The organism is Alteraurantiacibacter buctensis (assembly GCF_009827655.1).
GTDB lineage: Bacteria > Pseudomonadota > Alphaproteobacteria > Sphingomonadales > Sphingomonadaceae > Alteraurantiacibacter > Alteraurantiacibacter buctensis.
Genome location: NZ_WTYV01000008.1, coordinates 1 through 55,668, shown reverse-complemented (window position 1 = coordinate 55,668; position 55,668 = coordinate 1). Strand labels below are relative to the sequence as shown.

Genomic DNA, 55,668 nt, shown 5'->3' with positions numbered 1-55,668 from the left:
CATGCGAGGTGGAGCCGCGCCACCACGAAATCCACCGCAGACTGCTCAGCAGTGCCCCCTATTCGGCAGCCGGTGCCGGTTCTGCCGCCGGGGCGGCTTCCGGCTCGGGCACGGCGGGTTCGGCAGCGGCAGCTTCGGCGCTGGCCGAATTGGCAGCGGCGGCATCCTGTGCGGCGACCGGTGCGCTGCTGCGGATGGCGGCGGGGCGCGCGCTGCGTTGCGGCGAGTTCAACAGGCGGGACGGCTGGTTCTGGCTGAGCGGCACGGTGCGGGCGGGAGCAACCACGTTGCCGGCCGCAGGCGTGGGCCCGCCGGAGGGGCTGGCGCTGGCTGAAGGCTGCGGCGCGGAGCGGGCCAGCAGGCTGGCGGCATCCACCTTCACATCGCGCAGGGTCATCATTTCGGTGGCGAGCGGCGGCACGGCCCGCCCGCCGATGGTGATGCTCAGGGCCTCGGGCCGGGCAGTGCGGAGCATCGGGCCATTGGCTTCGGCCGGCACGGTGAAGCTCTCGCCGCGCGCCAGTTCCTTTTCCAGCAGGCGCAGGCCATCGGCATCGTAGAAGCTGACCCACACCCGCTCATCAGTGGCGGTAAAGGTGACCGGGCCGCCGGTGGCGGCAGCCGCCGGCGTGGCGGCGGCGCTGGCCCGCGCGCTGGCCTCCTCGGCCTCCTGCTGCTCGATCAGCGAAGGCAGCTCGGCCGCGGGCGAGAACAGCGTGCGATAGGCAAAGAACAGCCCCGCCAGCAGCAGCCCCAGCGCCAGCAGCGAGAACCACACCAGCGACTGCGAGGGGACGCGGGCGGGATCGCTCGGCTCATAGCTCGACGTGGTGCGCGCGGCCGGTTGCAGGGCATTGAGTTCACCGCGCACCTGGGCGGCGATCGCCTCGCCATCCAGCCCCACGGCCTTGGCCACGGTGCGGGCAAAACCGATGGCATAGGTGCGGCTGGTGAAGGCGGCATAGTTGCCCGTCTCCAGATCCTCCACGTGACGCTGCGAGATCTTGGTCCGCGCCGCAATATCTCCAATCGACAGGCCCAGCCGCTCGCGCGCATAGCGCAGCTGCGGCCCCGCCCCGCGCGGCGCCGTGAATTCCTCGGGCATTTCGATCTGGTCGGTCATCAATGCTCCAGCCGTGCGACCCGGCTGCCTTTTTGTGCTGATTGCTGTGGTTTATTTCGGGTCATCAATGAAGGTGAACCGTGACAAGTCAAGGTCACCGATTGGTGAGCGGCGGCTATTCTGTCTCTATTCCGCGCGCTTCGGCCCAGGCCTGCAGTTCGGCCCGCATGCTGGCGGGTGGCTGGGCCAGCCAGCCGTTCATGGCGGCAGCAATCTCGCGCGTGTCGATCTTGCGCACCAGTTCCTTCACCGGCCCCACCGCAGCCGGGGTGATCGACAGGCGGCGCACGCCCAGGCCGATCAGCGCAAGGGCTTCCAGCCGCCGCCCGCCCATCTCGCCGCACACCCCCAGTTGCACCCCGGTTCCCACGCAGCCATTGACCACCCGCTTCAGGAACCGCAGGATTGCCGGGCTCAGCCAGTCATAGCGTTCGGCCAGCGCCGGGTTGGCCCGGTCCGCCGCGAACAGGAACTGGGTCAGGTCGTTGGTGCCCACCGAAATGAAGCTGACCCTGGGGCACAGCAGGTCCAGCGTCTCGGCCAGCGAGGGCACTTCCAGCATCACGCCGTATTTCACCGACAGCGGCAGCTTGTGCTTCAGCTTCTTCATGAAGGCGATCTGGCCATCGAACACCGCCTTGGCGGCATCGAATTCCCACACTTCGCTGACCATCGGGAACATCACGTTCAACTCGCGGCCAGCCGCCGCATCCAGCAGGGCGCGGGCCTGCACCTTCAGCAGCCCGCCGCGTTCCAGCGACAGGCGCAGCGCGCGCCAGCCCATTGCGGGGTTCTCGTCCTCGCGGCTGGTCTTGCTGGTCAGGTACGGCAGGCTCTTGTCACCGCCGATATCGACCGTGCGGAAGATCACCTTCTTGTCGCCCGCCGTTTCCAGCACGTCGCGATAGAGCCGGGTCTGGCGGTCGCGCTGCGGCAGGGCGGCAGAGACCAGGAACTGGAATTCGGTGCGGAACAGGCCGATCCCGTCCGCCCCGGTGACGCTGAGCATGGCGACATCGTCGCGCAGGCCCGCGTTCATCATCACCTCGATCCGCGTCCCGTCGCGGGTGAACGGCTCCACGTCGCGCATGGCGGCATAGGCAGCCTGCTTCTCGCGCTTGGCGGCAAGGCGGGTGACCATGGCATCCAGCACCGCCTGGCCGGGGCGCAGGGTAACCTTGCCGGCATCGCCATCGACGACGATCTGGTCGCCTTCGCGCACCTGGCCGCGCACCCCGCGCACGCGGCCGATCACGGGCACGCCCATGGCGCGGGCCACGATCACCACGTGGGCGGTCAGGCTGCCTTCCTCCAGCACCACGCCCTTCAGGCGGCGCTTGTCGTATTCCAGCAGTTCCGCCGGGCCCAGGTTGCGCGCGATCAGGATGGAATCGCCGTGCAAGCCCATGCTGGCCGCCGTGCCCACGTGGCCCGAGACGATCCGCAGCAGCCGGTTGGACAGGTCCTCCAGATCGTGCATCCGGTCGGCCAGCAGCGGATCGGCAATCTCGCGCATCCGCTGGCGGGTGCGCTGCTGCACGCGCTCGATCGCGGCCTCGGCGGTCAGGCCGCTGTCGATCGCCTCGTTGATGCGGCGGCTCCAGCCTTCGTCGTAGGCGAACATCTTGTAGGTCGCCAGGACCTCCTCGTGCTCGCCGCCCACGCCGAATTCGGCCTGGTTGGTCATGTTGTCGATCTGCTCGCGCATCTTGTCGAAGGCGAGATAGACCCGCTGGCGCTCGACCTCGATGTCCTCGGCCACAGTCTGCTCGATGGTCACGCGCGGCTGGTGGAACACCGCCCGCCCGCAGCCCAGGCCAGAGACCAGCTTCAGGCCGTCGAGCACCTGCTGCCCGGCCATGCTGCTGCCGCGCGGGTCCAGGTCCTCCTCGTCCACCAGGCCGGCGTTGTGGATCAGTTCGGCCAGCACCATGGCGACGGTCTGCAATGCCTCGATCTCGACCTCGACGTACTTGCGCGGCTCCACGTGCTGCACGGTCAGCACGCCGATCGCCCGTTCGCGCCGCACGATCGGCACGCCGGCGAACGAGTGGAACTTGTCCTCGCCCGTTTCGGGGCGGTACTGGAATTCCGGATGGGTCGCCGCCTCGTCCAGGTTCAGCGTCTCGATGTTGGCAGCAATCGTGCCGGTCAGCCCTTCGCCCACGCCCAGGCGGGTGACGTGGACAGCGCTCTGGTTCAGGCCGCGGGTGGCGTAAAGCTCCAGCACGCCTTCGCGCAGCAGGTAGATCGAGCAGACCTCGCTATCCAGCGATTCGCCAATGATCTCCACCACCTGGTTCAGCTTGCCCTGCGCATGGGTGCGCGAAGCCATGACCTCGTGCAGGCGGGTCAGGATCAGACGTGCGGACTGGGCGGCAACCACCATGGGCCAAGGCCTAACGCATATTGGCGGCCTTGCACAAGGCGCGGGTTTTCCCTGCGGTCAGCCCGCAGGGAAATGCCCGGTCAACAGCAATGGAAATGTGATCAGTTGAGCGAGAGGGCTTCCTTCAGCCGCAGCTTCTGCTTCTTGAGCAACTGGATCAGGGCGGTGTCGGGGGAAGGCCGGTTCATCTCGTCTTTCAGGCGGGCTTCCAGTCCCTGGTGCTTGGCGTGCAGGGCGGCGACATGCGATGATTCCATCAGCGTTTCTCCTGTGGTTCGGGCCTGCCTTAAGACAGGTCCGTAAGTCGAACCGAAACGCGACTCGCAGGCTCATCCGTCGAGCCGCGCAATTGCCATCAAATCACAAGTCACCTAGATCAGCAAATAGGGAGCGCCACGAGGCGCCTCGTTCACGCGATCAGGGGAAATTCGGGCGGTGATCCAGGGGACCAAGCGCAAGTGACCGAAGAGGAAATGCGCCGCCGCCTGCTGCAATTGCAGGTGGAGCACCGCGACCTGGATGCCGCCATCGCCGCGCTGACCGATGCGGGCGGGCAGGACCAGTTGCAGGTGGCCCGCCTGAAGAAGCGCAAGCTGCGCCTGAAGGACCAGATCGCAATGATCGAGGACTACCTGACCCCCGACATCATCGCCTGACCTTGCCCAGCAAAATGGTAAACCTGTGCCCCTTCGGCACATATGTTTTTCCCGAGGGAAATTAACCATGATCGCTCTGGCGCACAGCCTTCGCGGGGGCTAGCGATAAGCCACCATGGGAGATCCCGCCGATATCAGCCCGACCATTGTCGAGATGCTCTATGTCGACGCGCTGCGCCTGGCGGACGAGGCGCGCGCCGCGTTCGACATGTCGGGCCGGCTGGATCTGGTGGGCAGCAGCGCGGAACTGTCGCGCGTGGCCTTGTCGTGCGAGGCGCTGCGCACCACCACGCGGATGATGCACGTGCTGGCCTGGCTGCTGAACCACCGCGCCTATTTCAACGGCGAGCTGAGCGAGTTCCAGCTGCGCCGCCACGGACGGCTGCCCCCGCCGCAGCCCGAACCCGATGCCGACCAGTGGGCCATGCTGCCGCCGCACTTGCGCGACCTGGTCACCCGCACCCGCCGCTTCTATGACCGCGTGGCCCGGCTGGACCACGCCTGGCGTGACCGGTTCACCATGCACCCCGCCGCGATCCACCGCCTGCGCGACCGGCTGGGCGCGGTGGTCGCCGCCGGCTGACGGGTTTTTCCCAGTTCCCGGCAAACTTGCCGCAAGATGATGGAAAAGCGCGGGCTTGCTCGCCATATGGGCCGCGATGGCGCTTCCCCCGCAACCCTGGCCCACTGGGCAGACCGAGCAGCTTGAGCCGCTGGTGGCCCGCGTGCTGGCCCCCAATCCCTCACCTTTCACCTATACCGGCACCCAGACCTACCTGGTGGGAGGAGACGATGGGCTGGCGGTGATCGATCCGGGACCGGACGATGCCGATCACCTGGCCGCACTGGTGACCGGCATCAACGCACGGCCCGTGGTGGCCATCTGCTGCACCCATACCCACCGCGACCACTCGCCCGCCGCCGCGCCGCTGGCCGCTTTGACCGGCGCCCCGGTGATCGGCTGCGCTCCGCTGGCGCTGGAGAGCGATGCGCCGCGCGTGGATGCCCCGTTCGACAAGGCCTATGCGCCCGATCGCGTGCTGGCCGATGGCGAGCAGATCCACGGTCCCGGCTGGACCCTCACCGCCATCGCCACCCCCGGCCACACCAGCAACCACCTGTGCTTCGCGCTGGAGGAAAGCCGCGCCCTGTTTACCGGCGATCACGTGATGGGCTGGTCCACCAGCGTGGTGGTGCCGCCCGATGGCGACATGGGCGATTACATGGCCAGCCTGGTGAAGCTGCACGAGCGGGATGACCGGGTGTACTATCCCGCCCATGGCCCGCAGGTGGACAACCCCCGGCAACTGGTGCGCGGCATGGCCGGCCACCGCCGGGCGCGGGAAAAGCAGATCGTGCGGCTGCTGGAGGAGCGGCCCCAGACCATCGCCGCCATGGTGCCGGTGATGTACAAGGGCGTGCCCGAGTTCCTGTGGCCCGCCGCCGCGCAGAGCGTGCACGCGCACCTGATCGAGCTGGCCCGGCAGGGCAGCGTCACCCAGCAGGAAGACGGCCAATGGAGCATCGCATGACCACCAGCCCCATCAGCCGGGCGCGCAGCCAGGCCCTTCCTTGGGCGCTGGCCGGCGCGCTGGCGATAAGCACCGCCGGTCTTGGCTGGCTGGCCTTCGGGCCGGAGGATCACGGCGATCCGGTAGCCGCCAGCGTCACCGCCTTTACCCGCCAGAACAAGCTGACGGCGTTTTCCGCCCAGCTTTCCACCGTGGTCAGCAGCGAGGATTCGCGGTTCTTCGGCCTGCTGGAAAGCCGCCAGGTGGCGGTGATCCCGGCGCGGGTGGACTATGCCGTGGACTTCTCCGGTGTCGACGCGGGCGATTTCGCGTGGGACGAGGAGGCCTATCGGCTGGTGGTCGACCTGCCCGCCATTGCCGTGGGCCGCCCCAACCTGGACGAGGCGCGCGCCCAGTACCTGCAGGAAGGCATGCTGATCACCCGCGAGGCCGCCGCCAGGCTCAACCGCGACAACACCCTGGTGGCCGAACGGCTGGCCGCCGAGCAGGCGAGCGATCCGGTGCTGCTGCAACTGGCGCGCAACGCCGCGCGCGATGCCGTGCGCCAGAACCTCGTCACCGTGCTCGATGCCGCCGGCCACCCGGGCGCGCGGGTCGATGTTCGCTTCGCCGGCGAACCGGGAGCTTGACCGCCGGTTGACTTGGCCCCCGGGCGGGCGCACCCTCCTGCGGTCATTCCTTGGGGGAGGAAAACATGGCGAGTGTCTTCGCACCCAGCCGCACCGCCGCGCAGGGCGAGGCGCGGTTCTTCTTCATCGTGGCCTGCCTGATGGCGGCCGCCACCATGGGCGGCTTCGCCCTCAACCTCGTCACCGGCCGCACCAGCTTTGCCATGCCGTTGCTGGTTCACGTGCACGCGCTGGTGTTCATGAGCTGGATAGCGCTGTTCCTGACACAGACCTGGCTCGTCGCCAGCAAGAACGTGGCGCTTCACCGCCGGCTGGGCTGGCTGTCGCTGCTGCTGATCCCGCTGATGGTGGTGGTCGGCCTGCTGGTCCACCGCTGGTCGATGCTCGATCATGGCGGACCGCCGTTCATCGCCGCGAACGAGTTCCTGTTCGGCAATCCCATGCAACTGCTGGTCTTTGCCGGGCTGGCATCGGCGGCGATTGCCCTGCGCCGCGACACCGGCTGGCACCGCCGACTGCTGCTGTGCGCCTTTGCCGATATCTGCGGCGCGGGAGTCGGCCGCCTGGTGCCCCTGCCGCTGGTCATTCCCTATGCGTGGTGGGTCAACGTGGGCCTGACGCTGGTTTTCCCGCTGATGGGAATGCTGGCAGACAAGCGCCGCCATGGCGTGGTGCACCCCGCCTGGTGGTGGGGCACGGGAACGGTAGTGGCGGTGCTGATCGCCGGTGAAATGATCGCCTACAGCGCGTGGGGGCTGCGCTTCACCGAATGGTACCTGGCCGGATCGCCCGGAGCCGAGCGGCCGATGGAAGCCTTTCCGCCATCGATGTAGGGCGTTCGGACCGGACCCGCGCCGATTGACTCGCTCTGCCCCAGGGCGCAATTTCTCCGCGGGTCATTCCTTGGGGGGAATCAGCATGGCAAGCCTGGCCGAAAGCGCGCCCAGCGGCGTGCAGCGGGAACGCCGTTTCTACCTTATCATGGCACTGCTGTTTGCAGCGGAATCGGTGGCCGGGTTCAGCCTCGCGTTCGCCATCGGCATGTCCAGCTTCGGCGCCCCCTGGTGGGTCCACGTCCATGCGGTGACGATGACTGCCTTCCTGGCGCTCTACGTGGCGCAGAACTGGCTGGTCTGGCGTGGCGAGCTGGCGGCGCACCGCAAGCTTGGCGCGGTGGGCGCGGTGCTGGGCCTGTGGCTGATTGCCTATGGCTGCTGGGCCATCACCATGACCCTGGCCGCCGGCCGCCAGCCACCGTTCTTCACGCCCGCCTTCTTCCTGCTGATGGACTGGATGAACATGGCCGTGTTCGCCGGCCTTGCCGGGGCCGGGCTGGCTCTGCGCGCCCGGGCGGACTGGCACAAGCGGCTGATGTTCGGCGCAATGCTCAGCCTGATTTCGGTCGCATGGGGGCGGCTGGTGCTGCCCCCGCTGTTCGACCAGCGCGGCACCGTGCTGATCCTGGCGGCGCTGCTGGCGCACCTCGCTGCGGCCATGCTTCTCGACCGGCGGCTGCACGGGCGGGTCCACCCGGCGCACTGGTGGACCGGCGGCGCGCTGGTCGCCTGGCTGGCACTGACCTTTGCCGTGGCCGACAATCCGGCCTGGGTGGCGTTCAGCCAGTCATTTGCGGGTTGAAGCGGCGGCGCATTGCGGCCATCTCAGCGGCATGACCGCACAGACCCCCCTCCCCACCGGAACCGACCTGCTGGCCGAGATCGCCCGCCTGAAGCAAGAGCGCAAGGCCGTGATCCTGGCGCACTACTACCAGCGGCCGGAATTGCAGGACCTGGCCGATTTCGTCGGCGATTCGCTGGAGCTGTCCCGCAAGGCGGCGGATACCGATGCCGAGGTGATCGCCTTCTGCGGCGTGAAGTTCATGGCCGAGACGGCCAAGATCTTGTCCCCCGACAAGATCGTGGTCCTGCCCGACATGGAAGCCGGCTGTTCGCTGGAAGACTCCTGCCCGCCGGAGAAGTTCGCCGCCTTCCGCGAACGGCACCCGGACCACATCGCGCTGACCTATATCAATTGCTCGACCGAGGTGAAGGCGCTGAGCGACATCATCGTCACCAGCTCTAGCGCCGAGACGATCCTCAGCCAGATCCCGCCAGAGCAGAAGATCATCTTCGGGCCCGACCGGCACCTGGGCGGCTACCTGTCGCGCAAGTTCAACCGCGAGATGCTGCTGTGGCCGGGCGTTTGCATCGTCCACGAGGCCTTCAGCGAGACCGAGCTGCTGAAGCTGAAGGCCCAGCACCCCGGCGCGCCGGTTGCCGCGCACCCCGAATGCCCCCCCGCGATCATCGACCACGCGGACTATGTGGGCAGCACCAGTGGCATCCTGCAGTTTGCCAAGACCTTCCCTGGCCAGACGCTGATCGTGGCGACCGAGCCGCACATCATCCACCAGATGGAAAAGGCCTTGCCCGAGAAGACCTTCATCGGCGCGCCGGGGGCTGACGGCAACTGCAACTGCAACATCTGCCCCTACATGGCGCTGAACACGCTGGAAAAGCTCTACACAGCCCTGCGCGACCTGATGCCGCGCGTGGAAATCGAGGAAGGCCTGCGCCTGCGCGCGAAGAGGAGCCTTGACCGGATGCTGGAGATGGCCAGCGGCACCGTGGGCAAGGGGGACTTGGGTAACCGCTAAAGCCACCTCGTCATTGCGAGGAGCGCAGCGACGCGGCAATCCAGAGCCTCGGGGAGCAACGCCCTGGATTGCTTCGCTACGCTCGCAATGACGAAATCAGACGGTGCCCACTTTTCGCGGCGCAGTCTCCTTCAAAAACAGCGCAATTACAAATCCCACCAGCAGCCCGCCGATGGTGAAGGTGAACACGTTCTCGATCCCGCTGGCATCGGCAATGCGGCCCGCGATGATCGGGGCGATGCCGCCGCCGAACACTTCGCCCGCGCCGATTACCAGCCCGGCTGTGGCTGCCACCATGCCGATCGGCGCGGCTTCTGCCGCCACCGGCCCGGCCAGCGTGGCCAGCGCGCTGAAGTTGAACAGGGCGGCGAAGAACAGCAGCCAGAACAGCACGGACAGGCTTTCCGCCCCGGCTTGCGTGAAGGCCCAGGTGAACACCGCCGCCAGCAGGTAGCTGATCAGGATGGTGGGCTTGCGGCCGATGAAGTCCGATAGCGCGGGCATGGCGAACTGGCCCAGGCACCCGCCGAAGCCGATGGCGCTGGCGACAAAGCCCATGTCCTGCGGGTTGAGCCCCAGATAGTCGGTCAGGTAGTTGGGCATCATCGCGCCCATCACGAAGATGCCGCCCATCGCGCACATCAGCGTGACCATGGCCAGCGGCACGTTGCGGTGGGCGAACAGCGCGGCCACGCCGGGGCGCGGGGCACCGGTGGCAGGCGCGGTGACATGGGCCGGCTCGCGGATCACGAAGAACATCAGCACGGCCATCACCAGCCCGGGCACGCCCACCAGCATGAACACGGTGCGCCAGTCGGTCACCAGCAGCAATTGCGTGGCGATGATCGGCCCCAGGGCATTGCCGAACAGGGAAATCATGCACTGGAAGATGCCGTTGTTCAGGCCGCGCCGCTTGGGATGGCTGGCTTCCACCGCAACGGCCACGCCGGTAGAGGCGACCGGCCCTTCGGCCAGCCCCATGATCGCGCGGATCACCAGCAGCGCCACCAGGCTGCCCGCCACGCCGGAAAAGGCGCTCATCAGCGAGAACACGATGACCGAGGGGATCAGCACCTTGCGGCGGCCCACGCGGTCGCTCAGGAAGCCCATCACGAAGGCGGAAATGCCCCAGAACACCGCCAGGATGCCCACCAGGTTGCCAAGGTCGGCATAGGTCAGCCCCAGCTCGTCCATGAAGCTGGGAAACAGCACCGGCAGGATGAAGCGATCAAGGCCCACAAGGCCGAAGGTAAGCGCCAGGATGGCGATGATCTTCCATTCGTAACTGGTGTCGAACGCGCCTTCCACGGGCGCGGCAGTGCTGCCTTCAGCCATTGTTCCATCCCCCCTGCCGCCCTGTTTTCCGGGCGGTTCCAGGCGGCGAGGCTATCAGGCGGCGTGGCAGGAGTCGAATCGGCGTTCCAATCGTTGCCTGCCGCTTAACCCTGTTGCTGCACCGCCCCTCCAGTGTTTGCCGTTAGGCCGCGCGGTGATAGCCTGCGGGCGACCGGACGGGGACGGGTTGGAAAATGACGTTGCGATCATGGCTGTTTGTACCGGGCGATAGCGAGCGCAAGCTGCTGAAGGCCTCCTCCTGCGGGGCCGATGCCGTGGTGATCGACCTTGAGGATGCCGTGGCCCCGGAAGCCAAGGGCACGGCGCGGATGCAGGCGGCGCGTTGGCTGGCGGCCCATCGTCAGCAGGTCCTGTCAGGCCAGGCGACCGCGCGCTGGGTGCGGATCAACCCGCTCCATTCCAACCTGTGGCGCGAGGACCTGGCCGTGATCCTGTCAGGCCAGCCCGACGGGATCATCGTCCCCAAGGCCAGGGGCCCCGAGCAGCTCAGGATGCTGAGCGCCGAGCTTTACGAGCTGGAGCAGCGCAACGGCATCACCTCCAACGCCACGCGGCTGATCGCCATGGTGGGCGAAACCGCCGCCAGCGCGCTGACTATCCCTGCCTATGCCACCGAGGAGCTGCCTCGCCTGGCCGGCCTGACCTGGGGCGCGCAGGACCTGGCCGTGGCCATCGGGGCCAGCCGGATGCGCGACGGTGCCAAGGGTGCAGGCGGCTGGACCGATACCTTCCGCCTGGTCCGCAGCCAGGCGTTGCTGGCCGCCCATGCGCGGGCCGGGGTGGCGCTGGAAACGCCCTATGCCGATTTCGCCGACCTGAAAGGCCTGAAGGCCACTGCCGAGGCGGCGAAGGCCGATGGCTTCACCGGGATGCTGGCGATCCACCCTGACCAGGTGCCGGTGATCAACCAGGCCTTTGCCCCCACTGAAAAGGAAGCGGCCGAAGCGCGGCGGATCGTGGAACTGTTCGCCGCCAATCCCGGCGCCGGCGCGCTGCCGCTGGACGGGCGCATGGTGGAACAGCCCCACCTGCTGCAGGCCCGCCGCGTGCTGGAGGCGCTGCGGGGGTAGGCTATTGCGCCTCCGGTTGCGCCGGGGTCGCGTCCTCAACCGCTGCCGCTTCACCATCGCCGGCCGAAACCGCAGCTACGGCGCTGTCCGCAGTCGCAACCGCGCCGGAACCGCCCTCGCCCGGGGCCGGGGCCAGCGCGGGCGGCTGGCTCGTCAGGTCCTGCACCGGGATCATCTCGTCACTGACCGAGGCAGGCAGCACCTGGCCCGTGGCACCGCCGGCCGCTTCCTGTTCGCCCCCGCCGAAATAGTCGCAGGCACCCAGCACCAGCAGCAGGCCCAGCGGAATGGCGAAACGGACTTGGCGCATGACCTGATCAATCCTCCAGCGCGGCGAGAAAGGCACCGCTGCGCGCCCGCAATGCCTCATCGAAGGCCCCCGGCGCAAGGGCCAGGCCAAGGCGCGCCATGCTGGTCACCCCGTATTCGGCAATGCCGCAAGGCACGATGCCGCCGAAATGCGTGAGATCGGGGTCCAGGTTGACCGAGAGGCCGTGCAACGTCACCCAGCGGCGCACACGCACGCCGATGGCGCCGATCTTGGCCTCGCTGCCGTCAACATCGCGGGTCCAGATGCCCACCCGGTCAGGCACGGCCCAGGCCTCCACCCCGAAATCGGCCAGGGTGGCGATCACCCAGTTTTCCAGGCCATGGACGAAGCGGCGCACATCCCGCCCGCGCCGCGCCAGGTCAAGCTGGACATAGGCCACCCGCTGGCCGGGGCCGTGATAGGTGTGCCGCCCGCCGCGCCCGGTGGCGAACACCTCGAACCGTGGGTCGAGCACCTCGGCCGGGTCGGCGCTGGTGCCGGCGGTATAGACCGGCGGATGCTCCAGCAGCCACACCAGTTCGCCTGCCGTGCCATCGGCAATCGCCGCGGCGCGCGCATCCATTGCGGCCAGCGCCTCGGGGTAAGGCACCAGGCCGGGCGAAACGCGCCATTCGGGATCGGGCAACAAGGAATGCGGCATCAAGCGTTTGCGTGGGGCAGCAAAGCCGGTTTATCAAGAGGGGAACGCTGGAGGAAGGGCACCCGATGACATTCGACATGAACCGCACCTGGAGCATGGCGCTGGCCCTGCTCTCGGCCAACGGGCAGTTGCTGGCGATCATCGCGGGCGTGTTCCTGCTGCTGCCGGGCACGCTGTTCTATGTCGCCATGCCCGACATGATGACCACGCTGTCCACCCAGACCAACCCCGATCCGGACATGGTGCTGGCCATGCTGCGCGAGGCGATGGTGCCGCTGATCGTGCTGGGGCTGGTGGTGCTGGTGGCGCAGATCATCGGCTATCTGGCGATGATCGCGCTGATGGGGGATGACCGGCCCACCGTGGGCGAAGCGCTGCGCCGCGCGCTGGCCTATCTGCCCACCACCATCGGCGTCACCCTGCTGCTGATGCTGGGCTATATCCTGGTGGTCTTCGTGGGTGCGCTGGTGATGGCGCTGCTGGTGGCCGGCGGCACAGCCGTGGGCGGCGAAGTGCTGGGCGGCGCGCTGGCGGTGATCGGGGCGATCGCGCTGATCGTGGGGATCGTCTTCCTGGCCACCCGCTTCGTGCTGACCATGCCGATCGTGGCGCTGGAGGGGGTGACAGGCCCCTGGGCCGTATGCAAGCGGTCGTGGGACCTGACGCGCAGCAACGCGCTGAAGATCTTCTTCTTCTACGTGCTGATCTTTGCCGCCTATATCGTGATCGCGATGATCCTCAGCGCCATCTTCGGCGTGCTGGCGGGCCTGCTGGGCAACGGCGCGGGGGCGGCGCTGGTGCTGGGCCTGTCCAACGGCCTGATCGGCGCGGCGGTGGCCATGCTGTTCAGTGCCATCATGGTTGCCATGCACCGCCAGCTTGCAGGCCTCAGCCCCACGGCGATCGACCAGACCTTCGGCTGATAGGCGGTGCGACCGCACATTTCGGTGCTGACACTGGCGGTGGCCGATCTTGACCGGGCGCTGGCTTTCTACCGCGACGGGCTTGGCCTGCCCACCGAGGGCATCGTGGGGCGGGAGTTCGACCACGGGGCGGTCGCCTTTTTCGACCTGCACGGCGGGTTGAAGCTGGCGTTGTGGGCACAAGCAGACCTGGCGCACGATAGCGGGCTGCCGGTCACCCCGCCCTCGCCTACCGACTTCAGCCTGGGCCACAATCTGGCCAGCCGGGCCGAGGTGGACGCGCTGATGGCACAGGCGGCGGCGGCGGGCGCGCAGGTTGTGAAACCGGCGCAGGACACGTTCTATGGTGGCTATGCCGGCTATTTCACCGACCCTGATGGCCACCTGTGGGAGGCGGTGTTCAACCCGGCGATCCTGCCGCCGGAGTAGCGCGTTGCACTAATCCTGCCAGGCCCAGGCTAGCAGGCACGGCGGCACGTTGAGCCACACGCGCTGACTGTCCACGCGCGGGAAGTAGCGGGCGGAAAGGTCGCGCGCCGCGCCGGCATACTGGTAGGTCAGGAAAGCCCCGCCCTGCCGGATCACCCGCTGGGTGGCAGCGGCAATTGCCGGGCCCACGCCTTCGGGCAGGGTGGAAAACGGCAGGCCCGACAGCACATAGTCTGCCTGCTGGTGGCCGATCGAGCGGACGATCTCCTCCACGTCCTCGGCCGATCCCAACACCGCGTGGAAGCGGCTGTCGGTGATCGTCTGGCGCAGGAAATCGATGTACAGCGGGTTGGTGTCGATCACCACCAGGTCCGCATCGCGCAGCAGGCGATCGAGCACGGGCTGGCAAAAAGTGCCCACGCCCGGGCCATATTCCACGAACAGCTTCGTGTTGGACCAGTCGACGCGGCTGAGCATGGTCTTCACCACGGCAGGGCCTGACGGCAGGATCGCCCCGACCATGCGCGGATGTTCCAGGAAGCCGCGGAAGAACACGCCCGCCGGACCCAGCGCGCGCTTCACCTTTGCCTTCAGCCGGGGAAGCGTGCGGCTTGCGGCCAGTTCATTGCCATTCATGCGTTGCCAATCATGCTTTGGAGAGCCTTGCTCCGACGATAGGTGGTTCCACGCAGGGTGGACCAGCACCGGTCCCTCCCGTGGCAAAATCGGCGGCGCTTGGCAATGCGTTGGCGGCGGGTTGTTGGCATCTTGCTTTCACCGATCGGTCACAGGCCGGCTACGGTCCAGTCACAGAATGGTTTCAAGCAATTCCACCGGCCGCGCCAGCACCACGCCCTTGGGCGTTTCCACCAGCGGGCGCTGGATCAGGACCGGTTCGGCCATCATCGCGTCCAGCACGGTATCGTCATCGGCATTGTGCAGGCCGCGCTCGGCCGCGTCGGTGTTCTGCAGGCGCAGGCCCCGGGCGGGGGTGATGCCGGCCGCCTGGTAAAGCCGCATCAGGGTTTCGCGCGTGGGCGGGTGCTTCAGGTATTCGATCACCTCGACCTGGCAGCCAGCCTCTTCCAGCCGCGCCAGCGCCTTGCGCGAGGTCCCGCATTTGGGGTTGTGCCAGATCGTTGCCTTCACCTGCCGTCTCCTGCCTGTCGCGCGATCGCGCCTTCCCTACGGCCGGGAAAGAAAAGCGCAAGCCGGGCAAAAATTCACACAATCTCTGTTGCAATTGCAAATCCCTCGCAATATCGGCGCTCTTGCAAATCAGTCGCAATAGTCGACTCACGAAGGGGGTTCCGAGTGTCCAATTCCATACGTCTGCGCGCCACGGCCCTGTCCCGTACCATGCTGTCGGGCACCATGCTGGCCGGCCTGCTGGCCACCCCCGCCCTGGCCGACGAGCAGCGCGACTACCTCGGCAACGAGATCGTGGTGACCGGCCAGCGCGACGGCTATGCCGCCACCGACGGGACCAGCAGCACCAAGACCCCCACCCCCCTGATCGACGTGCCGCAGACCGTGGCCGTGATCACCGCCGACCAGATCGAGGACCAGAACGTGCGCCAGCTTGGCGATGCGCTGCGCTTCGTCCCCGGCGTATCGCTGGGCACCGGCGAAGGCCACCGCGACCAGGTGATCCTGCGCGGCCAGAACTCCACGGCGGATTTCTTCGTCGATGGCCTGCGCGATGACGCACAATACTATCGCCCGCTGTACAATGTGGAGCGGATCGAGGTGCTGAAGGGCGCCAATGCGCTGATCTTTGGCCGTGGCGGCGGTGGCGGGGCGATCAACCGCGTGATGAAGAGCGCCGATACGATGGCCGATTTCATCAACGGCGCGGCCAGCGTGGACAGCTTCGGCGCATGGAACGTGGCGCTGGACCTGAACCAGCCACTGACCGACACCGTGGCCCTGCGCCTGAACGGCACCTACGAGGAACTGGACAGCAACCGCGACGAGTTCGGCGGCCGCTTCTTCGGCATCAGCCCCACGCTGACGGCCGATCTGGGGCCGGACACCCGCCTGACCGCCAGCTATACCTATGACGACGATGCCCGCACCGTCGACCGCGGCGTGCCCTCGCTGGGCGGCGAACCAGTGCGCGGCTATGACGATTTCTTCTTCGGGGACGAGGACTTCAACCACTCCGAAAACCGCGCCCACGTGGCCCGGACGCGGATCGATCACCGGCTGGCCGATGGTATCAGCCTGAACGCCACCGTGCAGTATGCCGATTACGACAAGTATTACGGCAACATCCTGCCCGGTGCGGCCACGGCCACCACCGTCAGCCTCAGCGGCTATGAAAGCGGCAACACGCGCGAGAACCTGACCGGCCAGGTCAACCTGGTCGCGCAGTTCGCCACAGGCGGGGTACAGCACACCCTGCTGGCGGGCGTGGAAGCGATGGACCAGAATTCCACCGGCGTGCGCCGCAACGTCAGCTTCTCGGGCGCATCCAGCGTTACCGTGCCGCTGGCCAATTTCGCCGTCCCTGCCTTCACCCTGGTGAACAACAGCGCCAGCGAGTCCGGCCTGCAAACCCTGTCCGCCTATGTCCAGGAACAGCTCGATTTCGGCGTGGTGCAGGTGATCGCGGGCCTGCGCTATGACCGGTTCGACCTGGCCAGCGTGAACCTGGTGAACAATTTCGCCGGTGAGCGGGTGGACGAGAAGTGGAGCCCGCGGCTGGGCCTGATCGTCAAGCCGGCAGAGACGGTGTCGCTCTATGCCAGCTATGCCACCAGCTTCCTGCCGCAGTCGGGTGACCAGTTCAACGTGCTGTCCCCCGTCACCGAACTGCTGGTGCCGGAGAAGTTCGAAAACTGGGAACTGGGCGGCAAGTGGGCCATTACCCCGCGCCTGTTCGCCACGGCTGCGCTGTTCCGGCTGGATCGCAGCAACACCCAGTCGCCCGATCCGAACAACTCCGGGCAAGTGCTGCTGACCGGCCAGACCCGCACCGACGGGCTGGAACTGAGCCTGGCGGGCGAAGTGACCGAGCACCTGCAGGTGACGCTGGGCTACAGCCTGCTTGATGGCGAGGTGCGCACCACCACCACCGCAGCCCCTGCGGGCCGCACGCTGCAGGCCGTGCCGCGCCACCAGGCCAGCGCCTGGGCGCGCTATCAGGTGACGCCGGAATTCGGACTGGGTGCCGGCGTGATCCACCAGTCTGACCGTTTCGCCACCATTTCCAACGCGGTGACCATGCCCGCCTATACCCGGGTGGATGCGGCGCTGTTCTACAACGTGGCCGAGAATATCAGCCTGCAACTGAACGTGGAGAACCTGTTCGACGCGGACTATTTCCCCTCGTCGCACACCGACAACAACATCCAGCCGGGCGAGCCGCTGAACGCCACGCTGGGCCTGCGGCTGAACTTCTGACCGGCACCCCCCCGCTAGTCGTCCGCGCTGGTGCCGCTCCCCCCTCCTAAAGCTGGCACGGCGCGGGCGGCGTCTGCGGGGTCGATGCCGGGGGCAGGCGCGGCGCTGATCCGTTCGCGGCGGCGGGCCACGCGGCCGGCGCGCTGCACCGCGCGCACCAGCCGGGGATAGACCCCGCAGCGGCACAGGTTGGGGATGGCGGCCATGATTTCCGCCTCGGTCGGTTCCGGATTGCGCCCGATCAGCGCGGCGGCGGCCATGGCGATGCCGGGCGTGCAGAAGCCGCACTGGATCGCCTGCTCCGCCACCAGCGCCTGCTGCACCGGGTGGCTGCGATCGGCGCTGAGGCCTTCGATGGTGGTGATGAAGCGCCCCTCCGCCTCTCCCAGCGTGACCAGGCAGCTCCGCAGCGCCTCACCGTCCACCAGCACCATGCAGGCCCCGCAGTCGCCCACCCCGCACCCATACTTGGTGCCGGTGAGGTTGGCCGCATCGCGCAGGGCCCACAGCAGCGGGGTCTGCGGGTCCATGTCGAAATGGACCGGCCGCTCGTTCACGGTCATGCTGGTCATGCGGGAGCGTTATCCTGCTGTCAGTTGCGCCACGATGGATCGATGGTGTCGATCTTGCGGGTCCAGGCCTCGAAGTCCAGCTTGCCGAAATCGTCGGTCAGTTGCAGGTCGCGGTCGCGCTGGTGCACGGCGATCACCTCGGGCGGCACCATGATCGGCGCGCCCAGGCTGGCGGTCTTGACCTGGATCTCGCAGGCGCGCTGGAACATGTAATAGAGGAAGAACATCTCCGGCAGGGTGCGCCCCATCACCACCGGGCCGTGGTTCTTCAGCATCAGGATCTGGTGGTTGCCGGCGTTCTTCACCAGCCGCTCACCCTCCTCGGCGCGTACGGTGATGCCTTCGAAATCGTGGTAGCCGATGTTGCCCACGAAGAAGCACGAATAGAAGTTGGTCGGCTGGAGCCCCCCCTCGGTGGCGCAGACCGCCATCGTGTCCGGCGTGTGCGTGTGGACGATGGCATGGGCGTGCGGCAGGTGCTTGTGGAACACCGAGTGCTGGGTGAAGCCCGCCAGGTTCACCGGATAGGGGCTGTCGCCCACCTTGTTGCCGTCACCATCGATCTTGATCAGGTTGCTGGCGGTCACTTCCTCCCACAGCAGGCCATAGGGGTTGATGAGGAAGGCGTTGTCCTCGCCCGGCACGCGCACGGTGATGTGGTTGTAGATGCTCTCGCACCAGCCGTGGTGGGCGAAGATGCGATAGGCGGCGGCAAGGTCCAGCCGGGCCTGCCATTCATCGGCCGAGCAATCGATCTTGGGCTGGCTGGTGGATTTCAACTGGGTGGCCATGTCCTTCTCCCCGGATTGGCGATGTTCGTATTCCCGGGCTTGTAGGCCCCCCAAGCGCGCAAGCCAATGGCAGAGGATCGAGATTGACTTTGTCGCTGCGATTGGCGAGCCATGCCGGGCGAGCACCGGCAAACGGGGCCAAGGGGAGGATTCGGGTGAGCAAGCAGCTTGGCTTCGGCCAGCCATACGGCACCATGGCGCAGACGGCCTATATCGTGCCCGACCTTGCGGCCGCCTGCCTGCACTGGATGCAGAACCTTGGCGCCGGCCCCTTTTTCGTGCTGCCCCACCTCTACGCCCCCGGGCAGACCTATCGCGGAGCCGAGAGCCGCGCCGATGTGACGCTGGCGATGGGTTTTGCCGGGCACATGATGATCGAACTGATCCAGCCGCTGGACGATCACCCCAGTGTCTACCGTGAGACGATGGAACGGCGCGGTTTCGGCTACCACCACGTTGGCATCGCGTTTGATGACGTTGACGCCGCCAGCCGTGACTACCAGGCGCGCGGCTATCACGAGGCCTACCGCGCCGCCGTGCCCACCGGGGGCGAGGTCGTCTACCTCGACGATGGCACCGGCGCGGCGCAGGGTTTCATCGAACTGCTGCCGGTCACCCCCGGCATGGACGCCACCTTCACCCGCTTCTGGGAAGCCAGCCGCACCTGGGACGGCAGCGACCCCATCCGCCCCTTCATGTAGGATCAGCATAGCAATGGTACACGCGAACATCGGCGGGGCAGCCCGCGGCAACTGGCTGAAGAATTCGCCGGGATACCAGTTCCTGCTGGTCTTCCTGCTCAGCCTCAACTTCGGCATCGTGTTCTTCGACCGGCAGGCGCTGAACGCGCTGATGCCCTTCGTGCAGCCGGAACTGGGCCTATCGCAAACCCAGATCGGCCTGCTGGCCGGCGGCCTCAGCTTCAGCTGGGCAATTGCGGCGTTCTTCGTGGGCAAGCTGTCCGACAGCCTGGGCAAGCGCAAGGTGCTGCTGATCCTGGCGACGATCGCCTTTTCGCTCTGCTCGTTCCTCTCGGGCCTGGCCACCAGCTTCCTGTTCCTGTTCGCCGCCCGCCTGCTGATGGGCGCGGCGGAAGGCGGCGTGATGCCGATCAGCCATGCGATGGTGGCCAGCGAGGTCGATCCGAAGCGCCGCGGGCTGGCGCAGGGCGTGGCGCAGAACCTTGGCTCCAACCTGCTGGGCAGCTTCCTGGCCCCGGTGGTGCTGGTGGCCTTTGCCACAGCCTTTTCCTGGCGCGAGGCGTTCTACCTCGCCGCCGTGCCGGGCCTGATCAGTGCCGCGCTGATCTGGTTCCTGCTGAAGGAGCCGGAGCCGATGGCTGCCGAGGAAGCCGCAGCCGGTGGTGCCGCTGCCGAAGCCGACATCTCGATCATGGATGCGCTCAAGGTGCGCAACATGTGGATCTGCGTGGTGGTGGGCGTACTGATGGTGGCCCATTTCGTGACCACCTGGGCCTTCATGCCGCTGTACCTGACCGAGGTTAAGGGGCTGGACCCTTCGACCATGAGCTGGATCATGGGCACGCTGGGCATCGCCGCGGCAATCTACAGCTTCTCCATCGCCGGCCTCAGCGACATCATCGGGCGCAAGCCGGTGATGGTGGCGCTGCCGTTCCTTTCGGTGATCGGCCCGCTGGGAGCGATGTATGTCGATGGCTCGGTCATGTTGCTGGCGGCGGTGTTCTTCGTGGGCTGGGCGGTCAACGGGGTGTTCCCGATCTTCATGGCAACGATCCCTTCGGAAACCTTCAGCCAGCGCCACCACGCCACCGTGCTGGGCCTGGCGATGGGCAGCTGCGAGGTGCTGGGCGGGGTGTTCGGCCCGCCCATCGGCGGCATGCTGAACGACGCCTTCGGCATGGAAAGCTTCCTGTGGATGCTGATCGTGCTGGGCGTGCTGAGCGGCTTCGTGGCCATGGGCCTGAAGGAAACCGCCCCCGCCGTGCTGGCGCGGCGCGGGCAGGCCGGCGCCGCTTGACCCGGGAACCGGGCGCGGCCAATCTCGCCGCGCCCGGAGTCCCGACCCTTTGACCATGACCGCCATCAGGCAATTCACCACGCTGGATGTCTCGCCCGCCGAACGGGCGCGCTACTGGAACGAGATGGCGCACCTGCGCTATGCCGGAAGCGTGGTCGATGCCGCCTATGGCGAGGACTTCACCGGGCAGATGTGGTCATGGACCATCGGCCCGCTGGCCATGCTGCGCCCGCGCACCCACGCCTGCCGCGTCACCCGCTCCCCGATCGCGCGGGATGAGGAGCACCTGATCCTGCACCTGCAATGCCGGGGCATCGGTCGCTATACCCAGGATGGCACCACCACACGGCTGGAACCGGGCGACATGGTGGTGGCCACCACGGCCCGGCCCTATCGCATTGACCTGACCCGACACGAAACGCTGGTGGTGGAATTTCCCCGCCGCCCGCTGGAGCAGCGGCTGGGCGATGTGGCGCCCTGGCTGCTGGCCCGCTCGCCCGGCACATCTCCCTCGCTGCGCATCTTCCACGATTTCCTGCTGTCGCTGTGGCAGCAGGGCTATCGCGAGGAGCACCACGAAGGCTGGGAGGACGAGGTTGCCGCAGTGTTCTTCGACCTGCTGGCCATGGCGCTGCGCGGCACGGCCTTCGACCGGGCCAAGCGGCAGGCCCCCGCACTGGCGCAGAAGGTGACCGCGCTGGTGGAAGCCGGCTTGCAGGACCCGCAGTTCTCGGTGGTCCACATCGCCCGGCAATGCGGCCTTTCGGTGCGCGCGGTGCAGAAGGTGTTTGCCGCCATGGGCACAACCCCCAGCGCCTACATCCAGGAACGGCGGCTGGTGCGCGCCGGCGAAAAGCTGCTGGCCTATCCGGAAGCCACGATCACCCAGATCGCCTTTGACCACGGCTTCAACGACAGCGCCTATTTCACCCGCCTGTTCCGCCGCCGCAACGGCATGACCCCGCGCGAGTACCGGCAGCGGCATTAGGCTGGCGCTGCAGACCGCCCGCCCCGCCTCCCCACCAGGCCACCAATGATCCCATCAGGCTATGGTGGCCGGGCGGGGAGGCGGGGCGGGAGGTCTACCCAACAGTTCATCATGCGTCCCCGTCCCAATGCGCGTTCGCGAGAGTCCTAGCGCGGCACCCTCTCGTTCGTTAGGATCGGGACCTTGGGAGACCGGCGGCCAGCAACGAGCCCCGGCTCCGGTCGAGAGGAGCCAGCAATGCCCGAAGCCCCCACCACCGAACCCTGGGCCGGCACCCCGCCCGTGCCCGGCGTGTTCCGCCCCGGTGCCAAGCCCGAAGTCTACATGGCCAAGATCGCCGAGGGCGACGAGCGCTACTGGGTGCCGATCGTGGAAGATGTCTATTCCAAGCCGGTGTGGATCAGCCCTTCCCTCAACATGTGGGCAGATGTGCTGATGGCCAAGAAGCCCTGCATCGTGAACCGGCACTATCACCCCAAGCCGATCTGGGCCTACACGATCAGCGGCAAGTGGGCCTATCTGGAACACGACTGGACCGCCACGGCGGGCGATTTCATCTTCGAGACACCCGGCGAAAGCCACACCCTGGTCAGCTATGAACACCCTGACCCGATGAAGGTATTTTTCGTCGTCTCCGGCCCGCTAATGTGGCTGGACGAACAGGGCAATTCGGTCGGCCACTTCGACGTGTTCGACTATATGAAGATGGCCCGTGATCATTACGACAAGGTCGGCATCGGCGCAGCCTATGTCGACACGCTGATCCGCTGACACCCCAAGGGAGAGAACCAATGGCCACCATGACCGCACCGCCCAGCGACAAGGCGGAAATCGTCGATATCAAGTATCCCTACAAGGAGATCGTCGAGCGCTGCTCGCCCGCCGGCCGCTATATTGACGCGCAGACCGACGTGGACAGCCCGTGGGTGCCCTTCGGCCCCAATGCCGCGATCAAGCACCTGGCCTTCGACGTGCGCCGCAACCTGTATTCCAACATCCTGTGGGTGAAGAGCCCGGGCGTGATCGGCACCCACTTCCACCGCGGCACCATCACCATGGTCTGCCTGGAAGGCAGCGTCCGCTATCTGGAATACGACTGGGTCGCCAGCCCCGGAGGCCTGATCCTGGAAGTGCCGGGCGAAAGCCACACCCTGGTCACCGAACATCCGGAAGGCTGCAAGCTGTTCGGCTGGATGGAAGGCCCGATCGACTTCTACGACGGCGATGCCAACCTGGTGGAGACGGTGGACGTATTCTGGATGATCAACCACTATGAAACGCACTGCCGCGATCACCAAATGAAGATCAACCCGAAGCTGTATCTGTAAGGAAGGCGGCACCATGGCCACCCAGGAAAAGCCCTCTCTCGGGGGCATCAAGGCCCCGCCCAGCGGCGCCTACAAGATCGTCAACGTGCCAGAAGCGCACAAGGCGATGCTGGACCAGTATTGCATCTCGGGCACCTATGTCGGCCAGTCCGAGGAGGAGAGCCCGTGGGTTCCCTTCGGCGATAACGCCGCCATCCGCCACCTGGCCTTCGACGTGCGCAACAACGTCTATGCCAACGTGCTGTGGATCAAGTCGCCCGGCGTGATCGGCACCCACAAGCACCGCGGCATGGTGTGGGCCATCGGGCTGGAAGGCACCTTCCGCTACCTGGAATATGACTGGGTGGCCGGCCCCGGCGATTTCATCACCGAATTCCCCGGCCATGCGCATACGCTGGTGACGGATGAGCCGGGCGGGATGAAGGCGTTCTTCTGGATGCAGGGCGCCAACGAGTTCTACGACGACCAGGGCCAGTTCGTCGAAACGCTCGACGTATGGTGGTTTATGAACCACTACGAGACCTATTGCCGCGAGAACAACCTGCCGATCAACCGCCAGCTTTACTTGTAAGCTGGCGATGCAGGCGGGCGGAGCCTTCATCGACGCGGCAGGCGGGCAGCACCCCCGCAACGCCTGGTACATGGCCGGCTGGGACAGGGACGTTCCCGCAGGCGAAGTGGTGGCCATCACCGTGCTGGGCCAGCCGCTGGTGCTGGCGCGTGATGATGCGGGCGCGGTCTTCGCCATGGAAGACCGCTGCCCGCACCGCGCCGCGCCGCTATCCAGGGGCAAGTGCGAACAGGGCGGGGTCCGCTGCTGGTACCACGGCGTGCGCTTTGCCGCCGATGGCCGCGCGGTGGAAGTGCCGGGGCAGGATACCATCCCCCCCGCGCTGAAAGTCCGCACTTTCCCGGTGGTGGAGCGCCACGCGGCGATCTGGGTGTGGCTGGGCGATGCCGCGCTGGCCGACCCGGACCGGGTCGTCGATTTCGTGGGCTATCGCCACCCAGACTGGGCAATGACGCCCGGGCGGCTGGACTATGTTGCCCCCGCCCGGCTGATCCACGACAACCTGCTGGACCTGTCGCACATCGCCTATGTCCACAAGGACACCTTCGCCGGTGGCAGCGATGCATCGGCCACGGGCTGGCTGGCAGCCAGGATGACCACCACCACGCTGCCCAACGGCATCGCGGTGGAGCGGGCGATGGGGGGGATGCCACCCAATCCCGCCGGCGGCAGCGTGGCCGACGGTGCCGATGTGTGGAGCCGCTATGAATTCACCGTACCCGGCACCTTCATCCAGACCACCGAACGCTATGCCCCCGGATCAATGGACCCCGCCAACCCGGCGCGGTGCCCGGGGCAATCGCTGTTCGACACCTTTACCTGCCAGGCCGTCACCCCGCTGACGGCGGATACCACCTGCTATTTTTTCGCTTTCGGCCCCCGCTCGGCAAATGCGGACCGGCAGGACTTTTTCGCCGACCTGGGTCTGCGCGCCTTCCTTGAGGACAAGGCGATGATCGAGGCACAGTGGCGCACCCTGCAGGCGACCCACACCGGCATCATGCCGCTGGCGATGGACCAGGCGGTGCTGAAATACGAAGCCGTGAACAAGCGGCTGCTGAAAGCGGAGATGGAACAAGCGTGAAGACCCTCGACCAGTTTGACCTGACCGGCCGCAGCGGCCTGGTAACCGGGGCGGCCAGCGGCCTGGGCCTGGCCTATGCCGAAGTGCTGGCCGAAGCCGGGGCGAAAGTGACCCTGACCGACATCGATGCCGAAGGGGCGGCGCGCGAATGCGCGCGGCTGGTGGACCAGGGATACGAGGCGCGGTGGGATAGCTGCGACGTATCGAAGCTGGACGAAGTGGCCCGCGCCTTCGATCACCACGTGGCCGCCTATGGCGGGTGCGACGTGGCCTTTGCCAATGCCGGGCTGGACGTTGGCAACGGCTTCTGGACCCCGGAAGGCACGCGCAACCCCGAAGGCCAGATCGACGTTTACGACCCTGACCGCTGGTACAAGAGCATCGGCATCAACCTCAACGGCGTGTTCCACACCGTGCGCGAGGCGGCGCGGGTGATGAAGGCCAACAAGCACCGGCCCAATGGTCGTAGGGGCGGATCCATCGTCATCACCAGCAGCAATGCGGCCGAGGTGAACGAGGCGATCGTGGGCGTACCCTACATGGCGGCCAAGGCGGGCGTGAAGCACTTCATGCGCCACGCCGCCTATGAACTGGCCGCCTACGGCATCCGCGTGAACGCCATCGCGCCCGGCCCCTTCGTGACCAACATCGGCGATGGCTGGGTGAAGAAGAACCCCGCCGCCAAGGCCGCCTGGGACCAGCTTGTGCCGGTGGGGCGCATGGCCGAAACTTACCAGGTCAAGCCGCTGGCCCTGCTGCTGGCCAGTGACGCGGGCAGCTATATGACCGGGGCCCACGTGATGATCGACGGGGGCATGCAACTGGGGCCGGTCAAGCCGTTGAACGCCTGATCGCCATCTGATATGTTTTGCAAATTGTAAAAATTGGGAGAGACCATGACCACCGCTGCCAAGGCCGCCATTTGCCGCGGGCACGACCATCCCTTCACCATCGAGCCGGTCGAACTGGCCGACCTTGCGCCGGACGAGATCCTGGTGCGCGTGGTCGCCTGCGGCATCTGCCACACCGACCTGGCCGTGCGCGACGAGCAGTTGCCTGTGCCGCTACCGGTGGTGCTGGGCCACGAAGGCGCTGGCATCGTGGAAGCCGTGGGCAGCGCGGTGAGCAATGCGAAGCCCGGTGACAGGGTGGTGATGAGCTTCAATTCCTGCGGCCACTGCCCCAGTTGCGATGTGGATGCCCCCACCTATTGCTATAACTTCTTCCCGCATAACTGGAGCGGGCGGCGAGCCGACGGTTCACCCACGATGACCCACGACGGCGCGCCGATGGCGGCCAACTTCTTCGGCCAGTCGGCCTGGGCCACCATGGCCATTACCCACCAGCGCAACACCGTGGTGCTGCCCGAACGGTTCAACCACATCCCGCTGGACATGATCGCCCCCATCGGCTGCGGCCTGATGACCGGCGCGGGCGCGGTGCTGAACGCGATGGAAGTGCGCGCCGACCTGCCCATCGCCGTATTCGGTGCGGGCACCGTGGGCATGGCGGCAATCATGGCGGCCAGGATCGCCGGGGCCAACCCGATCATCGCGGTGGACGTGAACGACCAGCGGCTGGCCCTGGCGAAGGAACTGGGCGCCACCCACGCCTTCAACGCGAAGGATGACGCGGTCGGCCAGATCAAGGCACTGGTGCCGCAGGGCCTGGGCTATGCCTTCGATACCACCGGCATCGCCAAGGTGATCGAGGATGCCTGGGGCCTGCTGGCCCCCAAGGGCATCTGCGGCATCGTGGGCGCCAGCGACCCGGCAGACAACCTGACCTTCAACGAAGCCGCCTTCATGGGCGGCGGGCGCACCGTCATGGGCATCCTGGGCGGCAACAGCGATGGCGAGCGCTTCCTGGTGGAATTGCTGGACCACCACCTGGCGGGGAACTTCCCGTTCGACAAGCTGATCGGCCACTTCGAGTTCAGCGAGATCAACGAGGCGATCGAGGCCAGCGAGGCGGGCCACGTGGTCAAGCCGGTGCTGCGGATCGGGGCGGAGTGATGCTGCGCTCGGTTCTGGCTGCGGCGCTGGCCCTGCTGCCCCTGCCCGCACTGGCGCAGGAGGCGGCCCCGCCGCTGACGGTGGAAGTGCTGCGGACCAGCGCCGGATCGCTCCATTCCAACGCCGCGCTGATCATGGGCGAGCGGGATGCCGTGCTGGTCGATCCGCCGTTCACCAAAGCCGATGCCCACCGCGTGGCAGCGATGGTGCTGGACAGCGGCAAGCGGCTGACCCACGTGTTCGTCACCCACGACCACCCCGATCACTTCTTCAGCATGGACGTGCTGCAGGAGGCCTTTCCGGGCGCGGAGATCGTGGCCCACCCCACGGTGGTGCAAGACATCTGGCGCAGCCTGCCGTTCAAGGTGGCGCGCTGGAGCCCGGCCCTTGCCGCCAATGGCCCCGCCTATCCCGGCGCACCGCACGCGCTGACCGGCGATAGCATCATGCTGGAAGGGCAGGAATTGCAGGTGATCGGACCGATGCAGGGCGATCATGTCCACTCCACCGTGCTCTGGGCCCCTGCGATCCGCGCACTGATCGCGGGCGACCTGGTGTTCAACGAAGTCCACCTGTGGCTGGGTGAGCACCAGGCAGCCAACGTCAGCGCCTGGGCGGAATCGGTGCGCCGGTTGCAGGCGCTCGATCCGGCCATCGTGGTGGCCGGCCACGCGCGCCCCGGCCTGCCCAACGATGCCAGCGGCCTGGCCTTCACCGCGGACTATCTCGCCGCCTGGCAGCAGCTTGTCCCCGCCAGCAGCAATGCCGCAGACCTGCGCGCCCGCATCACCGCCCGCTTCCCCACCACGATCGATGTGCTGGGCGATTTCATCCTCAAGAACAGTTCCGAAGTGGCCATGGGCGAACAGCCGGTGTGGACCGAGTAGAAAGCCTGTCGACATGAAAGCCGTCACCTTCCAGGGCCTGCACACCCCGCTCAAGTTCGAGGACATTGCCGATCCCGCCCCGGCAGAGGGCGAGCTGGTGGTCAAGGTGGGCCGCTGCGGCATCTGCGGCAGCGACCTGCACATGACCGAGGATGCCGCCTATGGCTGCCAGCATGGCGACGTGCTGGGCCACGAATTCGCCGGTGAGGTGGTGGCGCTGGGCAAGGGCGTGACCGAGCGCAAGGTGGGCGATCTCGTCAGCGTCATCCCGCTCAAATCCTGCGGCCATTGCGAGCATTGCCGCAAGGGCGAGGTGCAGTGGTGTTCGGGCTTCGGCCTGCAGGGCGGCGGCTATGCCGAATATGCCGTGACCCGCCCCAACCAGTGCGTCACCCTGCCGTCCGGCCTCACCCTTGCCGATGGCGCGCTGATCGAGCCGCTGGCAGTGGCTCTTCACGGCATCAACCTGTCCGGCATGAAGACGGGTGACAGGGTGCTGGTGCTGGGTGCCGGCCCCATCGGCCTGGCCGTGGCCTTCTGGGCGCGGCGGCTGGGCGCGGCCCGTGTGGTGGTGCAGGATATCGCCCGCTTCCAGGAAGGGCGCGCGCTGGACATGGGGGCCGATGCCTTCGTGGTGGACCCGGCGGACCCAGTGGGCAGCGCCGAACGGGCACTGGGCGGGAAAGCAGACATTGTTTTCGAATGCGTGGGCCTGCCCGGCCTGATCGCGCAAGGTGTGGACCAGGTGCGCCCGCGCGGCACGATCCTGCTGCTGGGGCTGTGCACCCGACCCGATACCTTCAACTCCTTCGCCATGCTGAGCAAGGAAGTGCGGCTTGTCACCTCCGCCTTCTTCACCGTGCAGGAATACGAGGCCGCGCTCGCCGCGCTGGAACAGGGGGCGTTAGCCCCGCGGCTGATGGTGACCGGCACTATCCCCCTCGCCGACGTGCCAACCGTATACGAGGCGCTGAAGAAACGCACCGAAGAGTGCAAGGTGATGATCGCCCCGCTATAGGGGCAGCATATGGATCACCTTACATGAGCGAGAAGGCGCGGCTGACGCGCGGCTCTGTCGCCGGCCACCTGCTGCACCAGACCACGCCGATGATTGTCGGGGTGGCGGCGATCATGTCGATCGGCCTCGTCGATGCCTATTTCATCGGCCAGCTCGGCGCCGGGCAACTGGCAGCGATGAGCTTCGTCTTCCCCGTCACCACGGCGCTGGGCAGCGTGGGTGTGGGCGTGATGGTGGGCACCAGTTCGGTCGTCGCCCGGGCCATCGGCGCGGGTGACGAGGAACGCGCCAGCCGCTGCGCCGCCCTTGGCGTGGCGCTGGGCCTGGCAACGGGCCTTGCCGTGGCCGTGGCGCTGCTGCTGGGCCAGGACGCGCTGTTCGCCGCGATGGGCGCACGCGGCGCGGTGGCCGGGCACGTGGCCAATTACATGCTACCCTATGCCCTGGGCTTTCCGCTGCTGCTGACCATTTCCGGCCTCAACGGCGTGCTGCGCGCGCAAGGTGCGGCCAAGTCCAGCACGGTGGTTTCGCTGGTGTTCGCCGGGGCCAACCTGGTGCTAACGCCCCTGCTGGTTCCGCTGCTGGGTGTGCCGGGGGCGGCCCTTGCCACTATCGCCGGCTGGCTGATGGGCGCAGGGACGGGCCTGTGGCTGGTGCGGCGCGGCGAGGTTCCGTTGCGGCTGGCCCTGTTGCGGCGCGGCAACCTGCGCGAGCCTTTGCGCCAGGTGCTGCGGGTGGCCCTGCCCGCTGCCTTCACCAACTCGATCAACCCCGTGGGTCTGGCGCTGCTGACGGGCTGCCTTGCCAGCGAGGGCGCGGCGGCGGTGGCCGGCTTTGGCGTGGGCGGCCGCCTGCAACTGGCCGCCGTGGTGCCGCTGCTGGGCCTTTCCGGATCGATCGGTGCCATCGTGGGGCAGAACTGGGGTGCAGGCCAGCACGACCGGGCGCGGCAGGCGCTGTGGCAGGCGGGGCTGTTCTGCCTGGGCTATGGCCTGCTGGCGGGGCTGGTGCTTTATGCCCTGCGCGGCTGGCTTGCCGGGGCCTTCAGCGAAGATGCGGCGACCATCGCCGCCGCGCGCGAATACCTGTCGATCGGCGTCTGGGGCTATGCCATGTTCGGCCTGTTCATCGTGGCCAACGGGGCGATGAACGCGGTTGACCGGGCAGGCACGGCCATGGCCCTGTCGATCACCCGCAGCCTGCTGGTGATGGTGCCGTTCGCCATCCTGACGCAGCCATTGTGGGACGCGAAGGGCGTCTATTTCGCGGAACTTGTCGCCAATATCGCGGGCGGCAGCGCGGCGGTGCTGGTGGCCTGGCTGGCGCTGAAGGGGCCGCCAGCCAGGCGGTAAGCAATTTTTGCGGGCTCAGACCACCCGCCCTACCTACCCCACCCGGCCACCAATGATCCCATCAGGCTATGGCGGCCGAGCGGGGTAGGTGGGGCGGGTGGTATGCTAACTCAATTGAGGGGCCGGCTCGACCCGAAGAACAGCGCCTGGGCAATCGCCGCGCGCACCGATTCTTCCTTGAACGGCTTGGTGATCAGGTATGTCGGCTCGGGCCGGTCCCCGGTCAGCAGGCGCTCCGGATAGGCGGTGATGAAGATCACCGGCACCGGGGCCAGCGCCAGGATATCGGCCACGGCATCAAGGCCGGAAGAGCCGTCGGCAAGCTGGATGTCGGCCAGCACCAGGCCGGGCATTTCCTGCTCCACTACTTCCTGCGCCTGGGTACGGGTGGCGGCAGTGCCGCAGATCGAATGGCCAAGGCCGGACACCAGGTCTTCAAGCTGCATGGCGATCAGCGGCTCGTCCTCGATGATCAGCACATTGGTGCTGCTATCGCGGTCGATCTCGGCCACGGCGCTGGCCACCAGATCTTCCACCTCGTCCTTGCTGAGACCCAGCACGGCACCGGCTTCGGCAGGCGAGAAATCTTCCAGCGTTGTCAGCAGCAGGGCCTGCCGGCTGACCGGGGTGACGCGATCGAGGCGGAGCTGGGTGGCAACGTCCAGGTCGGACGATCCGCCATCACCCACCGGGGCCACCTGGGCGCCGGTCCACAGCTTCGAGAAAGCGGCATAAAGCGGAACGCGGCCGCCGGCGAGCGAGGCGGCCAGGTCCGCATCGGCCAGCGCGGCCTCCAGCGTGGCACGGACATAGGCGTCGCCGGCAGTCTGCGAGCCGCACAGGGCGCGCGCATAACGACGAAGATAAGGCAGGTGAGCGGCAACTTGGGCGCCGATAGTCATGGATTGGCCCTTCCCGATAAAATCCTGTTCCCCGAACGCACGCCAAAAGCCTTGGTTCCCGGGTTGCTGATACACTTGTTAAGGCAGCCATACGCGCCTTCCCGTGGATCGCAAAAAAATTGCAGGGGGGCGTGGAACCGAACTGCGCGTGGACCATTTTACCCTTGTCACCGCCGATACCCCCCTCCCGTCCAAAACGGTGGTGATACGATCCCGCAAGGCCCCCGTCCCGCCCCGGACGGGGGCCTTGTCATTTGCGGCAAGCACACAGAGCTGCACGCAAAGCCGGGCGATCCTTCTGGAAAAGTTTGGGAATCAGCCCTGAGCGGCCATCAGGTCCGCGGCCAGGCGGCGCGTGTCGTAGGGCTTGGCATAGACCGATCCCAGGCGCTGCACCTCGTGCGGCACGGCTTCGGGCTGCCCGGTGGAAAAGGCAATCCACGGGGGGCGCGTGCCCAGCATGCTGACCATTTCGGCAAGCGCCCAGCCATCGCCACGGTCACTGAGCTGAACGTCCAGCACCACGGCCTGCGGCATCCAGCGCTCCAGTTCCGCCGCAGCCTGCTGCATGCTGGCGCAACTGACCACCTGGCGCGCGCCGGCATCCATCAGGGCCTGTTCCAGGTCCATCGCCAGCAGCGGATCATCCTCCACCACCAGCACGCGTGGACCCTTGCGCCGCCGGGCTCGTGCCAGAAGGCTACCGGTCGATGTGGTCAGGCTGGGCAAGGCGCAATTCCCCCGGAGTCGGCGGTTGCCGCTCCTGTCCTGCTGAACGACGCGTGCCTGCCTTGGTTCCCCAAGCGGTGGCGGGGCCTAAAGCGGCTTTTCCCAGATGGTGTAGGTGCGGTTCATCTTCGCCTCGATGGCGTGGGCGATGGCCACCATTCCCTGGTTGTCCTCCAGGATCCAGCCCACTTCCGCCCGCCGCGCGCCGCATTCGGCCACGGCGTAGCGGCGGATGTATTCGATCATCATGAAAGCCAGCTGGCTGGCCATGCGGCTGTTCTGCAGGCGGGTGACCACGCCCATCAGCGGCACGCGGAAATTGCGGCTTTTGGGATTGCGCAGCCACCACAGCAGCCTGGCCCAGTTGAACGGGAACAGCTTGCCCTGCATTGTGATCAGCTTGGTGTTGATATCGGGCAGCGCCATCATGAAGGCCACCGGCTCGCCATCCAGCTCGGCGATCATGTTGGCCCCTTCGATGATGATCTGCTTCAACTTCTTGCCGGCATAGGCCTTTTCCCGCTCGGTAAACGGCACGAAGCCCCAGTTGTTCGACCAGGCTTCGTTGAGGATGCGGATGATGATCTGCGCCTCGTTTGCGAAATCGGCCTTGTTGACCGTGCGGATGCGGATGCGCGGGTTCTTCTCGCCCATCGCCACGATGCGGTTGACCAGCTCGGGGAAGCCGTCGGCCACGTTGTGCAGGTCATAGGTGTGGAGCAGCTTGGCCACGGTGTAGCCGCCCGCGCTCTCGATCCAGCCCTGGTAGTGCGCCGGGTGGTGGCCCATCATGATCATCGGCGGGTGATCGTGGCCCATGGTCAGCAAGCCCGGCTCTTCCCAGATCGACATGGACAGCGGGGCGAGCACGCGGGTCATCCCTTGCCCTCGCAGCCACTCTTCGGCCGTGGCGATCAGGGCGTGCATTACCGCCTCGTCCTCGGCCTCCATCAGGCCCCAGTTGCCGGTGCCGGGGCCCATGCCCTGTTCGGGCGGCTGGGCCAGGGCCAGCTCGTCGATATGGGCGGAGATGCGACCGACCACCCGGCCATCGCGCCGGGCCAGGAAATACTGCACGCGGGCGTGCTCGTGGAACGGGTTCTTGCCCGGGGTCAGCAGCTCCACCATGTCGGCGCGCAAGGGGGGCACCCAGTTGGGGTCTGATCCATTGAGCCGATAAGCCAGATCGATAAATGCGGCGAGGTCCGCCTTGCCGGAGACGGGGGTGACTTCTATCTTGGCGGTCATCTCTCTTCCCAACCCAAGGCCGTTCATACGCCGTTCGCCCTGCGCGTGCTTTGGACCAAGGTCAAGCGCACCGCCGCTTGATTTACGACAAGGCCTTTTTCGGGTAACGCGCCCAACGATACGCACGATGAACATGCACCTGCCCCCTGACATGGCGACCGCCGCGCCGCTGAGAAAGTCGGACATTCCCGACGATCGCGAGCTGCTGCGCGCCGCGGCGGAGCTGACGCGCGACATCAGCACGGCCCGTCCGGAAATCTACTGGCCGGACATGCTGGCATCCGCGCTGGTCGGCTATGGGGCCCTGGCAGGGGCCATCCTGGCCGACAGCCTGCCCGTGGCGCTGGCCTGCGGGCTGGTGAGCGTGATGGCGCTGTACCGCGCGCTGCTGTTCATCCACGAGATCACCCACCTGCACCGCAACGCCCTGCCCGGCTTCCGCACCGCGTGGAACCTGCTGGTGGGCATTCCGCTGCTGACCCCCAGCCTGATGTACGAGCAGGTGCACACGATCCACCATTCGCGGATGCGCTATGGCACGGCGGAAGATCCGGAATACCTGCCGCTGGCGCTGATGAAGCCCTGGAGCCTGCCGGGCTTCGTGCTGGTATCCATGCTGGCCCCGCCCGCGCTGCTGCTGCGCTGGGGCGTGCTGGGCCCGCTGGGGCTGGTGGTACCCGCCGTGCGCACGTTCGCCTGGGAGCGGGTGTCGTCCCTCTCCATCAACCCCGATTTCCGCCGCCGCGCGCCTGAGACGGAGGAGCAGCGCCGCTGGTTCCTGTTCCAGCAGGTGGGCGCCAGCCTGTGGGCGCTGTTCGTCCTCAGCACTCCGCTGTGGCTTGGCTGGAAGCCGTTGCTTGTGGCCCTGGCGGTCACTTCACTGGTGGCGGTGTTCAACCAGCTCCGCACGCTGGTGGCGCACCTGTGGGAGAACGATGGCGAACGGCTGTCCACCACCGCGCAGTATCTCGATTCGGTCAACGTACCGCACTGGATTGCCGGTTTCTGGGCCCCGGTGGGCCTGCGCTGGCACGCCACCCATCACCTGCTGCCCAGCCTGCCCTATCACTCGCTGGGCACGGCGCACAAACGGCTGGCGGCGCGCTTCGGCACCGGCACCACCTATCATGGCGCCAACCATCCGGGCATGATCCCGCTGGTGGTGAAGATTGCCCGCAGCACGATGGGCCAGAAGAACAAGGCGCGCTCCTAAGCGCTTGCATAGCGGGCCGCTTGCTGGTCAATTCCCTGCCATAAGAATTGGGAGGGGAGAGCTGTATGGGCCGCCGGATCATCGTGGCATTGCTGGCTATGCTGGCCTTCACCTCCCCCGTCCGAGTAGCGGCGCAGGATGCCCGCGCGCTGCTGGAGCAGGCGGCCGAGGCAATGGGCGGGCTGGAGCGGCTGCGTTCGCTAGACAACGTCACCTACACTGGCTTCGGCCAGCGCGCCTATTACCAGGGCGGCGGCAACATCACGGGTGACCCGCAGGCACCGATGAAGTGGCAGAATGTGACCGATGTGCAGCGGACGCTCCATCTCAAGACAGGCGTTGCCGACTATCAGGAACGCTGGGGGCAGGAGTTTCCCTTCGCCGGAACTTTCGGCCTCGATTACCAGCGGCGGACCAGCACGCAGAGCGGCGAGCAATTGCTCGATCACCCGCTGCCCGCCCTGCTGGCAGCACTCGCTGACGACACCGAGCTGGGCCCCGTGACCTGGGAGGACGGCCTGACGGTGATCGCTTTCACCCCCGCCAACCACAGCGGGCCGGCCTGGATTGCGCTGGATCCTGCAAGCCACCTGCCGCGCTTTTCCCGCTGGACCAGCCCGCACGCCAACCTGGGTGACCTGACCACAACGGCGTGGTTCTCCGGCTACCTGCCGTTTGCGGGCGTGCAACTGCCGATGGGGCTGCGGCAGGAACTGGACTGGCGCGGCGTCACCAACCTTATGTTGCAGATCGATTCCTACCGGATGAACGTCCCGGCATCGCAATTGCCGCGCGTCGCATCGGTAACGATCGCTCCCCCGCCGCCCCCGCAGGCCCAGGTCACCTCCCTCGCCCCCGGCGTGTGGGACGTGCGCGTCAACGGCGCCGGCGCTGCGGTGGTGGAGTTTGCCAACCGGCTTGTGATGTTCGAAGCCTATGGCGGAGAAGCGCAGACCCTGCTGCGGATCGATGCCGCCAACCGCCTCGTCCCCGGCAAGCAGGTGGAAGCGGTGATCGTGAGTCACCACCATTTCGACCACACGGGGGGCCTGCGTGCGGCACTCTCAAGGGGCCTTGAGGTTATCTCGCATCGGGGCAACGAAAGCATCCTGCGCGAGCTGGCCGAGCGGCCTGCCACCCGCTTCCCCGATGCCCTGGCCCGCAACCCCCGGCCCTTCCGCTTCACCCCGGTGGACGAGCGGCTGGTGCTGGAAGATGCCACCCGCCGCCTGGAGATCTACCGCGTGATCGAACACAGCCACATGCCCAACGGCGTGTTCGCCTACCTGCCGGCAGAAAGGATCATGCTGGAAGGCGACCTGGGCGACGAGGCGTGGAACTACCACTTCTGGGGCAGCGGCTATGCCGCCAACATCGCGCATTACGGCATCGCTCCGGAAACCAACGTGCCGGTCCACGGCAGCGGGGCGATCCCGATGGCAACAGTGCTGGCCAACACGGCGCGGCAGGTGGCAGCCGCGCAGGAGTTGTGCCGCACGCTGGCGGAAGGCGGCCGGTTCCAGCAGGGCTGCCCGGTGCAATATGATGCCGAAGGGGCGCTTGCGCTGGAGCCGCGCTGAGCGGCTACTCCTCGGTCCGCACCAGTACCGTCTCGCCCACCAGGACGAACAGCACGAACGGCCCCCAGGCAGCCAGTAGCGGCGGGTAGCCGCCGAAGCTGCCCATCGCCAGCCCCAGGTTCTCGACCACGAAATAGGCAAAGCCCAGCGCCATGCCGATCACCGCGCGCACGAACAGGCCGCCGCTGCGGGCCAGGCCGAAGCCCGCCACCGCGCCCAGCAGGGGCATCAGCATGGCGGCCAGCGGGCCGGAAAACTTGTGCCACCAGTAGCCTTCCAGCTCCGCCGTCCGCCGCCCGGCCGCTTTCAGCGCGGCGATTGACTGCGATAGCTGGCCCGCCGTCTCGGCATCGGGATCCACGCGGCGCAGGGTGATCTGCGCCAGCGATGTGCCCTCGGCCACCACCAGCGGCGCGGCGGGGCGGCTGGTGCTGGTGGTCGCCACGTCGAACACCACGGGATCCTCGATCCGCCAGCCGGGGTTGGCAAAGCTGGCGCGGCTGCCGGTGATCATGCGGGTGATCATTCCGCCATCATCGCGCTGGTAGAAGGTCACGCCGGTCAGGCGGCTGGCCTCGCCGCGCCCGGCAAGCTGGCGGGCCATCAGCACATCGTTGCCATCGTTGAAGAACACGTTGTTGCGCGTGTCGGGGTCTTCCGGAATGGGGCCGTATTCCACGTCCTCCCAGGCCTTCAGCGTGGCCGTGGCGCGGGTGACCACGCGTTCGTTGAAGGCAAAGCTGAACCCGGAAACGACCGTGGCGGTCAGCAGCAGCGGAGCCAGGATCTGGTGGGCGGACAGGCCCGCCGCCTTCATCGCGATCACCTCGCTGTTCTGGTTCAGCGTGGCCAGCGTGATGATAGTGGCCAGCAGCACCGAATAGGGCAGGAAGCGCTGCACCAGTTGCGGGGCCCGCAGGCTGGCATAGGTCAGCAGGTCGTCCTGCCCGTTGCCGGGATAGGCGAGGATGTCGCCCGTGCGGCTGAGCAGGTCGAGCATCATCAGCACCAGCACCAGCATGGCCAGCACGGCCACGATGCGCACCGCGAACATCTTGGCGAGGTAGACCGTCAGGCGGCGCGAGGGAAAGAAATCAAGCAGCAACGGCCTGCTCCTCCTGCACCGGTTCGGGCTCGTCGCGCATCCGGCGCCAGCGGCGGTTCAGCGCCTTCAGGCGGCGCGCCAGCTTGGCATAGATGCCTTCCAGCGCCCCGATCGGCTGGCCGCCGGGCACGAAGGCGATCTGGTAGAACATCCAGGCGATCAGCGCGAAGAGCACGGCAAACGGCCCCCACAGCGCCAGGAACGGGTCAACCCGGCCCAGCCCCGCCACACTTTCGGCATACTGGTTGACCTTGTGATAGGCGACCACGATGACGATCGAGAGGAAGATGCCCAGCGCGCTGGTCGATCGCTTGGGCGGCACCGCCAGCGCCACGGCCAGCAGCGGCAGCATGATCATCATGATCACTTCCACCATGCGATAGTTGAAGTTGGCCAGGCTCCCCTGCCGCTGCTCGGTGGAAACCTCGGGACTCCAGCCGATGTCGAGCAGTTCGGGGATGATGTACTCGCGCTCGTCCTCGCCCCGTTCGCGGAAGCGTTCCAGCGCGGGCAGGTCGATCGGCAGGTCGTGCCGGCTGAAGCTGAGCACGCGCGGGGTGCCGTTGGGCACCGAGTGGATGATGGTCCCGTCCGTCAGCCGCAGGACAATGGTGTTGCGATCCTCGCGATTGGCCAGGAAGCGGCCTTCGCGCGCGGAGATCGAGAGCACCTGCCCCTTGTCATTCGCCACGCGGGCGAAAATGCCGATCAGTTGCCGCCCGTCATCGCGGCTTTCCTCGATCCTCAGGGCCATGCGGTCCTCGATCGCGGTGAACTCACCCACCTTGATCGATGCCCCCAGCGCGCCCGAGCGGAGCTGGAATTCGAGTTCCTGGTAGGCGAAGCGGGCCTTGGGCTGCATGTAGCCGACGATGGCGAAGTTGAGGCCCATCAGCACGATGGTGAGCAGGTATGGCACCCGCAACAGGCGCACGTAGCTGAGGCCCACCGCGCGCATCACGTCCAGCTCGCTGGTGGTGGCCAGGCGGCGGAAGGCGAAGAGCACCCCCAGCATCAGCCCCAGCGGGATCGCCAGCCCGGCATATTCCGGGATGACGTTCATCAGCATCTCGAACACCACGTTGACCGGCCCGCCCTCGGTGCTGACGAACTCGAACAGGCGCAGCATCTTTTCCAGCAGCAGCAGGCTGGCGGCGAGCGCAAAGATGCCGAGCATCGGCACCACGGTCAGCCGGAAGATGTATTTGTCGGTTGCGGTCAGGAAGCGGGACAAGTGGCTGGCTCAGTAACGGGTCAGGCCCGACGTGGGGAGCATCGCCTTAACCCACAATGTCCCGCAGGTCATGCCCCGATGTGCGGTTGCGAGAAACTCAGGCCTTTTCCAGCGTGCACTGGAGCGGGTGCTGGTTGGCCTTGGCGAAATCCATCACCTGGTTGACCTTGGTTTCGGCCACTTCCAGCGGGAAGATGCCGCACACGCCCACGCCGCGCTGGTGGACATGGAGCATCACGCGGGTGGCCTGTTCCAGGTCCATCCGGAAATAGCGCTTCAGCACCAGCACCACGAATTCCATCGGCGTGTAATCGTCGTTCAGCATCAGCACTTTGTACATGCTGGGCTTCTTGGGGCGGGTGCGGGTCTTGGTGGCAACGCCCACGCCATCGGCAGGACCGCCGCCGGCGCCATGATCGCCATCGTCATCGCCCGCGCAAACGGGTCCGGTGTGCGGCTTCAGGGTGGCGGGTGCGGTCATGGGAAGTGCAAATATCGTATCACATGGCGCAGGTGCAAGATGGGCCTTGGGATTATATCTCGTGGCACATCGCGATGCTGAGGGCCGCAACGCGACCGCCCGCCGGGCGGGGCTTGCGCCAAACGGGAAAACCAAACGGGCCGGACGGAAGAACCGTCCGGCCCGCTCGTGTCGCCGGGAGGGAGAGGAGAGACCCGGCGAGGGAGAGAACGTAAGCGCGTTACGCGGCCTTCGAGAGCTTCTCGACAGCCAGGTTCACGCGGGCCGAGATCGGCGCGAAGGCATCGTTGGCCAGCTTCATGCCGGCTTCGGTGTTCTTCGAGGTCGCGGCGACCATGGCATCGAAGTTGCGGCGCATGATCTTGCCCTGCAGCTGGAACAGTTCGGTCGGGCTCTTCACGGCGGCCATTTCCTTGATGTCGGCAGTCAGGGTCTCGTAGGCGACCTTGGCTTCGTCGGCATAGGTCTTGCCCAGGTCCTGCGCGCCGGCAGCCAGGATCTTGCCGCTTTCCACCACGGCTTCGGCATGGCCCTTGGCCATCTCGGTCATCTCGGCCACCAGGCTGGTGCCCTTGTCATAGGCGGCCTGCGCCTTGCTCTGCATTTCGGCGACGGCGTCGGTCATCGACTTGCTCATCATCTGGGTGAAATCGGTCTTGGTGAAATCGGTCTTGGTGGCCATGATCTTTTCCTTCAACTGGGTGACGCTGAGTGCGGACACGGGCTTGGCGCTGCTTTTTGCAGTCACCTTTGGAGGCTTCCGGACAACCGGAGCCTTGGCCTTGGCCACAACAGCAGGCTTCCTGCGAGACACGGACCGCTTGGCTGGCTTGGCGACCACCGGCTGGGGCGCGGGAGCAGGCTTGGCCGCCACCGGCTTGGGCTGAGCGGCCTTGGGTGCCGGTGCCTGTGCTGCCTCAGCCGCGACAGGTGCCGGGGCTGCGGGAGCGGCAGCCGGCGTGGCCGCAACGGGCTTAACCTCGGCCACCGGCTTGGCGGGGGCCTGTTCAGCGGGGCCAGTCTTGGTCGGCTCAGCCATGGTTTGCTCGCTTGCTCGCTAAAGATTCGGTCCGCAGCACTATTGCTGCAATGCACAAAATAGTGCGTGCGCCTGCGAAGTCAAGAGAGTTTTGTGCAGTGCAACATAAGCCGCATCAGCGCAGTCGGACGTAGCTTCCCGGAGCCGGCTCCAGCGCCGGGTTGCCCTTGCCGCCGGGCTTGCGGCGGCCGGTGGCGGACACGGTATCCGGAGCCAGCGCCTGCAGCCAGCCGTGCCAGTCCGGCCACCAGCTTCCCGGGTGCTCGGTGGCGGCAGCCACGAAATCGGCGACCGTGGCCACGCCGTCATGGCTGGGCTGCGGCCCGGTCCAGTACTGATACTTGCCCGAAGACGGCGGGTTGACCACCCCGGCGATGTGCCCGCTGCCCGCCAGCACGAAACGCACCGGGCCTGACAGGACCTGCGGCAGGCGCAGCACGCTTTCGGGCGGGGCAATATGGTCCTCGCGCCCCGCCTGGACATAGGCGGGCACTTCCACCAGCCCCAGGTCCACAGCCGTCCCGTCCAGCGTCACCGCATCGGGCACCACCAGCGCGTTGCGGCGATAGCAGGTGTCGAGATACTGCCGGTGCCAGCGCGCCGGCAGGTTGGTAACGTCGCCGTTCCAGAACAACAGGTCGAAAGCCGGATAGTCCTGCCCCAGCAGGTAGTGGTTGACCACGGTGTTCCAGATCAGGTCCGTGCCGCGCAACAGGTTGAACGTGGCCGCCATGTAGCGCCCGTCAAGGTAGCCATCGGTGCTGGCGGCCTTCACCAGTTCCAGCCCGGTATCCTCGGTGAACAGCTTCAGGTCGCCCGCGTGCTCGAAGTCCACCTGCGCGGTCAGGAAGGTGACGCTGGCCACCTTGTCCGCCTGCCCGCGCCGCGCCAGCACGGCCAGGGTGGCCGCCAGCGTGGTTCCGGCCACGCAATAGCCCAGCGTGTGGACGGCAGGCACCTGCAGCCGCTCGCGCACCAGGTCGATCACGGCGATCTGGGCGCGCGCGTAATCGTCCATGGTCACATCGGCCATGCTGGCATCGGCCGATTTCCAGCTGACCAGGACCACGGTGATGCCCTGCTCCACCGCCCAGCGCACGAAGCTCTTGGCCGGGTTCAGGTCGAGGATGTAGAACCGGTTGATCCACGGCGGAAAGATGACCAGCGGCACCGCCAGCACCTGCTCCGTCGCGGGGGAATACTGGATCACCTCGTACAGCGGATCACGGTGGATCACCTGCCCCGGGGTGGCGGCCACGTTCTCGCCCAGCACGAAGCGGCTGGCATCGGCATGGGTCAGTTGCCCGGCTTCCAGGTCGTGCGCCAGCCGTTCCATGCCCTTGACCAGGTTCTCGCCCTGGGTGGCGATCGTGCGTTCCAGCACCACCGGGTTCATCAACGGAAAGTTGGCCGGGCTCATCGCGTCCATCACGCTGCGGGTGGCAAAGCGCAACTGCTCGCGCTCGGCCTCGGTCACGCCGCTCAGCGTATCGACCGCTTCGCCCACCTTCTCGGCGAGCAGCAGGTAGGTCTGGTGGATCAGGGCAAACACCGGCTGCTGCTGCCAAGCCGGATCGGCGAAGCGGCGGTCCTTCCGCGGCAGGGCGGGAGTGGCCGGAGCATCCTCGCCAGCGGCATTGAACTGGCCGGCGATCTGCTGCCACAGCGCCGCCCATTCCTGCCATATTTCCTGCTGAGCCAGCGGATCGAGCGCGGGCATCCGGGCATAGAGCCCCTGCATCTGCGCCTGCATCACCTCCAGCCACTGGGCCGGATCGGCCATCAGCGGGGCCAGCGCCTCGCCGCCATCCGCCTGCGCCGGCGGCAGCGACCACAGCTTCAACCAGTTGTCCTGCAGCGCCAAGATGCTGGCCCCCAGCGCCTCGGCATCCTGCTCGCTGGGCAGGGCCTTCACCGCATCGGGCGCAAAGGCCTGCATCACCTGCCGCGCCGCCTCGCCCTGCAGCCGCAGCAGCTCGGTGAAGATGTCGGCCGGCTGGTCGCCAGATGCCCCGTCTGTCTCAGTCATGGCATCCACCATAGCGGCCAATATGTGATTTGGGAGACACCAGAGCGGGCTTTATCGCACCATGCGTTGCGCAAAGCGGCGGATTGGTTCACATCGGCCCGGCGCAACCGGCGCGAAACTGCCCGTAAAACCCAAGAAACGAAAGTGATCATGGATACCGAATTCTACCGCATCAAGCGCCTGCCGCCCTATGTCATCGCCGAAGTGAACGCGATGCGGGCCGCCGCCCGTGCGGAAGGACGCGATATCATCGACCTTGGCATGGGCAATCCGGACCTGCCGCCCCCGCCGCACGTGATCGAGAAGCTGTGCGAAGTGGCGCGCGATCCGGGCGCCCACGGCTATTCGCAATCCAAGGGCATCCCCGGCCTGCGCCGCGCCCAGGCCAATTACTACCAGCGCCGCTGGGGCGTGGAGGTGGACCCGGAACGGGAAGTGGTCGTGACCCTTGGCTCCAAGGAAGGTCTTGCCAGCCTGGCCACCGCGATCACCGCGCCGGGTGACACGATCCTGGCCCCCAATCCCAGCTACCCGATCCACACCTTCGGCTTCATCATCGCCGGGGCCAGCATCCGCAACGTGCCGACCACGGCGGACGACCGCTATTGGGCGGAGCTGGAAAAGGCGATGAACTTCACTGTTCCGCGCCCGACGATCCTGGTGGTCAACTATCCCAGCAATCCCACGGCCGAGGTGGTGGACCTGGAATTCTACGAAAAGCTGGTGGACTGGGCCCGCTTCCACAAGGTGTGGGTGCTGTCGGACCTCGCCTATTCGGAACTCTACTATAACGGCAAGCCCACTCCTTCGATCCTGCAGGTTAAGGGCGCCAAGGACGTGGCGGTGGAATTCACCAGCCTGTCCAAGACCTATTCGATGGCCGGCTGGCGCATCGGCTTTGCCGTGGGCAACCAGACGCTGATTTCCGCGCTGACGCGGGTGAAGAGCTATATCGACTATGGCGCTTTCACGCCGATGCAGGCCGCCGCCGTGGCCGCGATCAACGGCCCGCAGGACATCGTGGAAAGCAACCGCCAGCTCTATCACAAGCGGCGTGACGTGATGGTGGAGGCTTTCGGCCGCGCCGGGTGGGACATCCCCGCCCCGCCCGCCTCGATGTTCGCCTGGGCTCCGCTGCCGCCTTCGCTGAAGGAAATGGGCAGCCTGGAGTTTTCCAAGCAGCTTCTGACCCACGCCGAAGTGGCCGTTGCGCCGGGCGTGGGCTATGGCGAGGATGGCGAGGGCTATGTCCGCATCGCCATGGTCGAGAACGAACAGCGGCTGCGCCAGGCCGCGCGCAACATCAAACGCTACCTGCAAAGCATGGGGGTCAATTCCACCGCCGCCTGAAGGAGGGGTTCGGACGGCGCAGGAACGGGGTCAGTAGACCGCCGCCGCAGGGCGGCCCGCTGCACCGAAGCCGGGCAACCGGGGGTTAGCCCCTAGTTGCCAAGGCGGCCGCGACCTGTGCCTTGAGGAGGCGCACGGAGGGGCATGAAGGGCAATGATCTTTGGCTGGATCGCCGCGACAGCCGCGCCTCCCGACCGCTGGGACATGCGCCGGGCCGGCTGGACCCTGTGCCATGGCCACCAGGGCAGCCGCTGCGATTGCCGTCACGTCCTGGTCTGCGATACCCGCGCCCTGACGCCGGAGCAGCGCCGCGGCCTGGCCGAGGCCGACAAGCCCGCCTGGCGGTTGATCCTGCTGGGGGTGGAGGAACCGGCCGAGCGGGCGGCGCTGCTCTCGCTGGGCTGTGCCGAAGCGCTGGGCGCGGCCACAACCTTGCGCGAACTGGCGCTGCGCGCGGCCAGGGTGGACGAGATGTTCGGCCTGCTGCCGCGCTGGCGCGACCTGGGCCCGCTGACGCTGGACCTGTTCCACCGCGATGCCCGCAAGGGCTCCACCTGGTTGCACCTGCACCCGCGCGAGTTCGGCGTGCTGTGGCGGCTGGCCGATACCCCCGGCGAGCCGGTCACGCGGCGGCAACTGCTGGAGGACGTGTGGCGCATGGCGCACGTGCCGCCCACCAACAGCGTGGAGGTGCACGTCTCGCGCCTGCGCGCCAAGCTGGCGGCAGCCGGCTGCGCCGAGCTGGTCGAGACCGTGCCGCAGGGCGGCTATCGCCTGACCGCCGACCTGCCCTTCATGTTCCCGCGCAAGCCGGGAAGCGAGCGCGACAAGCTGGATCGCTACCTGCTGGCGCTCGACTGGCCCGATCCCGCCACCCCCTTTCCCCTGGAGAGCGACCGACGCGACGAATTGGCACAATTTCGCCGCTAGCCTAGGCAGGCCCGGCCCTCTATCCTCAGCTCCCGGTTCGGGGAGAGAGGATCACCAATGGCCACCAGTGCGGGCAGCAGGCTCGACGTTGCGCAGTTCCTAGAACAGCGCGGCATGACGCCGTTCCATTACTACCTGCTGGCGGTGTCCTGCCTGGTGACCTTCTTCGACGGGCTGGATTTCTCGCTCGTCACCTTCACCCTGCCCTACCTGCAGGAAGAGATGGCGCTCGATTCGACGATGATCGGGCTGGTCAGTTCGGCCGCCTTCCTGGGGCAGATGGTGGGCTCGCTGGCGGGCAGCTATTTCGCCGACATCGTGGGGCGGCGGCCGGTGATCATCTGGTGCACGCTGCTGTCCGCCCTGCTCACCTTCGTCACCGGCTTTGCCGACGGGCCGTGGCCGCTGATCGTGCTGCGCTTCCTGGGCGGCCTGGCCATCGGCGGGCTGCTGGCGCCCGCCTGGTCGATCAACATCGAATCGATGCCCAAGGGGTCAAAGGCCCGCGCGGTAACGATCATCATGCTCGGCTTCTCGGTTGGCGGCGCGGCAGCGGGGCAGGTGACCAACTTCTTCGCCTCACCCGACTATCCCTATGCCGCCTGGCACGCCGCGGGTGCCATGCCCGCCTTCCTGCCGGGGCCGAGCTGGCACATGGTGTTCTTCGTCTGCGGCGCGGCCACGGGCCTGCTGGCGCTGCTGCTGGTGTTCACCATGCCCGAAAGCGCCCGCTGGCTGGTGGCCAAGGGCAAGCCGGCGGAGCGCGTGGTGCCCCTGCTCAAGCGGTTCGACCCGCAGGCCGATCTCGGCGCCTACTCCACCTTCACGCTGTCGGACGAGGGCAAGACCGGCGACAAGCAGGATCCGCTGGCCAAGCTGGTGGAGCTGTTCCGCGGCTGGCTGGTGTGGATCACCCCGCTGATCTGGATTACCTACTTCTGCTCCAGCTTTGCGATCTACCTGAAGAGCGCGTTCGGCGTGCTGTTCCTGGTGGAACTGGGCTTTGCCCGGGAAATGGCCAACAACCTGTCGTCCATCGGCGGCATCGCGGGGGCGATAATGGGCGTGCTACTGCTGGTGTTCACCGAGAAGCGCGGGCCCGCGTGGATCGCCGCCGCCCCGCTACTGGGCATTCCGCTGGCCATCCTGATCGGATCGGGCATCCTGCTGTCAGGCCCGCTGTTCGTGCCGGTGATCCTGATCGGCGCGATCACCATCGGCGCTGGTCACGCTGCGGTCATTTCCATCACCAGCATCTACTACCCCAGCGCCGTGCGCGCCACCGGTGGCGGCTGGGCCAGCTTCATGGCCAAGTTCGCCGCCGTGGCCGCGCCCAACATCGGTGCCGCCTGGTTCCTGGGCAGCAAGCAGGCAGTGCTGGATGGCTACCTGCTCACCGGCCTGTGCCTGCTGGGCGTGGTGCTGGGCCTGATGGCGCTGGCGGTGTTCGCGAAAAGGCTGGAGGCAGACCGGGCGCAGGCCCAGGCGGCGCAACCCGCCGAATAGGCCTGACCCGACAAGGGTGCTTGCGCTGGCAATTGTCGGAGTTAAGGTTCGCGGCATGGTAACGCTACCACTCCGCTTCGTCCCTGTGCTGCTCGCCGCCCTGGCCGCCTGCGCGCCCGCCGCGCCGCCGGCGGTTATGCTCACCCAGCCGGGAGACACCTTCACCTATGCCGGCAACCCGCTGATCCGCGACCGGCACACCGCCGATCCGGCCCCACTGGTGGTGGGGGGCCGGCTGTATCTCTACGTCGGGCATGACGAGGCGCGCGGGGACCAGATGTTCAACATCACCCAGTGGCTGGCCTATTCCACCACAGACATGCGCACCTGGACCTATCACGGCCCGGTGATGCGCCCGACAGACTTTGCCTGGGCCGCGCGCGATGCCTGGGCCAGCCAGGTTATCGAGAAGGACGGCCGCTTCTGGTTCTACACCACGGTGGAGCACGATCCGGCGCAAGGCAGCAGCGGCAAGGCAGTAGGCGTGGCCATGGCGGACAATCCGCTGGGGCCGTTCACGGACGCGCGCGGCAGCGCACTGATCCGCAACGAGGATACGCAGGGTCCGCATAGCTGGGACGATATCGATCCCACCGTGTGGACCGAGGCTGACGGCACGACCTGGCTGTTCTGGGGCAATGCCGAGCTGAAGATGGCCCCGCTGGCCACCGACATGACCCATCTCGCCGGCCCGATCCGCACCATCGAGCTGCCCGATTTCGAGGAGGGGCCGTGGATCTTCGAGCGGCAGGGCACATACTACCTGGCCTATGCCAGCATGGACAAGGCGATCCACCCGGACGAGCGGATCTCCTATGCCACCGCGCTCGCCATCACCGGCCCGTGGACCTGGCGCGGCCAGATCACCGGAGCGGCGGCCAACAGCTTCACCATCCACCCCGGCGTGGTCGAGTTCCAAGGCGAATGGTACCTGTTCTATCACGTGGGCACGCTGGATGTGGGCGACCAGCCGGGCGGACTGGGCCGCCGCGCCGTGGCGGTGGAGCGGCTGCGCTTCGGGCCGGACGGGGCGATCCTGCCAGTCGAGCAGACGGCGCGCGGCATCTTGTCGCTGCCATGAGAGGGCTGGTTCTGGCCGGCCTGCTGCTGGTGGTGCCTGCGGCCGCGCAGGAGCACCGCCCGCCCGAGGCGAGCGTGGCGGGCTGGTCCTTGGCAGCGCTTCCCGCCCCTTCGCAGGTGGCGGGCAATCGCACCGGCCTTTCTGCCAGCCAGGCCGCCTTTTCCGGCATTCTCGTTCCCGCCGGTGACTTCATGCTGGAGACCACCCTTGCCTATCGCAACCTGGCCGATGGCGACGTGGCGGGAATTGCCCTGCGCGGCACGAACGGCGGCTGGATCAGCCTGCAACTGGAACAGATCACACCTGCCCTGCTGCTGGCCGTGCGCCAGCACGTGCCAGGCGGGATCGACGCGCATGGCCGCCTGCTGGAGACCATCGCGGTTTCCGGCTGGCATGACGGGACAATCCGCCTGTGGGTGGAACGGCGCGGCGGGCTGTTGCGCTTCGCCCATGCCCCCGTGGATGGCGAGTGGCAGCATCTGGGCGGCCCCTTTGCCGGTCCTGCCGGCGAGGCGGCACAGCTGGGCCTGTTCGCGGTGGACGGGGCGGAACGCTAGGCCCGCCGCATTGCCTACCGCGCTACACTGGCACGGCGGCCGCAGCGCGATAATCCGCCGCGGCCATTGTAAACGGCAGACCCGCAACCCATATCAGTCAGGCTTACGTCGCATGCGACGGATATCGGGTAGCCTCAAACCTCCTCCTTGTCCCTTTCTAGCCTCACAAAGCCGGGATGTGCCGCTGTTGGCGCATGCCCGTCAAACAACGGACAAAGGATACCCGTTATGACCATCGGAACCGTAAAATTCTTCAACCCTGACAAGGGCTATGGCTTCATCGCGCCGGAAGGCGGCGGCAATGATGCCTTCGTGCACATTTCGGCCGTGGAACGCGCCGGTATGGGCACGCTGGATAAGGACCAGCGCGTCTCGTACGACCTGGAACAGGACCAGCGCGGCAAGACCTCGGCCGTAAACCTCGCGAACGCGTAACCGCGCATCGCCTGCAATCACGCGCAAGGGTGCGGAAGGCCACGGGCTTTCCGCACCCTTGTCATATCAGAAGTCGTCATAGCAGGGGCGCGTCGGGCGCTGGCGGCACCGGAGACCGCGCGGTCAGCGCGCAACCCGCGCTGGCCCCGATCATCAGGGCAACCGCGAGCCATTGCGTGCCCGTCAGCCGCTCACCCAGTACCACGAAGCCGGCCAGCGCCGCCACGGCCGGAGCACTGCTGGTAATCAGGCCGAAGGTCTTGGCGGACAGGTGTGCCAGCGCCTTCATCTCCAGCACATAGGGCACCATGCTGGACAGCAGCGCCACGCCCGCCCCCCAGGCCAGCACCTGCGGGTCCAGCAGGGCGCTACCCGCATGACCGATTCCGAAAGGCAGCGTCACAAGGCAGGCAAAGACCACCCCGATCGCCACGCTGCGCGCCCCGCCCAGGCCCGATACGCGCTTGCCCAGCACGATATAGCCCGCCCAGCAGGTGCCGGCGGCCACGGCAAAGGCCAGCCCCAGCGGATCGAGCCGCTCTGCCGCCCCCGGCCAGGGCACCAGCAGCGACAACCCGGCCACGGCCAGGGCCAGCCACAGGAAGTCGGTTTTGCGGCGTGAAAGCGACAGGACCAGCAGCAGCGGCCCGGCAATCTCGATCGCCACGGCCAGGCCCAGCGGAATGCGGGCGATGGCCCAGTACACCGTCAGGTTCATCAATCCCATCGTCAGGCCATAGGCCGCCAGCCAGCCCAGCCGCGCGCGCGGCACCGGCTCACCGCGCCACGGCCGCACCAGCAGCCACAGGCCCAGCGCGGCAAAGCCGGTCCGCAGCGCCGCCATGCCCTCTGCACCACGGTGCCGAAAAGGCTCTTGCCCAGCGCCGCGCCCAGGTTGACGCTGATCGCCGCCGACAGCACCAACAGGGCCGCGCGCGCCGGGTCCATGCTGGCGGGATGGGGCACTACTCCGCCGGGACCTGCTCGGGCTGGCCAGCGTCCGCCACTACCGCATCGTCGGAAAGGTGCGCGCCCTGTTCGCGCAGCACCTTGCGGATATCCGCCACCTTCACGGCGCGCGGCTGGATGCCGGCATTGACGGCCAGCGCCGCGCCCACCCCCGCCGCGTGGCCGGTCAGCCAGCACTGCGGGATTTCGCGCATGAAGCCGTGGCTGCTGGGATCGCAACTGATGTGCCGCCCGCCGACCAGCAGGCCGTCAAGCTGGCGGGGCACCAGCGAACCATAGGGCACGCTGATCACCGGGAACTTGGGGCTGATGCTGGGGGATACGCCCACTTCGTCTGCACGGGGCACGCCCAGCGGCCAGTCCTTGCGCTCGATCCGGGCAAGGCCCGCGAGCCGCCGGGTGTGCCGCACGCCAAGCTGCTGCGCGCTTTGCAGGCTGTAGACGTGCTCGAAGCCCGGTGCGTGCTTGCGGAAGAACTGGCAGTGGCCTTCCATCAGCCGGTGGCTGCGGATTTCCACCTCGGTCATGTCGTCCACCTGCAGCGCCGAGAGGCCCGACTGGCGCGGCCCCAGGAACAGGGCGATGTCCGGTCGCCAGGAAACATAGGGCGTCTGGAAATAGCCCAGCTCCTCGCGCCCGCGCTCCATGAACTGGGCAAGCTGCTCGGGATGCTGCGTCTTCCAGTCGATCCAGCGGTCCATGTTGACTCCGCCCAGCACCCAGCCGGTGTTCATCGAATGGTGGACGTCGCCTTCTTCGATATCGGTATCGAAGGCGGCCCCGGCGCGGGCGAACATGTCACCATCGCCGGTGGTATCGACCACAACCTTGGCCAGCAGCGCGTGGCGGCCCATCTTGCTTTCGAAAATCACCCCCTTCGCCGCACCGTGCTCCACCAGCGGCCGCGCGGCCCAGGCGTGGAAAACGATCCGCACGCCCACTTCCAGCAACATCTCCTGGTTGTTGAGCTTCATCCGCTCCGGATCGATCGTGGGCGCCCACTGGACGATGCCGTGGAAGGCGGTGGTGCGGTTCCTCCAATAGGCGAACTTGTCGAGGTCCTGGCTGCCCCAGTCGGCCTTTGGCGGGCCGGCCACGGCATCGGCCGGCATCCGCTCGATGAAATGGCGGGCAAAGCCCTGGATCACGTGGTTGCCGTGCCAGTCGGTCATGCGGTCGATCCACATCACCAGGCCGCCCGTGGAAAGCCCGCCCAGGCAGTTGTAGCGCTCCACCAGCGTCACCCGCGCGCCCGCCTTCGCCGCCGCCCACGCCGCCGCGCAGCCCGCCGGGCCGCCACCGATCACCGCCACGTCGCATTCGTGATAGATGGCGATGTCGCGCGCTTCCTCGCGCACCGTGCCCGCTCCGTTGGGGGGCGGCAGGTTGCGCTGGTTGCTCTCGAACACGTCGGAGCCCAGGAACCGCTCCTCGCTGTGGCCCTCAACGCGAGCCATCTTCACGCCCGTGTTGTCGGTATTGTCGCTCACTTGTCAGCCTTCCAGATCGGGATCCACCCGGCCACTATGGCAGCGCCGCTCGATTCTCCTCCATGCATTCGCCGGGGAAGGCGATAACCGACCGCGTGAATCATCGGCGGATGTTCTCCCGTTGATTATGTCCGAATGCGCGGAGCGGTGACACAATGCAAGGTCCCCGGAAACGATATGCGGCTCGCCTGCCAGCGCCTCTTGCCAGCGCAAGGCCCATTCGCTAGGTGCGCGCCTTCCGGCCCGATGGCGGAGTGGTTACGCAGAGGACTGCAAATCACTAGCCAGCCCAGGACTTAGGCCGATTTTCCGCAATTTTTGCTCAAATCCTTTCCGCTGCCTTTCGCCTAGGCTTCAAGCCCAGTGCGGAACGGATTCCGGCAGCTTTTGGGGATCTACTGCGGTGCCTGCCAACGTCTGAAATGGGGGTGGTTAGCTGACGTCAGAATGCGCAATGCGATTGCGGACTTTTCGTCCCTCATTCCGATTTCGCCTCGCTACCTTGCGCTCAATGACGGCAGCTAAAGGCTCATCGGGCGATTTTGCCCATCCGCCGAGCCGGGCGGTATTGTGTCTGACGGAGCTTTCAACAAGTTCTAACGCAGCAGCATCCAGTTGCTCCACGTTAGCGAGCGCCTGATTATTCTCGTGCCGAACCCGGCGATTTTCTTTTGCCTTACGAAGGGGAATGGATTTGCGAGCGGCATGCGGGCTCTCGCCAAAAGTATTACGGCGGTCTCGCTTAAGGCTTAGAGCCTTCTTCTCTTGCGGAGATTTTCGATCCTTACCCATTATGGGTCTAGCATAGTCTAAGCGGGAACGTCCGCAATGGGGTCGCTTGCTGACTGGCAGCTTTTCGGCTGCACGATGCCAAAAGCAGACCTCTAACGCTGGTTGCGCCGGTTGGATTTGGTTGTTGGCGAACAATCCGTATCGGCGCCTAGCTTCGCACACTAGCGCACTCGCTTGTCGCCCAGGCATCGACGCACAGCCGGACCGCGTCGAGATCATCGCCACCGGCAGCCAGCGGATCGCTGCCCAAAACCAGATCGGTGACGAGGGCAAAGTCGGCCAAGCGGCCGACGGGCGGCGTAAAAAACAACCGCAATCCGGTCCGTCGACTGCTAGGATTTGCGCCCGGCGATGAGCGGGAGGCATTGCGGGTTGGGGAGGAGCTGTTGGGGCTGAGACCCTAAACGAGCACTTGCAGCTTACCAGCGGCGTTGATTTCAACAGGTTCGATAATCCCGCTTGCCGGTTGCAATGCTTCGGCGAATTCCCGCGGCTCAAGCCAATGCTCGACGCGACATCTCGTCTTGAACAGGAGCGTCATGAGGAACACGTTCGGCCGACCGATGTCCACCGGGATGTGAGCGTTAATGCTGAGGTTCTCGTCCCCGTCAGCCCATTCTCGTCCGATATGAAGTGTTGCAACAGTACCTCCTGGTAGAGGAACAGAGGACAGGTGCATCCTATCCATCGCAAAAACCGCAATCTCCTGACCGCGCGTTTTGAGGATCTCTAATTCTTCATCGCAAATTAGACGATTTTTCACGAGGCATGTTGCCAGATCCCCAACCAGATTATCCTCATCGAAGGCCCATTGGAGAGGCACGGCAAAGAAATACCGGTCGCACACCGCGCGTTCCTTGGGAGAAAGTTCTTCGGAAAATACCGGCTGCCCGTCACGTACATCGACTATCTTTCGATGTGCCGAACGGAGAAGCTTTACCACCTGCCCTCTCGGCATCCGGAGTGTCGCTCTCAAGTTATCATCATGATCCATTTCGAGCGCAGCCAGTGAGGTCGAAAGGAAGTCGTCAATATCGCCTGGGATTGGAAGGCCCTCGCGACGAGCAGTGTCGCGACGCCACGAAAACCCCATTAGTAATGCGAAATTTTGGATACTCTTGCAGGCAATTCCCTGATCACGCTCTTGGCGGTGTGCAGAGAAATCACCTATTTCTCGGACCAACTTCGCGCCGAAAGATCGCTGCCGCAATGCGAGGAAAAGCTCGTCGAGATCCCGCGCATGGTGCGCGCCGGCCAACAGGCGCTCAACTCGGATGCGAAGGCCCTTATCGAAGGTCATAGAGAAGCAATTGCCGGCCCATCAGCACCTCCAAACTGGCCTGTCGCTTTAGCTGATCGTCCGGGGGGCGTCGACCGCCGATCACCGGCCATCCTCTCAGCCAGCCTGGGACATGTTACTTCGCACATTGTCGCACTCCCCTGTAGCCCCGGCATCGCCTCGGGCGCCTCACTGCGTTCTAACGACGTTTTTCGCAGTTTTGCGTTGGCCTTCGCTCAAGTCGGGGGTGTGCGTGGCAAGTGAGTTACAAAGGTGACATTTGTTTAAATTCAATAGCTTATGAAGTGATATTTTAGTGATATTCTTGTTACCAGATTACCTGTCTAGACTGTGATATTCTCAAAGATAATTCTTCCATAAAATCAATGATGTAACAAAAATGGCCTAGAAAAATCACTTCATGTAACCTCAAGAAGGTGACATGCTTTATCATTATAATTCAGATTGTTAGGAATGGTTCGAGGGGGCATGTAACCAATGTAACTCCTTTGCCGCATATACCCCCCTCCCCGGCGGCGCACGGCATCTCATCAGGATGCACAATGGGGCATCAAGAAGCCGAGGGCGTGGCGTGGGGGCGAGCGCGGCGCGCCGGGTAGAGGCAGGGCGTGCGCCAAAATGGCGCCGTGGGTCAGCCGGGGCCGAAATGGGATGGTCGGGCACCGCAGTCGCCGCAGCGCAGGCGCGATGCGACCTTGCTGATCAGGTGGCCTCCACCAGCAGCGAGGCTACGGTCCAGAAGCTTGGCCGGGTCGAGCAGCACAACCCGGCCGCAGCGGCATTCTACGCGAAGCAGCAGGCCCTCACGGGTCAAGGCGGTCAGTGATTCGAATCGCTTGGTGCTCACCCACACGTAAGAACAGGATGAGAACAAATGGTCAAACCGGCGGGAGCATCAGCCCCCGCCCGTGATCACCAGCTCACCGAACTCGCGGCTCTTGTCCATCCCGCCCAGGGTGTAGCGCACGTCCTCCTCCTGGTGGTCGAAGCCGGCGAAGATCCGGCGCACCTCGGGATGATCGTTGATCGACAGGATGAACCGGCCTTTCAGGCCCGCCAGCTGCTCGGCCATAAGGGCGAACTGGTCGCGATCGAACAGCTCACGGCCATAGTCACCCTCGCAGCCGTAGTACGGCGGATCGAGGTAGAACAGCGTGCCGGGCCGGTCATAGCGGGCGATGAACTCGCTCCAGGGCAGCCGCTCGATCTTCACCGGTGCAAGCCGCTCGTGGATCGCCTCCAGCACCGGACCCAGCTTGGTCACGTCGAACCGTGCCGGCGCGATATAGTCGACGCCATAGCCGCGCTGGGCCACCTTCCCACCGAACGTGAGGCGCTGCAGATAGAGAAACCGCGCCGATCGCTGCAGGTCCGTCAGCGTGGACGGGTCCTGCCGCACCAGCAGCTCGAAGTTGGCCCGGCCCGTTACCTGGAAGCGCAGCATGTCCAGGAAAGCCACGTAGTGGTGCTGCAGCACGCGGAAAAAGGTGGCCACATCCTGCGACCAGTCGTTGATGGTTTCGCTCTTGGGGCGCGAGACGCGGCGGAAGAACACCCCGCCCATGCCGACGAAGACCTCACAATAGGCCGCGTGCGGTACGGTCTCGATCAGCGCCACCAGGCGCTTGGCCAGCATCCGCTTGCCACCGATGTAGCCGGCCGCCGGGCGCACCGGAGAGACCGGCTCGCGGGTGAAATCAGGATTCGACTCTGTCATGTTTGTTCCATAAATGTTCCGCTGCCGAGTCGGCAGGCGGGATGGCCCCAAGGCGGGACCGATTGGGACATGACGATCTAGCTTCGTCGGATTGGGGCGTTGGCGCGCCCCATCCCCCGCCTCTCGGCGTGGTAACCTGTCAGCGCCGCGCGCCAGCCCCGGCCGGCACCCGCCGCCCGGTCTCGAACTCCACCTCGTCCCCGTTTGAACAGACGTAGTTGCGGAAGGTCAGCACCTGGATTCCGAACCACTCGTTCATGCGCAGCATGCGCCGGGCCAGCGGCACGATCTCGATCTCGACGAAGTTGTCGCGGGCCTCGCCCACGCTGCCGAAGCCGCCGTTGTTCTGGGGAATGATGCCGATCAGCTGCGGCGGCACGCGGTGCGCGGCCAGCAGGTCATCGCGGCTGATGTTCTTCACGCTGGAGAACTCGTCCTTGGCCGCCACCTCGCCGATCGGCAGCAGCTGGATGCCGTCCTTCTTCCCGCCGGGGATGTGGACGAACATGTTCTTGAAGTTGCCGACACCCTTTGCCTGTTTCAGGCGCTGCTCGATCTTCTCGCTGGTCTCATTGTCGGCCAGCGCCTCACTCATGTAGAGGATGAAGCCCGCGTGGGCGCCATTGAGGTAATACCGGCGGCGGAACAGCGTGGCGTTCTCGTTGAGCAGGCCGCTCTGCAGCGCGGAAAGCCATTCGGGCAGGCCATAGATCTCCTGCGCCACGTCGGGCTGCTGCAGGTGGTAGATGCTGCCATTTGCGAATTCGTGGTCGCTCGATCCCATCGGCCCGGTGACCCACCAGTACGCGCCATCCTTGGTACCGCGCCGGGTGTGTCGGGCCAGCGCCACCTGGGCGCGGGCCATGCCGCCGGCCATGTTCGGCACCCGCTCAAGATAGCCGTTGCCCATCTGCATGAAGTCATTGGCGAAGCGCTCGAAGTCGTCGGCACCCAGCCAACGGCTCGGCTGCATGTGCGCCACCAGCAGGTTGACCTTCAGCGCGATGGCGCTGCGATGGTGCGGGCTCATGTTGAAGCTGCGCGCCAGCGTGTCCATCGGCAGCGGCGGCTCGTACCAGCGGTTGTTGTGCCAAACCTCGAAATAGCTGGAGAGCTCGCGCCGATCGAGCACGCTCTCGGGATCGCCAAAGGTGAATACCATTCCCCCCTGAGATGCCGGTGCGGGGATGACTTGCTGGTCTGCCATGTCGGGTTCCTTCTGCTGGCCCGGATCAATCGGAAAAAACTACGCGGCCACCGCCGCCCTGGTGGGCGGTGCCGGCGTCCATCGGTTCGTTGGAAAGCGCGTTGAGAATTGCCCAGGCGATATCGGCGTGGCCGATCTTGCCGTTGCGGTGGGCGATGTAGGTCACGCCCTTCTGGCTGCCGGTCAGCGCCGGGCGGATCGCCATGAAGGCCTGCAGCACATCGGTCCAACCGGCGTCGAACTCGATGCGCTGGGCGCGGAAAATGTTCTGGCCCTTCAGCACCAGGGCCGTCTTGCTGGACACCGAGTATTCGATCTTGCGCACCTGGGGGAACCACTTGCGCACCAGTTCCCAAACCGCGCCGCCATGGCCGGTGGTGTCGATCGAGATATCGGTCACGTTGTAGCGGGCGGCCACCTGTTCGATGAAGTCGGCCTGGCCCTGGTAATCAAGGCCGTTGAGGCGGAACTTCTCGAGCACGCGGAACTTGCCCTTGCCCGGCTCGTCCGGCACCGCCAGAACCGCCAGTGCGGCATCGTCGCGGCCCTGCTTGTTGGGGTCGTACCCCACCCACACCGGCTTTTCGCCGAATGGGCGGCCGCCGGGCACATCGATCAGCGCGGGCTTGAAGTCGCGCCAGCGCATGAAACTGTCCACGCGGGCCGGTGCCAGGCGCGCCCAGGGGAAGCTGCTCTCGCTGTCGTCAACGTCCTCGCATTCGAAGAGGTTGCGGAATTCCTCCTCGGAATACTCGGTGCGCAGTTCCTCGACGTCGACCAGCTTGCCCAGGCCGCGCGCCACGGCATCGTGGATGGTAACGCTCTGCTGCCAGGTGCCATCGGGCCTGTTCGCGCCATCGCGCAGGTGCCGGTGGCTGATGTCGAATTCGCGCTGATCGCCCTTGGCGCGGCCCTTGTTCCATTCCTCGCCTGACCAGAAAGCGTGGCTCTCGTGGGTCTTCGTGCTGGGCGTGGAGAAATAGGTGCGCTTGTAGATCTTCTGGGTGGCCATGGCGCTGGCCACGCG

Annotated in this window: 58 protein-coding genes; 31 read left to right on the top strand and 27 right to left on the bottom strand. The window is 66.4% G+C overall.

What is annotated here, in order from left to right; translation table 11 throughout:
* Positions 1 to 58: 58 nt before the first annotated feature.
* The 3 genes from GRI99_RS16450 to GRI99_RS16440 form a co-directional block, all read right to left on the bottom strand.
* Positions 59 to 1,123, bottom strand: a complete 1,065-nt coding sequence (locus GRI99_RS16450) for a helix-turn-helix domain-containing protein (RefSeq protein WP_160773160.1) — start codon at positions 1,121 to 1,123, stop codon at positions 59 to 61.
* Between the two features lie 115 nt (positions 1,124 to 1,238).
* Entirely contained in the window at positions 1,239 to 3,512 is a 2,274-nt protein-coding gene (gene ptsP / locus GRI99_RS16445; protein WP_160773159.1) for a phosphoenolpyruvate--protein phosphotransferase, read from the bottom strand.
* A gap of 101 nt (positions 3,513 to 3,613) precedes the next feature.
* Positions 3,614 to 3,769, bottom strand: coding sequence for a DUF465 domain-containing protein (locus tag GRI99_RS16440; RefSeq protein WP_160773158.1), 156 nt, complete (start codon positions 3,767 to 3,769; stop codon positions 3,614 to 3,616).
* Between the two features lie 201 nt (positions 3,770 to 3,970).
* Between GRI99_RS16440 and GRI99_RS16435 the strand changes: the two genes are divergently transcribed.
* The 7 genes from GRI99_RS16435 to nadA all read left to right on the top strand — a co-directional run bounded on the left by GRI99_RS16435 (position 3,971) and on the right by nadA (position 8,985).
* Positions 3,971 to 4,168 carry a DUF465 domain-containing protein gene (locus GRI99_RS16435; protein WP_160773157.1) on the top strand — a complete coding sequence of 66 codons (198 nt, stop codon included), beginning with the start codon at positions 3,971 to 3,973 and terminating at the stop codon, positions 4,166 to 4,168.
* A 115-nt stretch (positions 4,169 to 4,283) separates the two neighbouring features.
* Complete coding sequence (locus GRI99_RS16430; protein WP_160773156.1) at positions 4,284 to 4,751, top strand: DUF1465 family protein; 468 nt, start codon at positions 4,284 to 4,286, stop codon at positions 4,749 to 4,751.
* A 76-nt stretch (positions 4,752 to 4,827) separates the two neighbouring features.
* Positions 4,828 to 5,700 carry an MBL fold metallo-hydrolase gene (locus GRI99_RS16425; protein WP_160773155.1) on the top strand — a complete coding sequence of 291 codons (873 nt, stop codon included), beginning with the start codon at positions 4,828 to 4,830 and terminating at the stop codon, positions 5,698 to 5,700.
* The gene (locus GRI99_RS16420) at positions 5,697 to 6,329 is read left to right on the top strand and encodes a DUF4230 domain-containing protein (protein WP_160773154.1); all 633 of its coding nucleotides are present in this window, start codon (positions 5,697 to 5,699) and stop codon (positions 6,327 to 6,329) included. The genes GRI99_RS16425 and GRI99_RS16420 overlap by 4 nt, the downstream gene beginning before the upstream one ends.
* Positions 6,330 to 6,394: 65 nt before the next feature.
* A complete protein-coding gene (locus tag GRI99_RS16415; protein WP_237438417.1) occupies positions 6,395 to 7,162 on the top strand; it encodes a hypothetical protein in 768 nt (255 codons plus the stop codon).
* Positions 7,163 to 7,247: 85 nt separating this feature from the next.
* Positions 7,248 to 7,967, top strand: coding sequence for a hypothetical protein (locus GRI99_RS16410; protein WP_160773153.1), 720 nt, complete (start codon positions 7,248 to 7,250; stop codon positions 7,965 to 7,967).
* Positions 7,968 to 7,998: 31 nt separating this feature from the next.
* On the top strand, positions 7,999 to 8,985 hold the full coding sequence (gene nadA, locus GRI99_RS16405; RefSeq protein WP_160773152.1) for a quinolinate synthase NadA: 987 nt from the start codon (positions 7,999 to 8,001) through the stop codon (positions 8,983 to 8,985).
* Between the two features lie 96 nt (positions 8,986 to 9,081).
* Here the strand turns inward: nadA and GRI99_RS16400 are convergent, their stop codons facing one another.
* Positions 9,082 to 10,320: an MFS transporter gene (locus GRI99_RS16400; RefSeq protein ID WP_160773151.1), complete on the bottom strand. Its 1,239-nt coding sequence runs from the start codon at positions 10,318 to 10,320 to the stop codon at positions 9,082 to 9,084.
* Between the two features lie 194 nt (positions 10,321 to 10,514).
* Between GRI99_RS16400 and GRI99_RS16395 the strand changes: the two genes are divergently transcribed.
* Positions 10,515 to 11,411 carry an HpcH/HpaI aldolase/citrate lyase family protein gene (locus tag GRI99_RS16395; RefSeq protein WP_160773150.1) on the top strand — a complete coding sequence of 299 codons (897 nt, stop codon included), beginning with the start codon at positions 10,515 to 10,517 and terminating at the stop codon, positions 11,409 to 11,411.
* 1 nt (position 11,412) lies between these two features.
* On the opposite strand, the gene GRI99_RS16390 is transcribed toward GRI99_RS16395, so the two are convergent.
* Positions 11,413 to 11,721: a hypothetical protein gene (locus tag GRI99_RS16390; protein ID WP_160773149.1), complete on the bottom strand. Its 309-nt coding sequence runs from the start codon at positions 11,719 to 11,721 to the stop codon at positions 11,413 to 11,415.
* A 7-nt stretch (positions 11,722 to 11,728) separates the two neighbouring features.
* Complete coding sequence (lipB, locus tag GRI99_RS16385) at positions 11,729 to 12,382, bottom strand: lipoyl(octanoyl) transferase LipB (protein ID WP_160773148.1); 654 nt, start codon at positions 12,380 to 12,382, stop codon at positions 11,729 to 11,731.
* Between the two features lie 65 nt (positions 12,383 to 12,447).
* Here lipB and GRI99_RS16380 point away from each other — a divergent pair, with 65 nt between their 5' ends.
* Both GRI99_RS16380 and GRI99_RS16375 read left to right on the top strand, forming a co-directional pair.
* Positions 12,448 to 13,305 carry a glycerophosphoryl diester phosphodiesterase membrane domain-containing protein gene (locus GRI99_RS16380; RefSeq protein WP_160773147.1) on the top strand — a complete coding sequence of 286 codons (858 nt, stop codon included), beginning with the start codon at positions 12,448 to 12,450 and terminating at the stop codon, positions 13,303 to 13,305.
* A gap of 6 nt (positions 13,306 to 13,311) precedes the next feature.
* Entirely contained in the window at positions 13,312 to 13,734 is a 423-nt protein-coding gene (locus GRI99_RS16375; protein WP_160773146.1) for a VOC family protein, read from the top strand.
* A 9-nt stretch (positions 13,735 to 13,743) separates the two neighbouring features.
* Here the strand turns inward: GRI99_RS16375 and GRI99_RS16370 are convergent, their stop codons facing one another.
* On the bottom strand, positions 13,744 to 14,370 hold the full coding sequence (locus tag GRI99_RS16370) for a class I SAM-dependent methyltransferase (RefSeq protein WP_160773145.1): 627 nt from the start codon (positions 14,368 to 14,370) through the stop codon (positions 13,744 to 13,746).
* A 171-nt stretch (positions 14,371 to 14,541) separates the two neighbouring features.
* On the bottom strand, positions 14,542 to 14,883 hold the full coding sequence (locus GRI99_RS16365; protein WP_160773144.1) for an ArsC/Spx/MgsR family protein: 342 nt from the start codon (positions 14,881 to 14,883) through the stop codon (positions 14,542 to 14,544).
* Positions 14,884 to 15,048: 165 nt separating this feature from the next.
* On the opposite strand from GRI99_RS16365, the gene GRI99_RS16360 reads away from it, so the two are divergent.
* Positions 15,049 to 17,142: a TonB-dependent receptor gene (locus GRI99_RS16360; RefSeq protein ID WP_337192945.1), complete on the top strand. Its 2,094-nt coding sequence runs from the start codon at positions 15,049 to 15,051 to the stop codon at positions 17,140 to 17,142.
* A gap of 14 nt (positions 17,143 to 17,156) precedes the next feature.
* Here the strand turns inward: GRI99_RS16360 and GRI99_RS16355 are convergent, their stop codons facing one another.
* Positions 17,157 to 17,714, bottom strand: coding sequence for a (2Fe-2S)-binding protein (locus GRI99_RS16355; protein ID WP_160773143.1), 558 nt, complete (start codon positions 17,712 to 17,714; stop codon positions 17,157 to 17,159).
* 20 nt (positions 17,715 to 17,734) lie between these two features.
* Positions 17,735 to 18,505: a class II aldolase/adducin family protein gene (locus GRI99_RS16350; protein WP_160773142.1), complete on the bottom strand. Its 771-nt coding sequence runs from the start codon at positions 18,503 to 18,505 to the stop codon at positions 17,735 to 17,737.
* Between the two features lie 155 nt (positions 18,506 to 18,660).
* On the opposite strand from GRI99_RS16350, the gene GRI99_RS16345 reads away from it, so the two are divergent.
* The 12 genes from GRI99_RS16345 (at position 18,661) to GRI99_RS16290 (ending at position 29,746) form a co-directional block, all read left to right on the top strand.
* Positions 18,661 to 19,206: a VOC family protein gene (locus tag GRI99_RS16345; protein ID WP_160773141.1), complete on the top strand. Its 546-nt coding sequence runs from the start codon at positions 18,661 to 18,663 to the stop codon at positions 19,204 to 19,206.
* 13 nt (positions 19,207 to 19,219) lie between these two features.
* A complete protein-coding gene (locus tag GRI99_RS16340) occupies positions 19,220 to 20,503 on the top strand; it encodes an MFS transporter (protein WP_160773140.1) in 1,284 nt (427 codons plus the stop codon).
* A gap of 55 nt (positions 20,504 to 20,558) precedes the next feature.
* The gene (locus tag GRI99_RS16335) at positions 20,559 to 21,491 is read left to right on the top strand and encodes a helix-turn-helix domain-containing protein (protein ID WP_237438422.1); all 933 of its coding nucleotides are present in this window, start codon (positions 20,559 to 20,561) and stop codon (positions 21,489 to 21,491) included.
* Positions 21,492 to 21,728: 237 nt separating this feature from the next.
* Positions 21,729 to 22,262 (top strand): 2,4'-dihydroxyacetophenone dioxygenase family protein, encoded by a 534-nt coding sequence (locus GRI99_RS16330; RefSeq protein WP_160773138.1) that lies wholly within the window; start codon positions 21,729 to 21,731, stop codon positions 22,260 to 22,262.
* 20 nt (positions 22,263 to 22,282) lie between these two features.
* The gene (locus tag GRI99_RS16325) at positions 22,283 to 22,819 is read left to right on the top strand and encodes a 2,4'-dihydroxyacetophenone dioxygenase family protein (RefSeq protein ID WP_160773137.1); all 537 of its coding nucleotides are present in this window, start codon (positions 22,283 to 22,285) and stop codon (positions 22,817 to 22,819) included.
* A 13-nt stretch (positions 22,820 to 22,832) separates the two neighbouring features.
* A complete protein-coding gene (locus GRI99_RS16320; RefSeq protein WP_160773136.1) occupies positions 22,833 to 23,390 on the top strand; it encodes a 2,4'-dihydroxyacetophenone dioxygenase family protein in 558 nt (185 codons plus the stop codon).
* Positions 23,391 to 23,397: 7 nt separating this feature from the next.
* Entirely contained in the window at positions 23,398 to 24,474 is a 1,077-nt protein-coding gene (locus GRI99_RS16315) for a Rieske 2Fe-2S domain-containing protein (RefSeq protein WP_160773135.1), read from the top strand.
* Entirely contained in the window at positions 24,471 to 25,325 is an 855-nt protein-coding gene (locus GRI99_RS16310) for an SDR family oxidoreductase (protein ID WP_160773134.1), read from the top strand. The genes GRI99_RS16315 and GRI99_RS16310 overlap by 4 nt, the downstream gene beginning before the upstream one ends.
* A 45-nt stretch (positions 25,326 to 25,370) precedes the next feature.
* Positions 25,371 to 26,489 carry an NAD(P)-dependent alcohol dehydrogenase gene (locus GRI99_RS16305; RefSeq protein WP_160773133.1) on the top strand — a complete coding sequence of 373 codons (1,119 nt, stop codon included), beginning with the start codon at positions 25,371 to 25,373 and terminating at the stop codon, positions 26,487 to 26,489.
* Positions 26,489 to 27,376 (top strand): MBL fold metallo-hydrolase, encoded by an 888-nt coding sequence (locus tag GRI99_RS16300; protein ID WP_160773132.1) that lies wholly within the window; start codon positions 26,489 to 26,491, stop codon positions 27,374 to 27,376. The genes GRI99_RS16305 and GRI99_RS16300 overlap by 1 nt, the downstream gene beginning before the upstream one ends.
* A 13-nt stretch (positions 27,377 to 27,389) precedes the next feature.
* Positions 27,390 to 28,394, top strand: a complete 1,005-nt coding sequence (locus GRI99_RS16295) for an alcohol dehydrogenase catalytic domain-containing protein (protein WP_160773131.1) — start codon at positions 27,390 to 27,392, stop codon at positions 28,392 to 28,394.
* A 23-nt stretch (positions 28,395 to 28,417) separates the two neighbouring features.
* Entirely contained in the window at positions 28,418 to 29,746 is a 1,329-nt protein-coding gene (locus GRI99_RS16290; RefSeq protein ID WP_160773130.1) for an MATE family efflux transporter, read from the top strand.
* Between the two features lie 110 nt (positions 29,747 to 29,856).
* Here GRI99_RS16290 and GRI99_RS16285 read toward each other — a convergent pair whose 3' ends face one another.
* The 3 genes from GRI99_RS16285 to GRI99_RS16275 all read right to left on the bottom strand — a co-directional run bounded on the left by GRI99_RS16285 (position 29,857) and on the right by GRI99_RS16275 (position 32,625).
* A complete protein-coding gene (locus GRI99_RS16285) occupies positions 29,857 to 30,648 on the bottom strand; it encodes a response regulator (protein ID WP_160773129.1) in 792 nt (263 codons plus the stop codon).
* Between the two features lie 315 nt (positions 30,649 to 30,963).
* Positions 30,964 to 31,377, bottom strand: a complete 414-nt coding sequence (locus GRI99_RS16280) for a response regulator (RefSeq protein ID WP_237438416.1) — start codon at positions 31,375 to 31,377, stop codon at positions 30,964 to 30,966.
* Positions 31,378 to 31,464: 87 nt separating this feature from the next.
* Positions 31,465 to 32,625: an N-acetyltransferase gene (locus GRI99_RS16275; protein ID WP_160773128.1), complete on the bottom strand. Its 1,161-nt coding sequence runs from the start codon at positions 32,623 to 32,625 to the stop codon at positions 31,465 to 31,467.
* Between the two features lie 127 nt (positions 32,626 to 32,752).
* On the opposite strand from GRI99_RS16275, the gene GRI99_RS16270 reads away from it, so the two are divergent.
* Together GRI99_RS16270 and GRI99_RS16265 are read left to right on the top strand one after the other, a co-directional pair.
* Positions 32,753 to 33,838 (top strand): fatty acid desaturase family protein, encoded by a 1,086-nt coding sequence (locus tag GRI99_RS16270; RefSeq protein ID WP_439098445.1) that lies wholly within the window; start codon positions 32,753 to 32,755, stop codon positions 33,836 to 33,838.
* 65 nt (positions 33,839 to 33,903) lie between these two features.
* Complete coding sequence (locus tag GRI99_RS16265; RefSeq protein ID WP_160773126.1) at positions 33,904 to 35,418, top strand: MBL fold metallo-hydrolase; 1,515 nt, start codon at positions 33,904 to 33,906, stop codon at positions 35,416 to 35,418.
* A 4-nt stretch (positions 35,419 to 35,422) separates the two neighbouring features.
* Here the strand turns inward: GRI99_RS16265 and lptG are convergent, their stop codons facing one another.
* The 5 genes from lptG to GRI99_RS16240 all read right to left on the bottom strand — a co-directional run bounded on the left by lptG (position 35,423) and on the right by GRI99_RS16240 (position 41,306).
* Positions 35,423 to 36,523 carry an LPS export ABC transporter permease LptG gene (lptG, locus tag GRI99_RS16260; RefSeq protein WP_160773125.1) on the bottom strand — a complete coding sequence of 367 codons (1,101 nt, stop codon included), beginning with the start codon at positions 36,521 to 36,523 and terminating at the stop codon, positions 35,423 to 35,425.
* The gene (locus GRI99_RS16255; RefSeq protein WP_160773124.1) at positions 36,513 to 37,757 is read right to left on the bottom strand and encodes an LptF/LptG family permease; all 1,245 of its coding nucleotides are present in this window, start codon (positions 37,755 to 37,757) and stop codon (positions 36,513 to 36,515) included. The genes lptG and GRI99_RS16255 overlap by 11 nt, the downstream gene beginning before the upstream one ends.
* 97 nt (positions 37,758 to 37,854) lie before the next feature.
* Positions 37,855 to 38,238, bottom strand: coding sequence for an ATP-dependent Clp protease adapter ClpS (gene clpS, locus GRI99_RS16250; protein ID WP_160773123.1), 384 nt, complete (start codon positions 38,236 to 38,238; stop codon positions 37,855 to 37,857).
* A 220-nt stretch (positions 38,239 to 38,458) separates the two neighbouring features.
* Positions 38,459 to 39,277, bottom strand: coding sequence for a phasin family protein (locus GRI99_RS16245; protein WP_160773122.1), 819 nt, complete (start codon positions 39,275 to 39,277; stop codon positions 38,459 to 38,461).
* Positions 39,278 to 39,392: 115 nt separating this feature from the next.
* Complete coding sequence (locus GRI99_RS16240; protein ID WP_160773121.1) at positions 39,393 to 41,306, bottom strand: PHA/PHB synthase family protein; 1,914 nt, start codon at positions 41,304 to 41,306, stop codon at positions 39,393 to 39,395.
* Positions 41,307 to 41,456: 150 nt separating this feature from the next.
* Between GRI99_RS16240 and GRI99_RS16235 the strand changes: the two genes are divergently transcribed.
* The 6 genes from GRI99_RS16235 to GRI99_RS16210 all read left to right on the top strand — a co-directional run bounded on the left by GRI99_RS16235 (position 41,457) and on the right by GRI99_RS16210 (position 47,166).
* Entirely contained in the window at positions 41,457 to 42,656 is a 1,200-nt protein-coding gene (locus GRI99_RS16235; RefSeq protein WP_160773120.1) for an LL-diaminopimelate aminotransferase, read from the top strand.
* A gap of 154 nt (positions 42,657 to 42,810) precedes the next feature.
* Entirely contained in the window at positions 42,811 to 43,587 is a 777-nt protein-coding gene (locus tag GRI99_RS18800) for a winged helix-turn-helix domain-containing protein (RefSeq protein WP_237438415.1), read from the top strand.
* Between the two features lie 57 nt (positions 43,588 to 43,644).
* Positions 43,645 to 45,093 (top strand): MFS transporter, encoded by a 1,449-nt coding sequence (locus GRI99_RS16225; protein ID WP_160773119.1) that lies wholly within the window; start codon positions 43,645 to 43,647, stop codon positions 45,091 to 45,093.
* A 55-nt stretch (positions 45,094 to 45,148) separates the two neighbouring features.
* Entirely contained in the window at positions 45,149 to 46,174 is a 1,026-nt protein-coding gene (locus tag GRI99_RS16220) for a family 43 glycosylhydrolase (RefSeq protein ID WP_160773118.1), read from the top strand.
* Positions 46,171 to 46,731, top strand: coding sequence for a hypothetical protein (locus GRI99_RS16215; protein WP_160773117.1), 561 nt, complete (start codon positions 46,171 to 46,173; stop codon positions 46,729 to 46,731). Before GRI99_RS16220 ends, GRI99_RS16215 begins: the two co-directional genes overlap by 4 nt.
* Positions 46,732 to 46,959: 228 nt before the next feature.
* On the top strand, positions 46,960 to 47,166 hold the full coding sequence (locus GRI99_RS16210) for a cold-shock protein (RefSeq protein ID WP_160773116.1): 207 nt from the start codon (positions 46,960 to 46,962) through the stop codon (positions 47,164 to 47,166).
* A gap of 76 nt (positions 47,167 to 47,242) precedes the next feature.
* Here GRI99_RS16210 and GRI99_RS16205 read toward each other — a convergent pair whose 3' ends face one another.
* The 9 genes from GRI99_RS16205 to GRI99_RS16170 all read right to left on the bottom strand — a co-directional run.
* On the bottom strand, positions 47,243 to 48,010 hold the full coding sequence (locus tag GRI99_RS16205; RefSeq protein WP_237438414.1) for an EamA family transporter: 768 nt from the start codon (positions 48,008 to 48,010) through the stop codon (positions 47,243 to 47,245).
* A gap of 121 nt (positions 48,011 to 48,131) precedes the next feature.
* Positions 48,132 to 49,625, bottom strand: a complete 1,494-nt coding sequence (locus GRI99_RS16200; RefSeq protein ID WP_337192944.1) for an FAD-dependent oxidoreductase — start codon at positions 49,623 to 49,625, stop codon at positions 48,132 to 48,134.
* Positions 49,626 to 50,057: 432 nt separating this feature from the next.
* Positions 50,058 to 50,417 carry a hypothetical protein gene (locus GRI99_RS16195; RefSeq protein ID WP_160773115.1) on the bottom strand — a complete coding sequence of 120 codons (360 nt, stop codon included), beginning with the start codon at positions 50,415 to 50,417 and terminating at the stop codon, positions 50,058 to 50,060.
* A 148-nt stretch (positions 50,418 to 50,565) separates the two neighbouring features.
* A complete protein-coding gene (locus GRI99_RS18915) occupies positions 50,566 to 50,700 on the bottom strand; it encodes a hypothetical protein (RefSeq protein WP_272917424.1) in 135 nt (44 codons plus the stop codon).
* 117 nt (positions 50,701 to 50,817) lie between these two features.
* A complete protein-coding gene (locus GRI99_RS16190; protein ID WP_160773114.1) occupies positions 50,818 to 51,717 on the bottom strand; it encodes a hypothetical protein in 900 nt (299 codons plus the stop codon).
* A 631-nt stretch (positions 51,718 to 52,348) separates the two neighbouring features.
* Positions 52,349 to 52,564 (bottom strand): hypothetical protein, encoded by a 216-nt coding sequence (locus tag GRI99_RS16185; RefSeq protein WP_160773113.1) that lies wholly within the window; start codon positions 52,562 to 52,564, stop codon positions 52,349 to 52,351.
* A 48-nt stretch (positions 52,565 to 52,612) separates the two neighbouring features.
* Positions 52,613 to 53,434: a DNA adenine methylase gene (locus tag GRI99_RS16180; RefSeq protein WP_160773112.1), complete on the bottom strand. Its 822-nt coding sequence runs from the start codon at positions 53,432 to 53,434 to the stop codon at positions 52,613 to 52,615.
* A 139-nt stretch (positions 53,435 to 53,573) separates the two neighbouring features.
* Positions 53,574 to 54,641, bottom strand: coding sequence for a phage portal protein (locus tag GRI99_RS16175; RefSeq protein ID WP_160773111.1), 1,068 nt, complete (start codon positions 54,639 to 54,641; stop codon positions 53,574 to 53,576).
* Positions 54,642 to 54,666: 25 nt separating this feature from the next.
* A partial coding sequence (locus tag GRI99_RS16170; protein ID WP_202393152.1) for a phage terminase large subunit family protein occupies positions 54,667 to 55,668 on the bottom strand: 1,002 nt, incomplete at its 5' end.

Bases quoted from the DNA above. Each gene is read 5' to 3' on its own strand.
- GRI99_RS16450 (WP_160773160.1), bottom strand. From the start codon at position 1,123: ATGACCGACCAGATCGAAATGCCCGAGGAATTCACGGCGCCGCGCGGG.
- ptsP (WP_160773159.1), bottom strand. From the start codon at position 3,512: ATGGTGGTTGCCGCCCAGTCCGCACGTCTGATCCTGACCCGCCTGCAC.
- GRI99_RS16440 (WP_160773158.1), bottom strand. From the start codon at position 3,769: ATGGAATCATCGCATGTCGCCGCCCTGCACGCCAAGCACCAGGGACTG.
- GRI99_RS16430 (WP_160773156.1), top strand. From the start codon at position 4,284: ATGGGAGATCCCGCCGATATCAGCCCGACCATTGTCGAGATGCTCTAT.
- GRI99_RS16425 (WP_160773155.1), top strand. From the start codon at position 4,828: ATGGCGCTTCCCCCGCAACCCTGGCCCACTGGGCAGACCGAGCAGCTT.
- GRI99_RS16420 (WP_160773154.1), top strand. From the start codon at position 5,697: ATGACCACCAGCCCCATCAGCCGGGCGCGCAGCCAGGCCCTTCCTTGG.
- GRI99_RS16415 (WP_237438417.1), top strand. From the start codon at position 6,395: ATGGCGAGTGTCTTCGCACCCAGCCGCACCGCCGCGCAGGGCGAGGCG.
- GRI99_RS16410 (WP_160773153.1), top strand. From the start codon at position 7,248: ATGGCAAGCCTGGCCGAAAGCGCGCCCAGCGGCGTGCAGCGGGAACGC.
- nadA (WP_160773152.1), top strand. From the start codon at position 7,999: ATGACCGCACAGACCCCCCTCCCCACCGGAACCGACCTGCTGGCCGAG.
- GRI99_RS16400 (WP_160773151.1), bottom strand. From the start codon at position 10,320: ATGGCTGAAGGCAGCACTGCCGCGCCCGTGGAAGGCGCGTTCGACACC.
- GRI99_RS16395 (WP_160773150.1), top strand. From the start codon at position 10,515: ATGACGTTGCGATCATGGCTGTTTGTACCGGGCGATAGCGAGCGCAAG.
- GRI99_RS16390 (WP_160773149.1), bottom strand. From the start codon at position 11,721: ATGCGCCAAGTCCGTTTCGCCATTCCGCTGGGCCTGCTGCTGGTGCTG.
- lipB (WP_160773148.1), bottom strand. From the start codon at position 12,382: ATGCCGCATTCCTTGTTGCCCGATCCCGAATGGCGCGTTTCGCCCGGC.
- GRI99_RS16380 (WP_160773147.1), top strand. From the start codon at position 12,448: ATGACATTCGACATGAACCGCACCTGGAGCATGGCGCTGGCCCTGCTC.
- GRI99_RS16370 (WP_160773145.1), bottom strand. From the start codon at position 14,370: ATGAATGGCAATGAACTGGCCGCAAGCCGCACGCTTCCCCGGCTGAAG.
- GRI99_RS16355 (WP_160773143.1), bottom strand. From the start codon at position 17,714: ATGACCAGCATGACCGTGAACGAGCGGCCGGTCCATTTCGACATGGAC.
- GRI99_RS16350 (WP_160773142.1), bottom strand. From the start codon at position 18,505: ATGGCCACCCAGTTGAAATCCACCAGCCAGCCCAAGATCGATTGCTCG.
- GRI99_RS16340 (WP_160773140.1), top strand. From the start codon at position 19,220: ATGGTACACGCGAACATCGGCGGGGCAGCCCGCGGCAACTGGCTGAAG.
- GRI99_RS16335 (WP_237438422.1), top strand. From the start codon at position 20,559: ATGACCGCCATCAGGCAATTCACCACGCTGGATGTCTCGCCCGCCGAA.
- GRI99_RS16330 (WP_160773138.1), top strand. From the start codon at position 21,729: ATGCCCGAAGCCCCCACCACCGAACCCTGGGCCGGCACCCCGCCCGTG.
- GRI99_RS16325 (WP_160773137.1), top strand. From the start codon at position 22,283: ATGGCCACCATGACCGCACCGCCCAGCGACAAGGCGGAAATCGTCGAT.
- GRI99_RS16320 (WP_160773136.1), top strand. From the start codon at position 22,833: ATGGCCACCCAGGAAAAGCCCTCTCTCGGGGGCATCAAGGCCCCGCCC.
- GRI99_RS16315 (WP_160773135.1), top strand. From the start codon at position 23,398: ATGCAGGCGGGCGGAGCCTTCATCGACGCGGCAGGCGGGCAGCACCCC.
- GRI99_RS16305 (WP_160773133.1), top strand. From the start codon at position 25,371: ATGACCACCGCTGCCAAGGCCGCCATTTGCCGCGGGCACGACCATCCC.
- GRI99_RS16300 (WP_160773132.1), top strand. From the start codon at position 26,489: ATGCTGCGCTCGGTTCTGGCTGCGGCGCTGGCCCTGCTGCCCCTGCCC.
- GRI99_RS16295 (WP_160773131.1), top strand. From the start codon at position 27,390: ATGAAAGCCGTCACCTTCCAGGGCCTGCACACCCCGCTCAAGTTCGAG.
- GRI99_RS16290 (WP_160773130.1), top strand. From the start codon at position 28,418: ATGAGCGAGAAGGCGCGGCTGACGCGCGGCTCTGTCGCCGGCCACCTG.
- GRI99_RS16285 (WP_160773129.1), bottom strand. From the start codon at position 30,648: ATGACTATCGGCGCCCAAGTTGCCGCTCACCTGCCTTATCTTCGTCGT.
- GRI99_RS16275 (WP_160773128.1), bottom strand. From the start codon at position 32,625: ATGACCGCCAAGATAGAAGTCACCCCCGTCTCCGGCAAGGCGGACCTC.
- GRI99_RS16270 (WP_439098445.1), top strand. From the start codon at position 32,753: ATGAACATGCACCTGCCCCCTGACATGGCGACCGCCGCGCCGCTGAGA.
- GRI99_RS16265 (WP_160773126.1), top strand. From the start codon at position 33,904: ATGGGCCGCCGGATCATCGTGGCATTGCTGGCTATGCTGGCCTTCACC.
- clpS (WP_160773123.1), bottom strand. From the start codon at position 38,238: ATGACCGCACCCGCCACCCTGAAGCCGCACACCGGACCCGTTTGCGCG.
- GRI99_RS16245 (WP_160773122.1), bottom strand. From the start codon at position 39,277: ATGGCTGAGCCGACCAAGACTGGCCCCGCTGAACAGGCCCCCGCCAAG.
- GRI99_RS16240 (WP_160773121.1), bottom strand. From the start codon at position 41,306: ATGACTGAGACAGACGGGGCATCTGGCGACCAGCCGGCCGACATCTTC.
- GRI99_RS16235 (WP_160773120.1), top strand. From the start codon at position 41,457: ATGGATACCGAATTCTACCGCATCAAGCGCCTGCCGCCCTATGTCATC.
- GRI99_RS18800 (WP_237438415.1), top strand. From the start codon at position 42,811: ATGATCTTTGGCTGGATCGCCGCGACAGCCGCGCCTCCCGACCGCTGG.
- GRI99_RS16225 (WP_160773119.1), top strand. From the start codon at position 43,645: ATGGCCACCAGTGCGGGCAGCAGGCTCGACGTTGCGCAGTTCCTAGAA.
- GRI99_RS16220 (WP_160773118.1), top strand. From the start codon at position 45,149: ATGGTAACGCTACCACTCCGCTTCGTCCCTGTGCTGCTCGCCGCCCTG.
- GRI99_RS16215 (WP_160773117.1), top strand. From the start codon at position 46,171: ATGAGAGGGCTGGTTCTGGCCGGCCTGCTGCTGGTGGTGCCTGCGGCC.
- GRI99_RS16210 (WP_160773116.1), top strand. From the start codon at position 46,960: ATGACCATCGGAACCGTAAAATTCTTCAACCCTGACAAGGGCTATGGC.
- GRI99_RS16205 (WP_237438414.1), bottom strand. From the start codon at position 48,010: ATGGCGGCGCTGCGGACCGGCTTTGCCGCGCTGGGCCTGTGGCTGCTG.
- GRI99_RS16195 (WP_160773115.1), bottom strand. From the start codon at position 50,417: ATGGGTAAGGATCGAAAATCTCCGCAAGAGAAGAAGGCTCTAAGCCTT.
- GRI99_RS16190 (WP_160773114.1), bottom strand. From the start codon at position 51,717: ATGACCTTCGATAAGGGCCTTCGCATCCGAGTTGAGCGCCTGTTGGCC.
- GRI99_RS16180 (WP_160773112.1), bottom strand. From the start codon at position 53,434: ATGACAGAGTCGAATCCTGATTTCACCCGCGAGCCGGTCTCTCCGGTG.
- GRI99_RS16175 (WP_160773111.1), bottom strand. From the start codon at position 54,641: ATGGCAGACCAGCAAGTCATCCCCGCACCGGCATCTCAGGGGGGAATG.